The organism is Dyella sp. PARNA 12/25, from assembly GCF_055702865.1.
Map to the genome: position 1 here is coordinate 1 of NZ_JBVQCI010000004.1, position 56,894 is coordinate 56,894.

Annotated in this window: 52 protein-coding genes; 24 read left to right on the top strand and 28 right to left on the bottom strand. The window is 63.6% G+C overall.

Features of this window, described 5'->3' with window-relative positions; genetic code table 11:
* Positions 1-341: 341 nt before the first annotated feature.
* Positions 342-809, bottom strand: coding sequence for a Dps family protein (locus tag AC0GUR_RS10285; protein ID WP_472877383.1), 468 nt, complete (start codon positions 807-809; stop codon positions 342-344).
* 155 nt (positions 810-964) lie between these two features.
* On the opposite strand from AC0GUR_RS10285, the gene hrpA reads away from it, so the two are divergent.
* Positions 965-5,014 (top strand): ATP-dependent RNA helicase HrpA, encoded by a 4,050-nt coding sequence (hrpA, locus tag AC0GUR_RS10290; protein WP_472877384.1) that lies wholly within the window; start codon positions 965-967, stop codon positions 5,012-5,014.
* Between the two features lie 107 nt (positions 5,015-5,121).
* Here hrpA and AC0GUR_RS10295 read toward each other — a convergent pair whose 3' ends face one another.
* Positions 5,122-5,598 carry a hypothetical protein gene (locus AC0GUR_RS10295; protein WP_472877385.1) on the bottom strand — a complete coding sequence of 159 codons (477 nt, stop codon included), beginning with the start codon at positions 5,596-5,598 and terminating at the stop codon, positions 5,122-5,124.
* 104 nt (positions 5,599-5,702) lie between these two features.
* Between AC0GUR_RS10295 and AC0GUR_RS10300 the strand changes: the two genes are divergently transcribed.
* From AC0GUR_RS10300 to AC0GUR_RS10320, 5 genes are all read left to right on the top strand, one after another.
* A complete protein-coding gene (locus tag AC0GUR_RS10300; protein ID WP_472877386.1) occupies positions 5,703-7,838 on the top strand; it encodes a RelA/SpoT family protein in 2,136 nt (711 codons plus the stop codon).
* A gap of 81 nt (positions 7,839-7,919) precedes the next feature.
* The gene (locus tag AC0GUR_RS10305; protein ID WP_472877387.1) at positions 7,920-9,623 is read left to right on the top strand and encodes a YfgM family protein; all 1,704 of its coding nucleotides are present in this window, start codon (positions 7,920-7,922) and stop codon (positions 9,621-9,623) included.
* A gap of 10 nt (positions 9,624-9,633) precedes the next feature.
* The gene (locus tag AC0GUR_RS10310; protein ID WP_472877388.1) at positions 9,634-10,479 is read left to right on the top strand and encodes an SDR family oxidoreductase; all 846 of its coding nucleotides are present in this window, start codon (positions 9,634-9,636) and stop codon (positions 10,477-10,479) included.
* A gap of 287 nt (positions 10,480-10,766) precedes the next feature.
* Positions 10,767-13,094, top strand: coding sequence for a penicillin-binding protein 1B (gene mrcB, locus AC0GUR_RS10315; RefSeq protein ID WP_472877389.1), 2,328 nt, complete (start codon positions 10,767-10,769; stop codon positions 13,092-13,094).
* A gap of 2 nt (positions 13,095-13,096) precedes the next feature.
* The gene (locus AC0GUR_RS10320; protein ID WP_472877390.1) at positions 13,097-13,624 is read left to right on the top strand and encodes a tetratricopeptide repeat protein; all 528 of its coding nucleotides are present in this window, start codon (positions 13,097-13,099) and stop codon (positions 13,622-13,624) included.
* Positions 13,625-13,662: 38 nt separating this feature from the next.
* Here AC0GUR_RS10320 and AC0GUR_RS10325 read toward each other — a convergent pair whose 3' ends face one another.
* Complete coding sequence (locus AC0GUR_RS10325; RefSeq protein WP_472877391.1) at positions 13,663-14,043, bottom strand: helix-turn-helix domain-containing protein; 381 nt, start codon at positions 14,041-14,043, stop codon at positions 13,663-13,665.
* Between the two features lie 263 nt (positions 14,044-14,306).
* Positions 14,307-14,684: a VOC family protein gene (locus AC0GUR_RS10330; protein WP_472877392.1), complete on the bottom strand. Its 378-nt coding sequence runs from the start codon at positions 14,682-14,684 to the stop codon at positions 14,307-14,309.
* 58 nt (positions 14,685-14,742) lie between these two features.
* On the opposite strand from AC0GUR_RS10330, the gene AC0GUR_RS10335 reads away from it, so the two are divergent.
* Entirely contained in the window at positions 14,743-16,704 is a 1,962-nt protein-coding gene (locus AC0GUR_RS10335; RefSeq protein ID WP_472877393.1) for an ATP-dependent DNA helicase, read from the top strand.
* Positions 16,705-16,776: 72 nt separating this feature from the next.
* Positions 16,777-17,157: a VOC family protein gene (locus tag AC0GUR_RS10340; RefSeq protein ID WP_472877394.1), complete on the top strand. Its 381-nt coding sequence runs from the start codon at positions 16,777-16,779 to the stop codon at positions 17,155-17,157.
* 246 nt (positions 17,158-17,403) lie between these two features.
* Here AC0GUR_RS10340 and AC0GUR_RS10345 read toward each other — a convergent pair whose 3' ends face one another.
* From AC0GUR_RS10345 to AC0GUR_RS10355, 3 genes are all read right to left on the bottom strand, one after another.
* Complete coding sequence (locus AC0GUR_RS10345) at positions 17,404-18,210, bottom strand: helix-turn-helix domain-containing protein (RefSeq protein ID WP_472877395.1); 807 nt, start codon at positions 18,208-18,210, stop codon at positions 17,404-17,406.
* Between the two features lie 72 nt (positions 18,211-18,282).
* Entirely contained in the window at positions 18,283-19,101 is an 819-nt protein-coding gene (locus tag AC0GUR_RS10350; RefSeq protein WP_472877396.1) for an alpha/beta fold hydrolase, read from the bottom strand.
* A 50-nt stretch (positions 19,102-19,151) separates the two neighbouring features.
* Entirely contained in the window at positions 19,152-19,523 is a 372-nt protein-coding gene (locus tag AC0GUR_RS10355) for a nuclear transport factor 2 family protein (protein WP_472877397.1), read from the bottom strand.
* Positions 19,524-19,712: 189 nt separating this feature from the next.
* Between AC0GUR_RS10355 and creD the strand changes: the two genes are divergently transcribed.
* A complete protein-coding gene (gene creD / locus AC0GUR_RS10360) occupies positions 19,713-21,086 on the top strand; it encodes a cell envelope integrity protein CreD (RefSeq protein WP_472877398.1) in 1,374 nt (457 codons plus the stop codon).
* Positions 21,083-21,772, top strand: coding sequence for a tRNA (adenosine(37)-N6)-threonylcarbamoyltransferase complex dimerization subunit type 1 TsaB (tsaB, locus tag AC0GUR_RS10365; protein WP_472877399.1), 690 nt, complete (start codon positions 21,083-21,085; stop codon positions 21,770-21,772). Before creD ends, tsaB begins: the two co-directional genes overlap by 4 nt.
* A gap of 42 nt (positions 21,773-21,814) precedes the next feature.
* On the opposite strand, the gene AC0GUR_RS10370 is transcribed toward tsaB, so the two are convergent.
* On the bottom strand, positions 21,815-22,198 hold the full coding sequence (locus AC0GUR_RS10370; RefSeq protein ID WP_472877400.1) for an ArsR/SmtB family transcription factor: 384 nt from the start codon (positions 22,196-22,198) through the stop codon (positions 21,815-21,817).
* Between the two features lie 103 nt (positions 22,199-22,301).
* Between AC0GUR_RS10370 and AC0GUR_RS10375 the strand changes: the two genes are divergently transcribed.
* Together AC0GUR_RS10375 and AC0GUR_RS10380 are read left to right on the top strand one after the other, a co-directional pair.
* Positions 22,302-23,048, top strand: a complete 747-nt coding sequence (locus tag AC0GUR_RS10375) for a glucose 1-dehydrogenase (RefSeq protein ID WP_472877401.1) — start codon at positions 22,302-22,304, stop codon at positions 23,046-23,048.
* 110 nt (positions 23,049-23,158) lie between these two features.
* Positions 23,159-23,557, top strand: a complete 399-nt coding sequence (locus AC0GUR_RS10380) for a DUF302 domain-containing protein (RefSeq protein ID WP_472877402.1) — start codon at positions 23,159-23,161, stop codon at positions 23,555-23,557.
* A gap of 49 nt (positions 23,558-23,606) precedes the next feature.
* Here the strand turns inward: AC0GUR_RS10380 and AC0GUR_RS10385 are convergent, their stop codons facing one another.
* Positions 23,607-24,038 (bottom strand): GFA family protein, encoded by a 432-nt coding sequence (locus AC0GUR_RS10385; protein WP_472877403.1) that lies wholly within the window; start codon positions 24,036-24,038, stop codon positions 23,607-23,609.
* Positions 24,039-24,086: 48 nt separating this feature from the next.
* Positions 24,087-25,112, bottom strand: coding sequence for a YeiH family protein (locus AC0GUR_RS10390; protein WP_472877404.1), 1,026 nt, complete (start codon positions 25,110-25,112; stop codon positions 24,087-24,089).
* A gap of 86 nt (positions 25,113-25,198) precedes the next feature.
* On the opposite strand from AC0GUR_RS10390, the gene AC0GUR_RS10395 reads away from it, so the two are divergent.
* Positions 25,199-26,086 carry a LysR family transcriptional regulator gene (locus AC0GUR_RS10395; protein ID WP_472877405.1) on the top strand — a complete coding sequence of 296 codons (888 nt, stop codon included), beginning with the start codon at positions 25,199-25,201 and terminating at the stop codon, positions 26,084-26,086.
* Between the two features lie 137 nt (positions 26,087-26,223).
* The gene (locus AC0GUR_RS10400) at positions 26,224-30,033 is read left to right on the top strand and encodes a M48 family metallopeptidase (RefSeq protein WP_472877406.1); all 3,810 of its coding nucleotides are present in this window, start codon (positions 26,224-26,226) and stop codon (positions 30,031-30,033) included.
* 72 nt (positions 30,034-30,105) lie between these two features.
* Here AC0GUR_RS10400 and ptsP read toward each other — a convergent pair whose 3' ends face one another.
* The 12 genes from ptsP to AC0GUR_RS10460 form a co-directional block, all read right to left on the bottom strand.
* Positions 30,106-31,836 carry a phosphoenolpyruvate--protein phosphotransferase gene (gene ptsP, locus AC0GUR_RS10405; protein WP_472877407.1) on the bottom strand — a complete coding sequence of 577 codons (1,731 nt, stop codon included), beginning with the start codon at positions 31,834-31,836 and terminating at the stop codon, positions 30,106-30,108.
* Between the two features lie 443 nt (positions 31,837-32,279).
* A complete protein-coding gene (locus tag AC0GUR_RS10410; protein WP_472877408.1) occupies positions 32,280-32,549 on the bottom strand; it encodes an HPr family phosphocarrier protein in 270 nt (89 codons plus the stop codon).
* A complete protein-coding gene (locus tag AC0GUR_RS10415) occupies positions 32,542-32,934 on the bottom strand; it encodes a PTS sugar transporter subunit IIA (RefSeq protein WP_472877675.1) in 393 nt (130 codons plus the stop codon). Before AC0GUR_RS10415 ends, AC0GUR_RS10410 begins: the two co-directional genes overlap by 8 nt.
* Positions 32,935-32,977: 43 nt before the next feature.
* The gene (rapZ, locus tag AC0GUR_RS10420; RefSeq protein ID WP_472877409.1) at positions 32,978-33,877 is read right to left on the bottom strand and encodes an RNase adapter RapZ; all 900 of its coding nucleotides are present in this window, start codon (positions 33,875-33,877) and stop codon (positions 32,978-32,980) included.
* Between the two features lie 3 nt (positions 33,878-33,880).
* Positions 33,881-34,831, bottom strand: a complete 951-nt coding sequence (gene hprK / locus AC0GUR_RS10425; RefSeq protein ID WP_472877410.1) for an HPr(Ser) kinase/phosphatase — start codon at positions 34,829-34,831, stop codon at positions 33,881-33,883.
* A 134-nt stretch (positions 34,832-34,965) separates the two neighbouring features.
* Positions 34,966-35,289, bottom strand: a complete 324-nt coding sequence (gene hpf, locus AC0GUR_RS10430) for a ribosome hibernation-promoting factor, HPF/YfiA family (protein WP_472877411.1) — start codon at positions 35,287-35,289, stop codon at positions 34,966-34,968.
* Positions 35,290-35,584: 295 nt separating this feature from the next.
* Positions 35,585-37,060, bottom strand: coding sequence for an RNA polymerase factor sigma-54 (locus AC0GUR_RS10435; RefSeq protein WP_472877412.1), 1,476 nt, complete (start codon positions 37,058-37,060; stop codon positions 35,585-35,587).
* A 207-nt stretch (positions 37,061-37,267) separates the two neighbouring features.
* A complete protein-coding gene (gene lptB, locus AC0GUR_RS10440; protein ID WP_472877413.1) occupies positions 37,268-37,987 on the bottom strand; it encodes an LPS export ABC transporter ATP-binding protein in 720 nt (239 codons plus the stop codon).
* Positions 37,988-37,990: 3 nt separating this feature from the next.
* Positions 37,991-38,593 carry a lipopolysaccharide transport periplasmic protein LptA gene (gene lptA / locus AC0GUR_RS10445; RefSeq protein ID WP_472877414.1) on the bottom strand — a complete coding sequence of 201 codons (603 nt, stop codon included), beginning with the start codon at positions 38,591-38,593 and terminating at the stop codon, positions 37,991-37,993.
* Positions 38,550-39,152 (bottom strand): LPS export ABC transporter periplasmic protein LptC, encoded by a 603-nt coding sequence (gene lptC, locus AC0GUR_RS10450; protein ID WP_472877415.1) that lies wholly within the window; start codon positions 39,150-39,152, stop codon positions 38,550-38,552. The genes lptA and lptC overlap by 44 nt, the downstream gene beginning before the upstream one ends.
* Positions 39,149-39,688 carry a KdsC family phosphatase gene (locus tag AC0GUR_RS10455; protein ID WP_472877416.1) on the bottom strand — a complete coding sequence of 180 codons (540 nt, stop codon included), beginning with the start codon at positions 39,686-39,688 and terminating at the stop codon, positions 39,149-39,151. Before AC0GUR_RS10455 ends, lptC begins: the two co-directional genes overlap by 4 nt.
* 95 nt (positions 39,689-39,783) lie before the next feature.
* Positions 39,784-40,740, bottom strand: coding sequence for a KpsF/GutQ family sugar-phosphate isomerase (locus AC0GUR_RS10460; RefSeq protein ID WP_472877676.1), 957 nt, complete (start codon positions 40,738-40,740; stop codon positions 39,784-39,786).
* A 310-nt stretch (positions 40,741-41,050) separates the two neighbouring features.
* Here AC0GUR_RS10460 and AC0GUR_RS10465 point away from each other — a divergent pair, with 310 nt between their 5' ends.
* Both AC0GUR_RS10465 and murA read left to right on the top strand, forming a co-directional pair.
* Positions 41,051-41,290 (top strand): BolA family protein, encoded by a 240-nt coding sequence (locus AC0GUR_RS10465; protein ID WP_472877417.1) that lies wholly within the window; start codon positions 41,051-41,053, stop codon positions 41,288-41,290.
* A 43-nt stretch (positions 41,291-41,333) separates the two neighbouring features.
* Positions 41,334-42,593, top strand: coding sequence for a UDP-N-acetylglucosamine 1-carboxyvinyltransferase (gene murA / locus AC0GUR_RS10470; protein WP_472877418.1), 1,260 nt, complete (start codon positions 41,334-41,336; stop codon positions 42,591-42,593).
* Positions 42,594-42,783: 190 nt separating this feature from the next.
* Here the strand turns inward: murA and AC0GUR_RS10475 are convergent, their stop codons facing one another.
* Genes AC0GUR_RS10475 through purM form a run of 3 tightly spaced genes read right to left on the bottom strand, consistent with a single transcriptional unit; the run spans position 42,784 to position 45,260 of the window.
* Positions 42,784-43,503, bottom strand: coding sequence for a DUF3108 domain-containing protein (locus AC0GUR_RS10475; RefSeq protein ID WP_472877419.1), 720 nt, complete (start codon positions 43,501-43,503; stop codon positions 42,784-42,786).
* A gap of 55 nt (positions 43,504-43,558) precedes the next feature.
* Positions 43,559-44,227 (bottom strand): phosphoribosylglycinamide formyltransferase, encoded by a 669-nt coding sequence (purN, locus tag AC0GUR_RS10480; protein ID WP_472877420.1) that lies wholly within the window; start codon positions 44,225-44,227, stop codon positions 43,559-43,561.
* 4 nt (positions 44,228-44,231) lie between these two features.
* A complete protein-coding gene (gene purM / locus AC0GUR_RS10485; RefSeq protein WP_472877421.1) occupies positions 44,232-45,260 on the bottom strand; it encodes a phosphoribosylformylglycinamidine cyclo-ligase in 1,029 nt (342 codons plus the stop codon).
* 171 nt (positions 45,261-45,431) lie between these two features.
* Here purM and AC0GUR_RS10490 point away from each other — a divergent pair, with 171 nt between their 5' ends.
* Genes AC0GUR_RS10490 through hda form a run of 3 tightly spaced genes read left to right on the top strand, consistent with a single transcriptional unit; the run spans position 45,432 to position 48,329 of the window.
* A complete protein-coding gene (locus AC0GUR_RS10490) occupies positions 45,432-46,415 on the top strand; it encodes a DUF2066 domain-containing protein (RefSeq protein ID WP_472877422.1) in 984 nt (327 codons plus the stop codon).
* Between the two features lie 25 nt (positions 46,416-46,440).
* Positions 46,441-47,628 carry an AI-2E family transporter gene (locus AC0GUR_RS10495; RefSeq protein ID WP_472877423.1) on the top strand — a complete coding sequence of 396 codons (1,188 nt, stop codon included), beginning with the start codon at positions 46,441-46,443 and terminating at the stop codon, positions 47,626-47,628.
* Complete coding sequence (hda, locus tag AC0GUR_RS10500; RefSeq protein WP_472877424.1) at positions 47,625-48,329, top strand: DnaA regulatory inactivator Hda; 705 nt, start codon at positions 47,625-47,627, stop codon at positions 48,327-48,329. The genes AC0GUR_RS10495 and hda overlap by 4 nt, the downstream gene beginning before the upstream one ends.
* Before the next feature lie 184 nt (positions 48,330-48,513).
* Here hda and AC0GUR_RS10505 read toward each other — a convergent pair whose 3' ends face one another.
* A complete protein-coding gene (locus tag AC0GUR_RS10505; protein ID WP_472877425.1) occupies positions 48,514-49,317 on the bottom strand; it encodes an inositol monophosphatase family protein in 804 nt (267 codons plus the stop codon).
* A 159-nt stretch (positions 49,318-49,476) separates the two neighbouring features.
* Here AC0GUR_RS10505 and AC0GUR_RS10510 point away from each other — a divergent pair, with 159 nt between their 5' ends.
* On the top strand, positions 49,477-50,253 hold the full coding sequence (locus AC0GUR_RS10510; protein WP_472877426.1) for an RNA methyltransferase: 777 nt from the start codon (positions 49,477-49,479) through the stop codon (positions 50,251-50,253).
* 94 nt (positions 50,254-50,347) lie between these two features.
* On the opposite strand, the gene AC0GUR_RS10515 is transcribed toward AC0GUR_RS10510, so the two are convergent.
* Positions 50,348-51,670 (bottom strand): hemolysin family protein, encoded by a 1,323-nt coding sequence (locus AC0GUR_RS10515; RefSeq protein WP_472877427.1) that lies wholly within the window; start codon positions 51,668-51,670, stop codon positions 50,348-50,350.
* 182 nt (positions 51,671-51,852) lie between these two features.
* Here AC0GUR_RS10515 and AC0GUR_RS10520 point away from each other — a divergent pair, with 182 nt between their 5' ends.
* Complete coding sequence (locus AC0GUR_RS10520; RefSeq protein ID WP_472877428.1) at positions 51,853-52,482, top strand: DUF47 domain-containing protein; 630 nt, start codon at positions 51,853-51,855, stop codon at positions 52,480-52,482.
* A gap of 78 nt (positions 52,483-52,560) precedes the next feature.
* On the top strand, positions 52,561-53,682 hold the full coding sequence (locus tag AC0GUR_RS10525) for an inorganic phosphate transporter (RefSeq protein ID WP_472877429.1): 1,122 nt from the start codon (positions 52,561-52,563) through the stop codon (positions 53,680-53,682).
* Between the two features lie 76 nt (positions 53,683-53,758).
* On the opposite strand, the gene AC0GUR_RS10530 is transcribed toward AC0GUR_RS10525, so the two are convergent.
* Positions 53,759-54,163: a hypothetical protein gene (locus tag AC0GUR_RS10530; protein ID WP_472877430.1), complete on the bottom strand. Its 405-nt coding sequence runs from the start codon at positions 54,161-54,163 to the stop codon at positions 53,759-53,761.
* Positions 54,164-54,251: 88 nt separating this feature from the next.
* Here AC0GUR_RS10530 and AC0GUR_RS10535 point away from each other — a divergent pair, with 88 nt between their 5' ends.
* Positions 54,252-54,590 (top strand): MGMT family protein, encoded by a 339-nt coding sequence (locus AC0GUR_RS10535; protein WP_472877431.1) that lies wholly within the window; start codon positions 54,252-54,254, stop codon positions 54,588-54,590.
* Between the two features lie 144 nt (positions 54,591-54,734).
* Positions 54,735-56,549, top strand: coding sequence for a DNA helicase RecQ (gene recQ / locus AC0GUR_RS10540; RefSeq protein WP_472877432.1), 1,815 nt, complete (start codon positions 54,735-54,737; stop codon positions 56,547-56,549).
* The last annotated feature ends 345 nt before the right edge of the window (positions 56,550-56,894 follow it).

The window sequence follows — 56,894 nt, forward strand, 5'->3', positions numbered from 1 at the left end:
TCAACAGGACAAGGATGTCCTGTCGAAAAGCCCGGCCGCCCCTCACGGACTGGCCGGCTTCACCGGCCAGCGCCAAGCGGGGGTGCCCTTCTCTTTGGTTACTTTCTGACGCGAAGCTAATCCCCGTGGGACTTTGGGCAAGCAAAGAAAAGTAACCCGGCCTACGGCAGGAGGTCGTAAGCCCGCCGTCCCACGGGGACTAGCTTTGCGTCGCAGGCGAGCCCGGTCGCGATAACGTCCCACGCGAACTAAAACCAATTCAGCAGATAGAAGCGTTGCCGCGAGCACCGCCCCTCACCCCAACCCTCTCCCCGGAGGGGAGAGGGAGCTAAGGGCGTCGCCTATTTGAGCAACGACCGCAACATCCAAGCCGTCTTCTCATGCTCCTTCAGGCGACCAGTCACGATATCGGCCGTACCTTCATCACCCGCAGCATCCGCCGCCTTGATCACCTGACGCGCCGTATGCGCAGCGATCTCGTGACCGTCAACCAGCTGGCTCACCATGTCCTTCCAATCCGGTACACCCGACTCCTCCTTGATCGAGGTGAGTTTGCCGAACTGGCTGTACGAGCCCGGGGCAAATACGTCCAACGTGCGGATGCGCTCGGCAATTTCATCGGCAGCCAGCCACAGTTCGTTGTACTGCGTCTCGAACATCGTGTGGAGGCTGTTGAAGTGGGGGCCGGTGATGTTCCAGTGGAAGCTGTGCGTCTTCAGATAGAGCGAGTACGTGTCAGCCAGCAGCTTGGAGAGGTCCTGACCGATCTGTTCCCGGTCCTTCTTGGCGATGCCGATAGAGATGCTCATGCGGTGCTCCTTTCGTAAGTGGTCGGTGGAACTTGGAGCCAGCTTAGAGAGGCGCTGCGAGGCGGTGAAATGAATGTTTCCGATCCCGGCGATAGGTGAGGGCTATCGGGATACACGGGCTCTCGGGCGGCGCAGCGGCTATCATGTGCGGTCCGATGACACAGCCCATACCTTCCAAGGCCGCTCCCGCGCAGGATTCGCGACTACGTTCGTTGCGAGATGCGCTCGATCATGTGACCAGTCGCGACTACGGTCGCCTGCTGGGCCGTTGGCGTGAGCTCTCGCGGCGCTTCGATGACAAGAAACTGGCCGCGCTGACTGCCGATATCGAAGCATCCAAGGCCAAACGGCAGTCTCGCGCTGAGGCGAAGCCGTCGATCAGGCTGGATGAGTCGTTGCCCATCACCGCTCGCGCGGATGAAATTGTAGAGTTGATCCGCAAGCACCAGATTGTGGTGATCGCAGGCGAAACCGGTTCCGGCAAGACCACGCAGCTGCCCAAGCTGTGCCTGGCGGCGGGTCGAGGCGAAGCGGGCATGATCGGTTGTACGCAGCCACGCCGGTTGGCAGCGCGTTCGATGGCGCGTCGCGTGGCGGAGGAGCTGGCGACGCCGTTGGGCGAGCAAGTGGGCTTCCAGGTGCGCTTCAACGACCAGGTGTCCGAGCGCAGCCTGATCAAGTTCATGACTGACGGCATCCTGCTTGCGGAAACGCAGGGCGATCCGTGGCTGAGCACGTATGACACGCTGATCATCGATGAGGCGCACGAGCGCAGCCTGAATATCGATTTCCTGCTGGGTTACCTGAAGCGGTTGGCGGCGAAGCGTCCGTCGCTGAAGATCATCGTGACCTCGGCCACCATCGATACAGCGCGTTTTGCCGAGCACTTCGAGGGTGCGCCGGTGGTGTCGGTGGAAGGTCGCGCCTATCCGGTGGAAGTGCGCTGGCGTTCCGTCGATGAGGTGGCCGCGCGTCGTGGCCAGCGAGCGGGCGAGCTGCAGCAGGGCGGCGCTGATCATGTGGCGGCGGTGCTTGACGAAATTACCCACGACGACCCGCGCGGTGACGTGCTGATCTTCCTGCCGGGCGAGCGTGAAATCCGCGATACGCACCTGCTGCTGTCGCGTCGCCAGTACCGCGAAACGGAGGTGCTGCCGCTGTATGCGCGCCTTTCGGCCGGCGATCAGGATCGCGTGTTCAAGCCGGGGCCCAAGCGCCGGGTGGTGTTGGCCACCAACGTGGCCGAGACCTCGCTTACGGTGCCCCGCATCCGCTACGTGATCGACTCAGGGCAGGCGCGCGTCAAACGCTACAGCCAGCGCAGCCAGCTGGAACGCCTGCATGTCGAGCCGATCTCACGCGCGGCGGCAGATCAGCGCAAGGGCCGTTGCGGTCGTGTGGGGCCTGGTACCTGTTATCGCCTGTACGACGAGGCGGATTACGAGAGCCGCGCCGCCTACACCGATCCGGAGTTGCTGCGTTCGTCGCTGGCCAATGTGATCCTGCGCATGCTGTCGCTGCAGTTGGGCGAGGTGGATCAGTTCCCGTTCCTGGAAGCCCCCGACCCGCGCGTCGTGGCGGATGGTTATCGTCGCCTTGCGGAAATTTCCGCGATCGACGATGCCCGCCGATTGACGCCGATCGGTCGCATCGTGGCCAAGCTGCCGATCGACGTGCAGCTGGCGCGCATGCTGGTGGAAGCGGAAAAGCTGCATAGCCTGCGCGACCTGCTGGCCATCGTGTCGTTCCTCAGCATCCAGGATCCGCGCGAACGCCCCGCCGACGCCCGCCAGCAGGCCGACACGGCGCACGCTGCGTTTGCCGATCCGAAATCCGATTTTGTCGGTGTGATCAACCTGTGGCGCGAGTACGGCAAGGCCCATGAGGACCTGACGCAATCGAAGTTGCGCGACTGGTGTTCGAGGAATTTCCTCAGCTTCATGCGCATGCGTGAATGGCGCGAACTGCATCGGCAGTTGTTGCTGGTGGCGCAGGAGCTTGGGTGGAAACTTGAGGCTTCTTCTCCAACCCCGCCGCGGAGCGAGGCGCACGGTGCAGGAACACCCGCACGAGGTGCAGCAAAGTCGAAGGCCGTTGCTGTTGAGCGCAAGCAAGGCAGGCAAGACTCCCGCGAGAATCCGTCTCTCCCTGCGCAGAACAAAGGCAGTGAAGACGAGGCGGCCCGCCAGTACGAAGCCATCCACCGCAGCCTCCTCTCCGGCCTGCCGACACAGGTCGGCCACAAGGACGAGAAGGGCATGTACCGCAGCACTCGCGAACGCCGCTTCCAGGTGTTTCCGGGCTCGGCCTTGTCGAAGGTGCCACCGAACTGGATCTTCGCCGCGCAGATTCTCGACGTCGGCGGTCGCGTGTGGGGCATGATGTGCGCCCGCGTCGAACCGGTGTGGATCGAGCAGCAGGCGGCGCATTTGTTGCGGTCGTCCTGCCGGGACGCGCACTGGTCGCGCAAGCGCGGTCACGTGGTGGCGTACGAACAGGTGAGTCTGTTCGGCCTGACCCTGGTCGAGCGCCGCCCGGTGACCTTCCTGCAGCAGGATCCGGCCCTGGCGCACGAGATCTTCCTGCGTGAAGCGCTGGTGCGCTGCGATATCGATGCGCGTGCTGACTTCGTGCGCGCCAATCAGCGCGTGCTCGAAGACGCCCGTGGCATCGAGGCCAAGCAGCGACGCGAAGGTCTGTTGCGTCACGAGGACGAGCTGGTCGGTTTCTTCGAAGGCAAGCTGCCGCAGGACATCGCCGACAGCCGCGCACTTGATGCGTGGTATCGCAAGGCGCGTCCCGCCGAGCAGGCGGCGTTGCGCTGGTCGCTCGATGATGTGATGAGCGGCGGCGCGGGGCTGGATCCCAAGGCGTTCCCAGCTTCATTGGAAGTACCGCCGAAAAAGTATCGCCTCGAGTACCGTTTCGTGCCGGGCGATGACGCGGATGGTGTGACGCTGCATCTGCCACTCGCCATGTTGAACGCCTTGCCCGCCGCGCGCTGCGAATGGCTGGTGCCCGGCTTGCTGGCGGAAAAAGTGGCGGAACTGATTCGTGGTCTGCCCAAGGCACTGCGACGCAACTTTGTGCCTGCACCGGATTTTGCGCGTGCGTTTGTCGAAGCTGAAGCACCGCGCGACGAGTCATTGACCAAGGCGCTGGCTGCTTTTCTGAAGCGTGCTACCGGCGTCGATATCGCGGCGTCGGCATTCGATGCGGTGGAATTGCCCGCGCACTTCCGCATGCGTTATCGCCTGCACGACGAGAATGGCAAGACCCTCGCGACGGGCCGTGACCTCGCCGCCATCCGCGCGCAATGGGAAGGGCAGGCGCGTGAAGCGTTCTCGCGCAAGACCGATATCGAGCTGACGCGCGAAGACATCGCCAGTTGGGATTTCGAGGAAATTCCCGCGCAAGTGCGCTCCGCCGGCGGATTGATGGCCTACCCGGCACTGGTCGACCTGGGCGATGCCGTCGCCTTGCGCGTGTTCGAACGCAGTGACGAAGCGCGCGAAGCTCATGTGCAGGGCGTGGTGCGCCTGCTGCGCAACGCACTTGCCACCGATATGAAGCAGGCGCGGCGTCGTCTGCCCGTCGGTAATCCGTTAGCGCTGAAATATGCACCGCTCGGTGGCGTCGATGGCTTGCGCGAAGATCTGGTGGAAGGCGGCTTCAGTGACCTGCTGCAACGTCACTCGCTGGATGTCCGTACCGCGGGTGCCTTCGAGGCGCTGCATACGCACGCGTCGCGCGAATTGTTCGGCGCGGCGGTGGAGCGCTTGAAGCTGGCCGAACCGATTATCGAGGCACAGGCCGAGCTCAAGCCATGGCTGGAGCCGCCGTTGATGGGTTTTGCGCGCGCCAGCTACGACGATTTGCGTGAGCAGCTGGATGGGTTGTTCGCGCCGGCATTCCTGCGCGAGCTGGCTACTTCACGGCTGCAACACTATCCGCGCTATCTGAAAGCCATGCGCCTGCGTGCGGAGCGCTTGCGCCAGGATCCGGCCAAAGATCAGCAGCGTCTGCTGCAGGTGTTGCCGTTCTGGCGCGAATACCTCAAGCATCGTGCCGCGGGCACTGAAGCGCTGGGCGAGTTGCGCTGGCTTATCGAGGAATGGCGCGTGTCGCTGTTTGCGCAGGAGTTGAAGACGGCGGAGCCGGTGTCGGCGAAACGTCTGACGCGCGCGCTCGAAAACCTGTCTTAAGGCGAGAACTCCCTGTAGGAGCGCACTCGTGCGCGACAGCCTACGAAGCGGCGACCATGAAACGCTGCGGTCGCGCACGAGTGCGCTCCTACATCAGGATCTCGGTATTACTTAGTACGTACCATGCTGGTGGTGTCGCTGCAGCCATCCACCGCTGCCATCCAGTTGCCCATCAGCGAGCGGCGAATCGTCACCTTCGCGTTGGTCGCGGTCATGCACGCCACTTTGGTGCTGTCCGCCTGCTTCCACACCTGTCCATTGTCCAGGGTGAACTCGGTGCTGCCGGTGAAGCCGGAAAACTGACCCTGGATACGAGCCTCGACCGGGCCAGCTTTTTCCTTGGGAGCATAGAACACCGGCTTTCCGCTCTGGTCCACCACCTTGGTAACCACCTTGCCGTGGCCGCTCAGCCAGGTGTCAAGGTTGTTCAGCTGGTCGGACGAGAGCTTGTCCAGGCCGGCGGCCTTGAATTCTTCCGGCGTCATGCGCTGCTGCAGCGGCACGTACTGGTCGGAAGCGAGGGACAAAGAGGGAATCACAAAAGCGGCACTCACGAGCAACGGCAGCAAGCGGGACAGACGCATGGGGCAATCCTCTCGAACGGGGAAAAATGTCGCTGCGGCAGCATACACGGCATGAACCGCCGGTTCATGCGGTACCCTGCCCATGCTGCACTAAAATATTGGTCATGGTCCAAGCCACCCTCAAGCCAAGCGCTGGTCTCGCCCAGTGGCGCGAACGCGCCGGTAGCGTGCCGTCCGTACTGGGCGACGCGCTGGACGTGTGCGAACAGCTGCCGGTCAATCAAAGCGAGAGCGTGGACGTGCTCGATCTGCTCGCCATGCTGGGCTGCGATGCGCAGACCCAGGCGGCGGCGCTGTGGTTCGATGTGGCGCATATCGCCCCGGCCCTGTGGGCGCAGCGCGAAGCGGGCCTGCCGGCGGAGCTGCAGCGTCTGGTCGGTGGCCAGTTGGCGGCTGAGCGGGTGTGGGCGCTACATGCCCAACATGGTGCCGACCATGGGGCGGAAGGCTTGCGCCGTCTGCTGCTGGCGATCATTCGCGACCTGCGCGTGGTGTTTATCCTGCTGGCGCGGCAGTTGGCGCGCATGCGCGCCGCCACGGGCCTGTCCGAGGCCGAGCGGCAAGAGCTGGCGCGTCTCACGCAGGATATTCACGCCCCGCTGGCAAACCGATTGGGTATCTGGCAACTGAAGTGGGAGCTGGAAGATCTCAGCTTCCGCTATCTGCAACCGGAGACCTACAAACGCATCGCGCGCCTGCTCGATGAGCGACGTGTCGATCGCGAGGAGTTCATTCGCGAATCGCTGAGTGTGCTGCACAACGCGCTGGACGCTGCCGACATCAAGGCGGATCTGGCTGGGCGGCCGAAGCACATCTATTCGATCTGGAAGAAGATGCAGCGCAAGTCGCTGGAATTCTCCGATCTCTACGACATACGCGCTATTCGTGTATTGGTGGACAGCGTGGCCGATTGCTATGGCGCGCTCGGCGTGGTGCACACACTATGGCCGCATCTGCCGGGTGAATTCGACGACTACATCGCTCGTCCGAAGGGCAACGATTATCGCTCGCTGCACACGGCGGTGATCGGTCCGCGCGGCAAAACGCTGGAAGTGCAGATACGCACCCACGAGATGCATCGCATCAACGAGCTGGGCGTGGCGGCGCACTGGCGTTACAAGGAAGGCGGCAGCGGCGACAGCGAGTTCGAGGCAAAAATCGCCTGGATGCGTCGCCTGCTCGAACCGCGTCCCGACAGCGAAGGCGATCTGGCCGCCGAATTGCAGACCGAGCTGCTGGAAGATCGCGTCTACGTGCTCACGCCCAAGGGCGAAGTGGTGGATCTGCCGCACGGTGCGACGGTGCTGGATTTTGCCTATCACGTGCACACCGAAGTCGGCCATCGCTGCCGCGGTGCCAAGGTCAACGGACGCATCGTCCCGCTGACCTTTCAGCCATCCAGCGGCGATCGCATTGAAATACTTACCGGCAAGGTGGCGGAGCCCAGTCGAGACTGGCTCTCGGCACATCACGGCTATCTGCACACCTCGCGTGCGAAGGAAAAGGTTCGCACCTGGTTCCGGCGCATCGCGCACGATGCCAATCTCGCGGCAGGGCGCGCCATCTTCGAAAAGGAGATCAAGCGCCTGGCCCTGCCGGCTGCCGACCTTGGCAAGCTGCCTGCGCACTTTCACCTGAAGACGCACGACGAACTGCTGGTGGCACTCGCGTTGGGTGAAGTGGCGCCGGGGCAGATCGCCCGCGTGCTGCAGGAAGCGGCGACGCCGCCACCGGCCGTCACCCAGTCAACTGCACCCACTGCGCCCCGACAGGCACTGCGCGACCACAGCGCGTTGCGCATCGAAGGTGTCGGCAACCTGCTCACCACGTTGGCGCGTTGCTGCCAACCGCTGCCGGGTGATTCGGTGCGCGGCTTCGTTACGCGGGGCCGCGGCGTGTCTGTCCATCGCGCCGATTGCCTGAGTCTGATGCGTTTGGCCAAACGCGACCCGGACCGCGTGATCGAAGTGGAGTGGGGCAAGGCCGCCGCCAGGGCGTACGAAGTGGATATCGAACTCCACGGCTACGACCGCAAGGGCTTGCAGAAGGACGTCACCAGCCTGATCAGCAACGCCAGCGCCCACATCATCGCCTCGTCCAGCCGTGTGGCGACCCACACCGGCGAGGTGGAGATGCGTTTCACCCTGCGCGTGCGCGACTTCGAGCAGCTATCCGGCTTGCTGGCCCGCTTGGTGGCCCTGCCCAACGTGATCGACGCGCGACGCATCAGCGGAGCCTGAACGACGCGCGTTTATCCCTCAGGGCACGGCTTGGCACGATGCTAAGCTGATACGGATACATCTCTCCTATCCCGAGAACCCATGAACGGACGCAAAGACCAGCACGAGCACGGGTCGCAGGGTCGCACCGAGCCCACCCTGGGCAATCTCGACAACCTGGATGAGCCTGCGAAGGCGCCCAAGGGCGACGACGGGCTACCCCCCTTCACGCTCGACTCGGACATGCTCCGCGCTGCCCCAAAGCGGCCAACCCCGCCACGCCATCGAAAGCGCGGCTGGCTGGTGCCGGTAGCGTTGCTGGTCGCCATTGGCGTGGGCACCACGCTGTGGATGCAGCAAGACCGGTTGCGTGGCCTCGTCCCCAGCACCGAACTCGATGGTGTGCTGGGCCGTGCGGAAACGGCACTGCAAGAAGGCCATCTGGATGGCAATGACGGCACCAGCGCGCGCGAGTTGTTCGAAGCCGCGCGCGCGTTGCAGCCCGATAACGATCGCGCCCGTGATGGCTTGCGCAAGGTGGGGCAGGCCGAAATCTCCCGTGCCGACGCGGCACTGCAGGCCGGCAAAGTGGACGAAGCCGATCAGGCCTTGGCCACCGCGCGCGAACTGCTGGGTGGCGGCAGCGATGTCGATCGCCTGGCGCAGGCCTTGGCCAGTGCGCGCAACGGTGCTGTGCCGACTGACCGTTTGATCGAGCAGGCGCAACAAGCGTTCGATGCCGGCAAGTTGGATGGCGACGATGGCGCAGGTGCCTTGTATCGCAAGGTGTTGACCGCCGATCCCAACAACGCCGTGGCTTCGCATGGTCTGGATAAAGTCGGCGATGCGCTGGCCGGTCAGGTGCACAAGGCGCTGGATGCCGGTGATCGCAGCACCGCTTCAGCCCTCGTCGACAAGCTTGCTGCGCTGTTGCCGAACTACGGCGAGCTGCCGGCGTTGCGTGCAGCACTGGTGCAGGTGGACCAGCAAGACAACGGTGCCCTGGCCGATATCCTGAAACAGGGGCAGGACGCGTTGCGTGCTGGCCGCATCACCGGCCCGGGCGACGACACCGCGCTGGCTTATTACAAGGCAGCGCTTGCCATGGCGCCTGACAACGCCGATGCCAAGGCTGGCCTCGGTCAGGTGGCACAGGCGCTGATCGTGCAGGCCAATGCAGCACTCGACAGTGGCGACACGGCTCACGCACGCCAGCTGCTCGAGCAGGCCGCCGACCTGGCGCCGCGTTCGGCCGATCTGGCTGCAGCGCGAGCACGCATGGGCGAAACACACAAGTCGGCCGCGTCAGTGGCGACCACCGAGCAAGACAACGGTGAAGCGCTGCAGCACCCCGCGCTTACCCCACAGCAGAGCGCCGACCTTGCACGCACGATTCAGCGCGGTGATGCCGCAGCTCGCGACGGCAAGCTGATGCTTCCCCCCGGCGACAGCGCTTATGACCTCTATCGTCAGGCGCTGGCGGTGGATGGCAACAATGAAGCGGCGCGCCGGGGTCTGGAGGCGCTGCCCAACATCGCCATCAGCCAGTTCAATCAGGCCATCGCCAGCGGCAACCTCGCCGTGGCGGCCAACCGCCTTGCCGATCTGGGTGATCTTTCTCCGGGCGGCGCCGCGCAGGGCGAGCTGCGCCAGCGGCTCGCCGGCGCCTGGATGGATCAGGCCGAGCAGCAGTTGCAGAGCGGTGATCGGGCCGGTGCCGCGCAGTCGCTGGATAGCGCACGCAAGCTCGCGCCGAGCAGCCCGCGTCTGGGCACGTTGATGGCACGCCTGCAATCGGGCTCTTAAGGAAGTACACATGTCCGTCGTTGTTGTTGGGGCCACCAGCCAGATTGGCCACTTCCTGCTGCCACGCCTGCGCGCGCACGGCGATCATGTGCTGGCGTTGAGCCGCAAGCCGCATCCGAGCAGCCCTGGCGTGGACTGGTTGCAAGGCGAGCTGCCCGGCAACGTGCCGGCCATGGGTCAACCCTCGGCGGTCATCAGCTTCATGCCGCTGTGGGTACTTGCCCAATGGTTGGCGAACGCTGATTTGCCGCCGAACACCCGCGTGATCGCCACCAGCTCCATGAGTGCCGAATCCAAGCAAGCCTCGGACGTGCCCGCTGAGCGCGCCGTGTCGCAGGCACTGCGCGATGGCGAGGCGGCGCTGGCCAAGGTCTGTGGTGAACGTGGCTATCTCTGGACCGTCTTTCGCCCCACACTCATTTATGGCGCGGGCCTGGATAAAAGCCTGACACCGGTCGCCCGGCGCGCCATGCGTTCGCGGATCTTTCCGCTGCCGGCCGGTCGCGGCATGCGCCAGCCCGTTCATGCCGATGACATCGCAGCGGCGGTGGTGGCTGCGCTGGATCGACCGGAAGCGGCCGGCCATGTGCTGCCGCTGGGCGGCGGCGAGCGGCTCACCGCCGGTGAAATGTTTGCCCGGGTGCGGCGCAGCCTGCCCGTGGCGACCCTGCCGATACCCATCCCCGCGCCGGTGCTGCGCCTCGGACGACATCTGGTGCCGCGGGTGCGCGGGCCGCTGACGCGACTCGAGGCTGACCTGGTTGCCGATAACAGCGAGCTGCAACGCCTTCTGGGCCTGTCGCAGCGGCCGTTCCGGCCGGATGCGGGTTGCTGGGTGGCACCACCGGCAGGCTAAAAATTGCCTCACCGTCATCCCCGCGAAGGCGGGGATCCAGCGCCTTTCGCTCTTTCCGCGGCGCATAAAGGCACTGGATCCCCGCCTTCGCGGGGATGACGGTGAGGGTAAATGGAGACGTCGAAGATGGCTTGGACCGGGGAAACAGACCCCATGGCGGCTGCAATGGCCCCTCGGACGCCACACCGCAGCCTCCTCCCGGCCACTAATCCCCATCGGCGTTCAGATGCCCGCCGGTAAGCAGGCCCTATGATCCCGGGGCCTTCCTGTTCAGGGTCTCCCTCCACTTGTCCTTCTTCGCCCGCCTCCGTTCGTTCCTCAGCGCCATCTGGCCCTGGGTCCGCATCCCGTTCTGGGTCTGTGTGGGGTTGCTGTTCGGCTTCGTGCTGCCGTACACGATGGTGCTGAACAAGCGCGTGCAGGACCGGTTCAACGACCTGGTCTTCGCGGTGCCCACGCGCATCTATGCGCGACCGCTGGCGTTGACTTTCGGTACCCCCATGACCTCCGGCGCTCTGGAGCTGGAGCTGACCTTTGCTGGCTACAGCAACGACGGCCATGGCCAGGTGGCCGGCACCTGGGCGAAGGATGGCAGCAACTACACCATCGCCTCGCGCGGCTATGCGGGCCCCGACGGCGGCGAAGTGCCCAAGCGCATCCGCGTGTCGCTGGGCAAGGGGCAGGTGGCCAGTGTCAAAGATCTCAGCACCAGCAAGGCGCTGGAGCTGACTCATCTTGATCCCGCGCGCATCGCCACGGTGTACGGCTCGCAGCAGGAAGAGCGCCGCATCGTGCGTTTGAATGACGTGCCGCCGCTGCTGCTCTCCGGCTTGCAGGCGGTGGAAGATCGAGACTTCAAGCATCACTTCGGCATCGACCTGACCGCCATCTTGCGTGCCTCGTTCGCCAACCTGCGAGCAGGCCATACGGTGCAGGGCGGCTCCACGCTCACCCAGCAGCTGGTGCGCAATCTGTTCCTCGATCGCGAGCAGAACTTCACACGCAAGTTCAACGAAGCGCTGATGTCGATCCTGATCGAAGCGCACTACGACAAGAGTCGCATCCTCGAGGCTTACGTCAACGAGGTGTTCCTGGGGCAGCAGGGCAGTCAGGCCGTGCACGGCTTTGCGGCCGCGTCGGAGTTCTACTTCGGCCGCCGCGTGGAGGACCTCAAGCCGCAGGAGATGGCGCTGCTGATCGGCATGGTGAAGGGACCAAGCTATTACGATCCGCGTCGTTATCCCGACCGCGCCATGTCGCGCCGCAATCTGGTGCTCGACCAGTTTTACGAAACGGGTCTCCTCTCGAAGGAAGACGCTGACGGCTTCAAGGCCACACCACTGGCCATCATCCCCAATGGACAGTTGCCGCATAACCGCTTCCCGGCCTTCATGCAACTGGTGCGCGAACAGATCACCAGCGACTTCGATGACGAAACGCTTTCCAACGGCAATCTGAGCATCTTCACCACGTTGGACCCTGCCGCGCAGGTCTATGCCGAGCAGGCCATCACCACCACCACCAACTCGCTCGGCAAGCGGGGTGAGGCGGCGCAGGCGGCGGCGGTAGTGACCGAGGCGCAGACGGGTGCGGTGCTCGCCATCGTCGGCAGCAAGCTGCCCGGCGATCAGGGCTTCAATCGCGCGCTCGACGCGCGTCGCCCGATTGGTTCACTGGTGAAACCGCTGGTGTATCTGGTGGCGCTGGCCAATCCGGAGCGCTGGAACCTCGGCAGTCCGGTGGAGGACTCACCGATCAGCATGCGTCAGCCCGATGGCAGCTACTGGACGCCGAAGAACGACGAGGGCGACTCGCATGGCGCCGTGCCGATGGTCGATGCGCTGGTGCATTCGTGGAATCTGGCCACCATCAATCTCGGCATGACGGTGGGTGTGCCGCGCATCAAGGCCTTCCTTGAATCGTTCGGCCTCACCGATGTGAATCCCAGCCCGTCGTTGTTGATTGGTGCGGTGGACATGTCGCCGCTGCAGGCGGCCCAGCTTTATCAGTACATCGCAGCCGACGGTCATGCCTTGCCGCTGCTGGCAGTGCGCGGCGTGGTCGACAGCAAGGGCCAGACCATCAAGCGTTACGAGGTAAAAACCGGGTCGGGCGAGTACCAGTCGGCGGTGCGCCTGGTGACCTGGGCCATGCAGCAGGTGGCACGTTCGGGCACGGCGGCGTCGATCGGTAGCTCGGGCCTTTCGTACCTCAATGCCGCCGGCAAAACCGGTACCAGTAACGACATGCGCGACAGCTGGTTTGCCGGCTTTACCGGCGATCACCTCGCGCTGTTCTGGATGGGCCGTGACGACAACAAGCCCAGCGGCTTGTATGGCGCCACCGGCAGCCTGCGTGCATGGCAGGAGTTGTTCCGCAAACTGCCGACGCGTCCGTTGTCGGCAGCGCCGGGTCAGGGTCTGGAAATGGCGTGGGTCAACACGTCGGATGGTCGTCGTTCGGAACAGGGGTGCGAAGGAGCGCGGCAAGTGCCGGTGGTCGCCGGTACACTGTCACAAGACGCCGAAGGCTGCTTCTGGCAGCACATCGGCAATCTTTTCGGCGACGGTGATGCCGCTCCCGCGCCGCCCCCCAGTGCCCCCACGCGAGACTGATCATGTTCCGTCCCTCCCTTCCTATGGTTGTTGCGCCCGCCGTGCTGGCCGTGCTGCTGACCGCTTGCGGCCAGCCCAACGTGCCTGCGCAGGCGACTCGCCCCACGGTGTCCGATGAGCAGATGCTGGCCGCGATCAACACGGCGGGCGAGCAGGAAAAATCCGCCATCGACGTGAATCCATTGCGTGATCCCGGCGTGGCTGCGCTGCAGGACGCCGCTGCGGGCGACGTGCGCGTAGGCAAGTACAACGACGCGGCGACCAAGCTCGATCAGGCGTTGAAGATCAGCCCCGACTCGCCCGACCTGCTGCAGGATCGCGCCGAGCTGGCCATTCGCCTGAAGGATTACGCCAGCGCCGAAAAATTCGCGCATCGCTCGTGGGAACTCGGCCCGCGCCTGGGCCCGCTGTGCGCACGCAACTGGCAGACCATTCTCGAAATGCGCCGGCGCGCGGGTGACGACGCGGGCGTCGCCACGGCTGCCAAGTGGGTGACCGAATGCCACAAGGATGGCGTTCAGCGCTTTTGATGCGACGCGGGGCGGGCCGTCTGGGCGCGCCCCCATCCTCAGTTTTCAGTGAGTAGTTGCACCAGCGCCGTGCGCCTGCGCGCATTGAGCCGTCGCATGGCGGCGATGACAGCACGCTCCTCGCTGGTCAGTGTCTTGTAGGCCGCGCCAGGCTCGCGCACCTCGCCGCTGGTAGGCACTCGCCCCAGCACCAGCCAATCCAGGCTGCACTCGAGCTCATCGGCGATGTCCGCCAGCCGCGTCATTTCGGGCATCGATTGCCCATTCAGCCATTGCCGCGCCGACTCCGACGACACCCCAAATTGCGTCGCCACGGTCGAGACGCGCGCGCGTCCGGCCGGGATGTCGGCCGCATCGCAGGCCTGCTGCAGGCGGTCTGCAAAGCCAGCGTAGGGGTTGGCTGTTTTCTTGGTAGGCAAGTTATACCTGGATTTGGCGAGCCCAATATCCAAGCCATTCTTGGGATTTGGTTCGGGAGTATTCCAAGTTTGACTTGTTTGACAGGTCGTGGTTGTTTCCATCCAGGGCGTGATGGCCCAAGGCTGCTCCCGTGCCCATCGGGAGACGTTCCCGCGCCGATGCTCGACCCACCCAAGAGCCCGGCCAGGGATCGCGCGGTACCTACCGGATCCGCAAGGGCGGTGCGCGCCAGGCTAGGCTGGCGCGCATCCGGCATCGCTGGCTACCGTCGTCGTTCTTCCATCAGGCCGACCAGATTGCCGTCGGGGTCGCGCAGAAACGCCAGCCACAAGGTGTGATCGGAAAGCTCGGCGGTGGGGTGTGGATCGCGCTCACCCGTGGCGCCACGGTCGAGCATGGCGCGGTAGGTGGCATCGATATCGCCAACTTTGAAGTACAGCACCGAGTTGCTGCCCACATTGCCGGCCCCTTGCGGCGTGGTGAGCATGAGCCGGATGCCGCCACTGTCCAGAAAAGCCAGTTGTGGGGCAGGGCGGAACAGGAAAGGCAATTCCAGAATATCGCGATAGAACGCCAGCGCCTTATCGACATCGCTGACGGTGATGGCGATCTGGCCGATGCCTGCAATGAGGGAAGCCATGGCAGTACTCCGCAGGGAGACTCGCCGAGTATAAGCAGGCCACAAACGCTTCGCGGTCATGCGCCTGCTCCGCCATACTTGGCGGATGATCGATCACCAGGACGTTGCAGCGCTGCTGGGCACGGAAGGCCCCTTCGCTCGCGAGCTACCCAACTTTGCGCCGCGCGCTGCCCAGCAAGAGATGGCGCGTGCCGTGCAGCACGCCATTGCCGAGCGCGAGACACTGGTGGCCGAGGCCGGTACCGGTACCGGCAAGACTTTTGCGTATCTGGTGCCCGCGCTGCTCTCTGGGGAGCGCGTGATTATCTCCACGGGTACCAAAGCGTTGCAGGATCAGCTGTATTTCCGCGACCTGCCGCGTGTCCGTTCGGTGCTCGACGCGCGACTGAAAACGGCGCTGCTGAAAGGGCGCGCCAATTACTTGTGCCTGTATCGGTTGGATCAGACCGTGCGCGAAGGCGCCACCTTCGATCGCACGCAGGCGGCGCAACTGGCGGCCATCCGCGCCTGGTCCGCGCGCACGCGTCGCGGCGACCGCATGGAACTGGCCGAGGTGCCGGAAGAATCGCCGATGTGGCCGCGCGTCACTTCCACGCCGGAAAACTGCCTGGGCGTGGAGTGCCCGTTCTACGACGACTGCCACGTGATCAAGGCGCGACGTGAAGCGCAGGAAGCGGATCTGGTCGTGGTCAATCACCACCTGCTGTTTGCCGATCTGGCGCTGAAGCAGGAAGGCTTCGGCGAAATCCTTCCCGGTGCGCATGCCTTCATTCTCGATGAGGCACACCAGATTCCGGAGCTGGCGGGGCAGTTCTTCTCGCAAAACATTAGCGCTCGACAACTCAGCGATCTGGCTCAGGACAGCCTCAGCGAATGCAACGGCGTCACCGGCGCTATCGGCCTCGTGCTGGAGCCGGTTGAAGCCTTGCAGGACGCGCTGCGCAACTTGCGTCTCGCCATGGATCCACTGCCCGAACGCGGGCCTTTCCATCAGCTAGAAGCCAGCGGCAGCATCCAGGGCGCCTTGCACGAGCTGCGCGAAGTACTTGCCGCGCTCACCGACGTGCTCGCTTCGCAGGCCGAACGTTCGCGCGGTTTCGCCAATGCGCATGAACGCGCCGCCGTGATCAGCGAACGCCTTGATCGCATCGCGGAGCGCGAAAGCGAGCGTGATGTGCGCTGGTACGAGTTGTTCCCGCGCGGGTTCGCCCTTCACGCCACACCCCTCGACTTGGCCGCGCCATTGCGAGCGATGCGCGAGCAAACGCAGGCGGCTTGGATACATACCTCGGCCACGCTGTCGGTTGCAGGTAGCTTCAATCACTTCGCACGCCAGCTGGGTCTGGAAGATCCGCAGACGCTGCAAGTGGAAAGCCCGTTCGATTACGCCACGCAGGCTTTGTGCTACCTGCCGGCAGGACTTCCCGACCCCTCCGCACGCGACTACACCGACCGCGTGCTCGATGCCGTATTGCCCGTATTGCATGCCTCGCACGGCCGTGCCTTCCTGTTGTTCACCTCGCATCGCGCACTTCGCCGCGCCGCCGAATTGCTGCAGGAAAAAGTGCCATGGCCATTGTTCGTGCAGGGCACGGCGCCGCGTCATCGTCTGCTTGAGGAATTTCGTGCGAGTGGCCACGGCGTGCTGCTCGGTGCGGCGAGTTTCTGGGAAGGTGTGGATGTGCAGGGCGAAGCGCTTAGCGTGGTGGTGATCGACAAACTGCCGTTTGCCGCGCCAGACGATCCGGTATTGCAGGCGCGACTGGAAGCGCTGGAGCACGCCGGCATCAACCCCTTCATGGGTTGGCAGGTGCCAAGTGCGGTGATTGCGCTCAAGCAGGGTGCAGGCCGCCTCATCCGCGATGTGCGCGATCGCGGCGTACTGGTGTTGTGCGATCCGCGCCTGACCACCAAGGGCTATGGAAAGCTGTTTCTCAATAGCTTGCCCGCCATGCCACGCACGCGAGAACTGAGTCAGGTACAGGCCTTCTTCGACGACGAAGTGGCATCGCCCGCCTAACTCGGCACTGGCATCCTGCTGCCAGAGGATCGACGATAGTCGGGATGTCTCATCCACCGAGGAGGCAACAGCATGGCCAAGGTCACCGGTTTGGGCGGCGTCTTCTTCAAGTCGCGCGACCCCAAGGCATTGAACGAGTGGTATGCCCAGCATCTGGGATTGTCGGTAGACGACTGGGGTGGCGTGCGGTTCGACGAAGATGTGTCACGCCCGGGTTACACCTTGTGGACGCCTTTCGCCGCGGATACGGGTTATTTCGGCTCAGGTACGCAGCCGTACATGATCAATTTCCGCGTGGACGATCTGCATGCGTTGCTGGCGCAGCTGCGCACCGCGGGCGTCACGGTGGACGAACGCGTCGAGGACACCGAATACGGTCGCTTCGGTTGGATCACCGATCCGGATGGCATGCGCATCGAACTGTGGCAGCCATCTGTCGAGAGAAGCGTTTAGTCCCGTAGCCCGGATGAAGCGCAGCGTCATCCGGGCATAGCGGCAATACGCGCGAATCCTGCTCCCGCCACGACTGTTGTAGGAGCGCACTTGTGCGCGACCGCGGCCTGACGGCTATCCGTGCCGTTTGATAATTTCTTCAGTGGCAGCGAAGACCGGGCAATGAGGTTCCAAACATGTGTCGGTCGCGCACAAGTGCGCTCCTACAAGTGAGGGTTACCGCTCGCTCATGCGCAGAGGCACGCCTTAGGTGCCCGCCATTTCCTGCAAGCGCTGCGCAGTGGCTTCATTAGCGGGCACAAACGCCTCCAGTGCCAGCTCGGCGAGGGTGATATCCATGGGTGTGCCGAAAACGGTGGTGGTACTGAGCATGGATAGCACAGTGTTGCCCAACGCCAACTCCATCGGCACGGCAATGGCACCGTTGGTGCTGATCGCTTCATGCGAGGCGCCGTCGTTGCCTCCAGGGTAGTTACGCAACTCCTGCAGCAGCGATATCAGTTCGGGATCGTGTGTTGCATCCACCTGCCGCCTCAGCCGGTCGAGCAGGTGAGCACGCCATACCGGCAGATTGTGGATATAGGGCGCGAGCCCCGATGGGTGCAGGCTGAGCCGCATCACGTTGATCGGCGGCTGCAGCCATTGCGGCACCAGGCCAGCGAGCAGTCGCTGTGTGGCCTGGTTGGCCTCGACCAGATTCCAGTGGCGATCCACTGCGAGCGCAGGATAGGGCTCCAAGCCCTTTAACAGCAGCTGGATGGTGCCGCGCACGGAAGCGAGTGCCGGATCGTCGAAGGGGCGTTCGCGGTAGGCCGGTGCAAATCCCGCCGCCACCAGTAACTGATTTCGTTCGCGCAAGGGAATGTCCAGGTAGTCGGCGAGTCGAAGAATCATGTCGCGGCTGGGCTGCGAGCGGCCGGATTCCATGAAGCTGAGGTGCCGCGTTGAGATCTCCGCGCCAGTGGCCAGGTCGAGCTGGCTCAGTCGGCGGTGGCGACGCCACTCGCGCAACAGATCTCCAACAGGGCGTTGCTGGACCGCCACAGCATTCATGCACAGGCTCCTCGTTGCATAAGGCGAGTGCTGATCATCCCACGGTACGGCGGCGTTGCCGTGCGTCGGGAGTCACGCGTATGTAGCGCCTTCGATAAACCTCTGCATGTCGCGTAGCAGGGGGCGCTGGTGAGTATGGAACATGCCGTGGGGTGCATCCGGGTACTCCACGTACTTGCATCCCGGCACCATGTTGGCGATGGCGCGACCGAACGTCACCAGTTCGCTGACGTCCAGCTGTCCATGGATCACCAGGGTGGGAACATCGATGCGCGGCAGCTCATCGCGCAGATCGGCCGTGACGCGGGTACGGAAGCACTCGGTCGCCGCATGCAGCGACGTACTCAGCATGATGTCGATGGTGCGGCGGATGATGCCTTCCGAGGTGTTGGTTTCGGTGGGCAGATAGAAGCCATCCGCACCCTCGGCCAGCCATTGGGGAAAGTCTGCGCGGATGGCGGCAAGCGCGGGATCGAAGGTGGAGGCCGGCAGCGGCTTGCCATGCGCATCGACGTAACACGGCGCCACCGGTGACAGTAGAATCACCCGCGAAACGCGCTTGCTGCCATGACGCGAAAGCAGACGTACACATTCGGCGGTACCCATGGAGTGACCGATCAGAGTCAGCTCCTGCAGGTCGAGGTGTTCAATCAATGCGGCGAGATCATCGGCGAGGCGGTCGTAACCGTAGCTGCCGCCAGGACGTTCCGAGCGACCGTGACCGCGACGGTCCATCGCAATGGTGCGCATGCCCAGTGCGTTGAAGTGCAGCATGTGCGACGCCCACATCTGGGAATCCAGCGCCCACGAATGAACGAACAGGATGGGCTTGCCGTGACCCCAGTCCTCATAGGCCAGGGTGACGCCGTCGTTGGTGGTGAAAGTTGGCATGGCGATATCTCCGGTGGGCGCGGGCGACCGATGCCGCCCGCGCCTATGAGTCAGATGACCTGCGGAACCTTGTCCAGGAAGCCGAACACCTGGCGGATGCGGCCGTTTTCCAGCGCGGCGACGTCGAAGCCGATCACCAGCGGCTCGGCATTGCCGGGCGCAGCGAGATGCCACTGAAAGCGCACGGTGTCGTGGTGTGCATCCACCGCGCCGGCGAGTTGAAAGCGGTGTCCCGGAAACATCTCCTGCACGGCGGCAATGGTGGCGTCGATGGCCTGCCAGCCTTTCGCGTCCACCATCGGGTCGGTGTAGCGGGCGTGCTCGGCATAGACATCCTCGATCAAGTTGCGGCGGCGCAGCGCATCGGTTTCGTTCCAGCTGTCGATATAACGTTCGGCGAGGGTGTGGGCGGCGTGGGTCATGGCGTATCTCCTTCGGTTCGTTGGTGTGCGCTCAGCTTGCGGCCCGTGCTGCATACAAGCGATTACCTGGGAGGTAACGGAATGCGGCCCGGCTTTCGCCACAACTCCTTCGCGAGATGGCCGAAGGGCGCCCCGTGGTTTGCCCGCTCAAGCGTTTTGATGCGGACTCCACGATGAGGAGTGCAGGTCATGGGAAGCTGGCTACGAGGCTGGACTGCGAAAGTGCTGGGCGTCGGTGCCCTGGCATTGCTGATGTTGCTGCCGCTGTGGAAGGTGCAGTCGCTGGTGGACGAACGGCAGGGTATGCGTCAGGCAGCGGTGGATCAGATTGCGCAGGGCTGGGGTGGTGAGCAGGTGCTGGGCGGGCTGGTGCTGGCAGTGCCTACGCGCGAGACGTTCACTGATGGTCGAACCAATGCACAGGGCGAATTGCTCCATACATCAAGTGAGCGCACAGATACGGCGCTGATGCTGCCCGATGCGGCGAACATGGACATTGCCATGTCGGTGGACAAGCGGCGCTATGGCATATACGAGGCACCGGTGTTCGCCTCCACCGTGCAGCTGCGCGGGCGATTCCCGGCGAATGAGCTCGCGCAACTGAGGCAACTCGACACCGCGACGTGGCAAGGCGACAAGGCGGAGTTGCGGTTGGTGGTCAATGACCTGCGCGGCTTGCAAGAAGTGACGGAGCTGCAGATCAATGGGAAGCCGCAGCGGTTCACGTCGTCTGCAGCGACCTTCGGTGGTAACTGGTCCACGGTGATCGTGCCGATTGATCTGGACGCCTTGAATGGGCAGCCCATTGAGTTCGTCATCAACTTGCGTTTTGCGGGTACACAGTCGCTGCAACTACTGCCGCTGGCGCGGACGATGGACGTGAAGATGCATGCGCCTTGGCCGGACCCCAGCTTCATGGGGGCTGCATTGCCAGTGGAGCGCACGGTGGACGCGCAAGGATTTTCGGCGCGCTGGCACATGCTGGATCTCAACCGTCGCTATGGACAGTTCTGGCATGCGAGCGATGGACGCATTGATGCCGCCGTGCGTGATTCGGCGTTTGGCGTGGCCTTGTTTCAGCCGGTGGACGTGTATCAGCGCAATGTGCGCGCGGGCAAATACGGCCTGTTGTTCATCACCATGACCTTCGTGGCGTTCTTTCTGTTCGAGGTGCTCAAGCGATTGCGCGTGCATCCGGTGCAATACCTGCTGATCGGCGCCGCACTCACGTCGTTCTACGTGCTGTTGCTGGCACTGTCCGAACAGATCGGGTTTGGTTTCGCTTACGCCATCGCGGCGGCGTCGGTAGTGCTGATCATGGGCGGCTATGCGAGCGCCGTGCTGGGGGCGCGGCGGGCCGGCCTGTTGCTGGGCGGTGCCCTTGGGCTGGTATACGCCATGCTGTATGTCGTACTGGCGGCAGAGCAGTACGCCCTGCTGATCGGCGCCATCGTGCTTGTCATCACCGTGGGCCTGTTGATGTACCTGACCCGGCGTATCGACTGGTATGCCGGCATGCCCAGCGCAGCCGAGCCGGCACCAGCTATCATGGAGCGGTCATGAACCTGCTTGCCCTCGAAACCTCCACCGAAGCCTGTTCCGTCGCCCTGATCCATGGCGACGAAGTGATCGCGCGCAGCGAAATCGCGCCCCGCCGCCATGCCGAGCTGGTGTTGCCGATGGCCGATACGTTGTTGGCCGAAGCGGGCCTGGGGCGCCATGCGCTCGATGTGATCGCCGTGGGCCGTGGCCCGGGTGCTTTCACCGGCGTACGTCTGGGCATTTCACTGGCGCAGGGCATGGCGTTGGCGCTGGACGTGCCGGTGATCACGGTCTCCTCGCTCGCCGCGCTGGCGTTGGAGGCTCCGGAAGACGATGCCACCATCCTCTCGGTTATCGATGCCCGCATGGGTGAGGTCTACGCGGCGAGCTATCGCCGCGATGACAACGGCGGTCTGGTAGCACTCGATGAAGAGCGCGTCTGCACGCCCGGCGCGCTGGTGCTTCCCAAGGCCAGCCGCTGGCATGTCGTCGGCACCGGCTGGAGCACTTACGCCGATGTCCTGCGCGGCCACCTCACCGGCGACCTGCTTTCTGCAGAAGGCGCCCGCTATCCACAGGCGCGTCACGTCGCTGAACTGGCTGCGCAGGAGTTCCTGGCGGGTCACGTCACCGCGCCCGAACACGCCTTGCCGATCTACCTGCGTGACAAGGTTGCCTTGACGCTGGTGGAGCAGGGCAAGGCCTGAAGCGCCCGGTTTTGCTGCACTAAACGCCGCCTGGGTGGCGTGTCAGCCGCTCTTTGCTTTGCTCGCAGCCGGCTTGTGCTTTTCGGCCGGTTTGCGTGCTGCCTGCTGCAGGCGATGCGCCTGCAGGATGGCAGGCAGCAAGCCTGGGAATCGCTGCTGGATTTCGTCGCAGCGCGTGCTGTTGAACATCTCCACGCCACGGCGCTCGCTGCGGATCAGGCCCGCTTCGCGCAAGGCGCGGAAGTGCTGGGACAGGGTGGACTTGGGAATGCAGCGATCGTCCATCTGCAGGAAGGCGGAGCAGGTGTTGGCGCGGTCCGCACAGGCCAGCTGTGCATAGATGGTGGCGCGCACGGGGTCCGAGAGGGCATGCAGGATGCCTTCTACGGTGATGTCATCGATGGACGGGTGGATCAGCGGCTTCATGGGGCCATTTTAGCAGCCCTTGAAAACTAGTTCATAAGTTCGTATGTTGCGAACTATAGAATTTAGCTATCCATCCGTACCCCAAACCCCAGCAGGAACCATCATGAGCAAGCTCAAAGGTAAAGTGGCTGTTGTTACTGGCGCCTCCAAGGGCATTGGCGCGGCCATTGCCAAGTCGCTGGCCGCCGAGGGCGCCTCGGTGATCGTCAATTACGCCTCCAGCAAGGCGGGCGCCGATGCCGTAGTCGCCGAGATCGACAAGGCTGGCGGCAAGGCCGTGGCGGTCGGCGGCGATGTCTCCAAGGCAGCAGACGCCAAAGGCCTCGCTGACGCTGCGGTCAAGCATTTTGGCCGTTTGGACATCCTGGTGAACAACTCGGGCGTGTACGAATTCAGCGCCCTCGACAGCATCACCGAAGAGCACTTCCATAAGCAGTTCAATGTGAACGTGCTGGGCCTGTTGCTGACCACCCAGGCGGCCGCGCGCCATATGGGTGAAGGCGGCAGTGTCATCAACGTCAGCTCGCTGGTGACACGCATCGTGCCGCCGGAAAGTGCGGTCTATACCGGCACCAAGGGTGCGGTGGATGCGATTACCGGCGTGCTGTCGCGTGAACTTGGCGCCCGCAAGATCCGCGTGAATGCGGTGAACCCGGGCATCGTGGAAACCGAAGGCACGCATGCAGCCGGCTTCATCGGTTCTGAATTCGCAGATCACGCCGTGTCGCAGACGCCGCTGGGGCGCATCGGCCAGCCGAAAGACATTGCCTCGATCGTTACCTTCCTGGCATCGGACGATTCGTACTGGATGACGGGTGAGCAGCTGTTCGCCGCTGGCGGCCTGCGCTGATCACAGCGAACCGTTGAGCACGCGCCCCGTTCGCGGGGCGCGTTGCATGCATGCGCTTGACGCCATCGGGCGGATGATCGTTTTTCAGCTTGCCTCTCGGAGCGGTCGTCATGCCCAGCACTGCGTTGGACAGGGGAGTGGTTACCATCCGCTCTGCCTACGATGTAGCGAGCAGCGTCAAGAAGATCACCGAGCTGCTGGAATCCCACGGCGCAATGATCTTTGCGCGTATCGATTTCAGCGGCGACGCGGCGCGCGCGGGGTTGACCATGCTGCCGGAGCAGATGCTGATTTTCGGCAATCCGAAATCCGGTACACCGCTGATGCAGGTGGAGCCCCTGGTCGGGCTGGATCTTCCCCTCAAAGTGTTGGTGTGGGAGGACGATCAGGGCTCAACGTGGCTGGCCTACAACACGCCGGACTACATCATGAATCGCCATAACTTGCCCGCGGCGATGGGAGCGCAACTTGCCGGTGCTCTGACGCTGCTTGAGCAGTTCGAGCGCTGAAAGAACGCTGCGAAATGCAACGTTCGGCGACGATTGCCGCCGAGCACCGTTAGTCGGAGCCCTCGACGATGTCGACCTGGCCTATCCAGTGCCGTTTGCGACGTGCAAGGCGAGACGCCGCATCTTCACCTTCGAAGCTGACCTCAGCGTGCCTGTACAGCGAAGCGTCGACATTGTCGATGGCATTCACACTCACCACGGCAAATAGCCGTCCATCGATAAGGCTGGTGGCGACGGGCACCACGCCGCATCGCGCACAGATGAGAAAATCCGCAGTGCGGGTACCGAAGCTGTAGCGCGACATGTGCGAAGGATGCTGCACCGTCACCTTGAGTCGCCCATCCGCATAGGCCGTCCATACACCGCCATGCTTCTGGCAGAACGAGCAATCACAGGCGCGGGCGGGAATCTCGGTGGGGTCAGGTTCCCACGCCAGCGCAAACGCGATGTTCCCGCAGTGGCACTTGCCGCGAATAAGCATGATGAGATCCGGCGTAGCAGATGCAGCAAGCGTAGCGGATCGGGCCGCTCAGAGCTGCCCGATCGCCAGCTGCACCAGCAGGCTGCTTACGGACACCGCTGCCCATACACCGAGGCCGAGCAGGATGGGGCGTGCGCCAGTGGATGCCATCTTGCGCAGATTGGCGGAAAGGCCGATGGCCGTTAGCGCCACGATGATCAGAAACTCAGCCGCCATGTGCAGCGCGGGCAAGATCGCCGCCGGCACCAGACCCGCCGTTCGCACACCCGAGGCCACCAGGAACCACAGGATGAACCAGGGGAAGATGCGGCGCAGGCTGAAATCGCTGGCGCCTTGCTTCTTCTGCTTCCACGCCACGGCAAACGCCAGCGCGAGCGAGATGGGAATGATCAACGTGGCACGAGTCAACTTGACGATGGTGGCGTAGTCGCCGGCTTCCTTGCTGAAGCTGTAGCCCGCTGCCACCACCGACGACGTGTCGTTGATGGCGGTGCCCGCCCACAAGCCAAAGCCAAGGTCGGAAAGGTGCAGCAGGTGGCCGAGCAAGGGGAACAGCAGCACCGCCACCAGATTGAAGAGGAAGATGGTGGAAATCGCGAACGCGGTGTCGTGCTCGTCCGGCTTGATGATCGGCGTGACGGCAGCAATCGCCGAGCCACCGCAGATGGCGGTGCCCACGCCGATCAGAATCTTCAGCTTGTCGTGCACCTTGAGCGCACGACCCAACAACCATGCTGTGAGAAAGGCGACGGTGATGGTGACGAGGGTGACCGACAACGATTCCAGACCCGTCTTAGCCACCTGATCAAGGCTGAGGCCAAAGCCCAACGCGATGATGGACCACTGCAGCACCTGCTTGCCGGCGAACTGGATACCCGGCGTATAGGTGCCGCTCGGTGCCACCAGATTGCGCACCAGAATGCCAAGCACGATGCCAAACACAGGCCCACCGATAATGGGCGCGATCCTGCCCAGCGCGAGGGCGGCCAAAGCGATGGCCACGGACAGCAGCAGGCCCGGCAGACGTTGAGCGAGGGTGGGGGTGGTAACGACGGAAGCAGCGGCGGCGTTCATGACAATCTCCTGCAATGCTGCGATTGTCCGCTTCCCTTCGCATCAAGAAAATTTTGAATTTCTGATTCGTGCTATAAGATTCGCTGATGATCAATATCAGCCCGCGCCAGCTCGAGGTGTTCGTGCAGATCGCTCGACTGGGCAGCGTACGGGCGGCGTCCGAGCAGCTGCACCTGACCCAGCCGGCAGCCAGCATGGCGCTGTCGGAAATGGAGCGGCAGCTCGACGCGCCCGTGTTCGCTCGTGAACGCGGCCGGCTGCGCTTGAATACGCGGGGCCGCGAACTGTTGCCCCTGGCGCAGGAACTGCTGGAGCGCTACGCGGAGTTCGGCCGCATCGGCACAGGCAGCGCGGATGAATTGGGCGGCGATTTGCGTGTGGGTGCCAGCAATACGGTGGGCAACTACCGTGTGGGCGAACTGTTGGGCGACTTCGTGCGCGCACATCCGTATGTTTCGGTGCGTCTGCGTGTCTCCAACACCGCGGAAATCGTCGCCTCCATGCTCGACCACGCGCTGGAGTTGGGGTGTGTGGAAGGCCCGGTGGCACATCCGTCGCTGGAAGTGCGCCCCTGGCGTGACGATGCGCTGGTGGTCTGTACTTCCCCGGATCATCCGCTGGCGCATAAACGCCGTCTCCAGCCGGAGGATTTCGCCGGCGCACGCTGGGTTTTGCGCGAACCGGGGTCTGCCACGCGCAGCTTGAGCGAGCGAGCCTTGACGGTGCTGCCAGCTGGCGAAACCGTGCTGGAACTGGATCAGGCCGAAGCGATCAAGCAGGCAGTCATCGCAGGTCTGGGCATTGCCTGCCTGCCCGAAGTAGCCGTAATCGACGCTGTGGCGGCAGGGCGCTTGAAAGTGCTCAAGACGCCCTTCCTCGATCTGCAGCGCAAGCTGTCGCTGTTGCTGCACCGGCAGCGTTATCGCGGTGCGTTGATCGAAGCGTTTCTGACGAGAGCGGGCGTCAGTCGCTGAGCGCTAGACGGACATCCGTCCTATGTCCGGAAGGCCACCACTGGAGCATGATGCGGCCTGGACTCGACTTGGGGAGCGTCGGGGACAGGGGGACGGCTTTTGCCGTCATGCGACTTACGTCTGCAGTGAGCCAAATCATGGAATCGATTTATCCCGCAGGACCCGCGGAGGTGCCGGCCGGCTTCACCCGTCCGAGCAAATCATACCGTCGACACGCCTGGCTGGCCGTGGCCGGTCTCTTGCTTTTCATGCTGCTCTATTTCGCATTGACCGCATGGTTCGTCATCACCGGCTTCGGCGAGTTCGCGCGGATGGGCTCGGGTGGCGGCTTGATCGAAGGCTTGGTGGGCGCTTGCAGCCTGTTCCTAGCCGTTTTCATGATCAAGGCGCTGTTCTTCATCAAGAAGGGCACGCATAGCGCCGACCTTGAGATCAAGCGAGCTGAACAACCCCATCTGTTCGAGTTCCTGGAAAAGATCGCGGACGAAGCCGGGGCACCACGTCCGCACAAGGTCTTTGTGAGTGGTGGCGTGAACGCCGCGGTGTTCTACCACCTCTCACTGATCAATTTGATCTTGCCTTCGCGCAAAAATCTGGTGATTGGTCTTGGCCTGGTGAATATGCTGAATCTCAGCGAATTCAAGGCCGTATGCGCTCATGAATTTGGTCACTTTGCGCAGCGCTCGATGGCGGTGGGCCGATGGGTCTATACCACTCAACAGATCGCAGCGCACATTGTGGGCAAGCGTGATGCGCTTGACGGATTCTTGCGGCAGCTGTCGCGTTTCGACATCCGCATTGCCTGGATCGGCTGGTTGCTCGGCGTCGTGGTATGGGCGCTTCGGGCTGTGGTGGATGCAGTGTTCCGGCTTGTCGTGATCGCCCAGCGCGCGCTCTCGCGCGAGATGGAGATGCAGGCGGATCTGGTTGCCGTATCGCTCACTGGCAGTGACGCGCTGGTGCATGCGCTGCATCGGCTGCAGATGGCGGACGATGCTTGGGACCGCACCGTAGGCTTCGTGCGTGGTGAGGTTGCCGCCGGCCGTCCGCCGCTCGATGTGTTCGCCGTTCATCAAGCACTGGCCGAACGCTTAAGGGTTATCTACAACGACCCTGCCTATGGCCAGCGCCCCCAGGTACCGGCCATGGACGCGGCGTCATTCCGAGTCTTCAACGGTGAGTTGGCGCAACCGCCGCGCATGTGGTCGACGCATCCGATGAACCACGAGCGCGAGCACAACGCCAAGCGAACATACTTGCACGTCCCAGCCGATGAGCGCAGTGCGTGGAGCGTGTTCGACGATGCGCGGGCTTTACGCGAGCGGATGACGCGCGAGATGGTCGGCAAGACCGACAACGCGCCGGTCGCGGCGGAAGTGACGCTGAAACACCTGGATGAGGAGTTCGATCAGGAGCATCTCAAATCGCACTATCGAGGCATCTACCTCGGCTTTTCCGCGGTGCGCCATGCAAAGGTAGTCAGTGATCTGCATGGGCCGGTGCCCATTGCTCGCCCCATCGAACCAGAGGAGCTGTATCCCGCCAGTATCGCGGACGATCTTGAGCGGCTGCGCTCTTTGGAGCGAGAGTATGCCTTGCTTTGCTCGTTGCGAGATCGGGTCTATGACGCACCGGATGGCGTCATTCGACATCGCGGGCGCATCCTCAAGCGCAGCCAATTGCCTGCTGCCATCGCTGCCGTCGATCGCGAGCGCACGTCGACGCAGGCCGGACTCGAGGCAACGCTCAAGCACGTGCGAAGTCTGCATCAGGCGGCGGCGGCCAAGCTCTCACCTCCTTGGCGCGACTACCTCCGAGGGCTGCTGGCGCTTCTGCATTACGCCGACCATGCCGAAGCGAACCTCCGCGATGCGCAGGCAAGTCTGGGACGTTGGTGGCAGCGTGCCACCGCTAGCGGTTCCATCAACGAAACGGGGGCGCGCCAGATTCTGGCCGCGTCGAGCGACGTGTATCGCGCCATGTCGCAGGTATACGACGTGGCGGCTCAGGTTCAGCCGGGCCCCGAGGTGCTTGCGAGCCTGGGGCGGGAGAGCTGGTCGGGTGCCCTTGGCGGCTTGGGGTTGAACCCACCCGCACGAGCCAACTTGAATGACTGGCTGCGTTTGGTGGATGGCTGGGTCAATCACACGGCCGGGTGGCTTTCCGCGTTGCGGAGGGCCACGCTGGATGCCTTGCTGGAGGCGGAAACCACTGTAGCTGCCGCGACGCGGGGTATTGCGCCGCCGGAAGCGCCCAGTCCTGTGCCGTCGGTGCCGTCGTTCTACGACACCCTGGTGATCGGGGCCGAGCGTGGCAAGGCAATCGACAAACCGAGCTGGTGGGAACGGTTCCAGTCGGCCAGCGGCTTTTTCCCTGGCCTGGCGCGTGCGGTGGTGGCGGTGGCCATTGTGGGTTCCGTACTGCTTCTGGGGTGGAGCGTCAGTCGCGTTACCGTCACCCTGTACAACGGCTTGGCGCGTACCGTCGTCGCAACGGTGGACGGCCAAAAAGTGACGCTTCAGCCGCACGCCCATGCAGAAATGGAGGTGTACGGCGATGGTGATATCCAGGTGGTGACCAAGGCGGTGGACGGTCAGCCTATCGAGACGTTCACCGCACCGATCAGCCGTTCGGACAAGCAGCTGATCTATACCGTGGCGGGCGCGAGCCCGTTGCGCCAGTGGGTAGCGGTGTATGGCAACGTGAGCCCCTCATCGCCGCGGCTGCTCGCGCCACAGCGCTGGCAGTCTGGCTGGGCTGATCATGTGTTTAGCGAGCCACCGAAGAGCATCCAGAGCAAGACTGGTGGCGGCTCGCTCAGCGTGCTTGATGTGCCCGATGAAACCGCGCCCGATTTCTTCATGGCGGAAGTGAAGGACTCTCCGGCAAAAACCGCAATGTTGTTGGCGCATGTTCAATTCGATGCGCCAGATACGCCATACCTCGTGAACTGGCTGCAGCTAGCGAAGGAATTGCCGGGCTTCCAGCAAGCCTTCGCCGCACGCCTCGCGCAATTCCCGATCGATGTTGTGAGCATGCGTCTTGAGCAGGATCTCGCCAAAGATGCGGCCCATGACGCGGTGTGTGCCCATCATCGCGCTTTGGCGGAGGCGTCCCCTAACCAGCCAGATCTTGCTTATCTGGCTGTGCGCTGCCAACCCAACAACGCTGCAAGGGATCAGGCGTTTGAGGAGGGGCACCGGCGCTGGCCAGATTCACCATGGTTTGCCAATGCTGCTGGCTGGCATGCCGGCGAAGAAGCGCGCTACGAAGACGCATGGGCCGATTACCAGGTGGCTATAGCCAAAAGTCCTGCACTTCGACAGATAGTGTCGCTGGAAGCCTATCGGTTGCTGCGCCTGCTCAATCCGAGCGCTGCGCTGGAGCAGAAGGAACGATTTGCCGCCATGTCCCCCATGCTTCGCAATGTGCTTATGCTTGAGCGTGGCACTGCAACGGCTGAGGGGGCATACCGATCGCTGGCAATGCTATCCAATGGACAGCTCGACGCTGCTGTTAGTGCGTCGACGGGCACCCCATTGGCCGCACGAGTGCTGCGTCTTGCCGCGGCCTCTGATGGCGCATCCCGCTTGCTGCGCGCACGCGTGGCAACGTTGTCACCAGGCGATGGCGTGGATGATCAAACGGTATGGCTTGCGCTGGCGGCTGGCAGTGATGTGGACACACCTGCCATTGCCTCCGTATTGGACATGTTGGCAAAGCAGTACGAATCGCCCGACGCGATCGCAAAGATGATGCGTTTCCTTGCGCTGGCGCGGCGCGGAAATGTAACAGCTGCAGAAGCCGAATTGACTGGTGTGCCGCTGCAATTGCGCGCACAGGCTTTCGTCGCGGGCAGCTATCTGCTGGGTGAGCGCACGCCAGCGTCGTGGCGCACATACGCTCGCCGCGTGTTGTATTCGGCGGAGAGGCCCTACATGGGTTGACTATCGTGATCGCGCCATGTCGCCCGCGACATGGCGCGATGATTCATGGCACGAGTCGGACTACGCCGTTGATCAACAGATGATGGAGGCGAGCAGCGCCTCGGCTTCTTCATGCGTGCGTGCACGCAGGATGCGCGCCGCGCTCGCACGCAGTGCGGCGTGATCGAGGGCAGTGATGCGGTCCCGCACATGTAGCAGCTGGCTGGGGTGCATGCTGAATTCGTTCAGACCCAGGGCCAATAGCAGGGCGGTGAAGTTCGGGTCGCCACCAATTTCACCGCACAAGCTCACGGGCTTCTTGGCACGACGGCCTTCCGTGATGACGTAGGTGAGCAGGCGCAGCAACGCGGGCTGCAGCGGATTGTAGATATTGTCCAAGGCATCGTTGCCACGATCCGCGGCGAGCACGTACTGCGCCAAATCGTTGGTACCAATGGCGAGGAAGTCAGAGTGCTCGAGCAGTGCGCGCACGTTGATGGCGGCAGCCGGCACCTCGATCATGGCGCCAAGCTGCAGCTTCTCCGGCAGGTCGATGTTCTCGCGCTTCAGTTCCTGACGTGCCAGCTTGAACAGCGTGCGCACGGCGATGAGCTCGTCCGGCTGCGTCACCATCGGCACCAATACGCGCACCGGGCCGTAGCAGGCAGCGCGCAGAATGGCGCGAATCTGGGTGGTGAATACGGCAGGGTAGCGCAGCGACAAACGCACGCCGCGCACGCCTAGCGCCGGGTTGTCCTCGCCACGCAGCACCAGACCGGCGGCGTCGGCCTTGTCGGCGCCAAGGTCCAGTGTGCGGATGGTGACGGGCAGACCACCCATGCCGAGCACGAGGTCACGATACGCGATGAACTGCTCGTCTTCGGTGGGCAAGCCCTTCTGCCGCAGGAACAGGAACTCGGTGCGATACAGACCCACGCCATCGGCGCCACGCGAGCGTGCCATGGCAATGTCGGCTGGCATTTCGGCGTTGGCCAACAGGCGAATATCCACGCCATCGCGTGTGCGTGTCGGTGCATTGGCCAGCGTCGCCAGGCGTCGACCTTCCAGCGCCGCCTCACGCTGCCAGGCGCGATAACGGGCCAGGTCTTGCGCGGTGGGATGCACCACCGCTTCGCCACGCTCGGCATCCAGCAGGATCAGATCATCGTCGTGAATGGTCGACAGTGCGTCGCGCGCGCCCACCAGCATGGGCAGGTCCAGGCTGCGCGCGAGAATGGCGCTGTGCGAATAGGCGCTGCCCGAACTGGCCACGACGCCTAGCAGGCCGCTGCCGGCCAGATGTGCCATGTCCGCGGGTGCGATCGTGTCGGCGATCAGGATTTCACCCACGCGCGCGGCCAGTTTGCGCTCTTCGCGGCTGGTCTGGCGTTGCAGGGCGGAGATGACACGACCGATCACCTGATCGACATCCTCCTTGCGCGAACGCAGGTAAGGGTCGTCCATGGCTTCGAATACCGCGGCGAGGCGGTCGCGCTGTTTTTTCAGCGCGGCGCCGGGGCGGTAGTGACCGATCCGTACCAGGTCGTCGAGGCCGCGCAGCAGTTCGGGGTCGTCCAGCAGCAGGCTGTGCGCGTCGATGAATTCATTGACCTCGCGTGCCAGCGCACCATGCAGCTTGCCACGCAGTTCGCGCAATTCCTGTCGCGCGGTTTCAAGCGCACGGTGCAGGCGCGCGAGCTCGACGTCTACCTCGTCTTCATTCAATGGACGGGTATCGACCAGGTAACGACTGGGCTGCACCAGGCGCGCACGGCCCAGGGCCATGCCTTTTGCCGCCGTGGTACCCGTCAATATGGCTCTCATGCATGCCTTCCGTGGAGGGGCGACCAGTTAAGGCAACACTGATCACGTATCGCCGTCGTCATGATGTCTGGAAGGCCCGCAGGCTGTACCGCGTGGCGCCGGGAAGACTGGCCGACTTGCCAAGCCGCGCGGCACAGCCTGCGGGCCTTCCAGACATCACCCTTCATTTCAAAATCCATACGCTGGGCCAGCCCTGTCTGTCCGCATGCCTTCGGTCCCTTGGCGCGACAGACGGCCAGTCTGCCTTCGCCAATGGCCCTGTGGCCTGCGAACAGACAGGGCTGGTGACGACGGCTATACGTGATCAGTGTTGCCTTAAGTCGATGGCGACGTCGGCATCCCGCCTGCGCGTCGAATCCCGAAAGAGAACGATCGCACGACGCAGCCGACCGGGCCGTGAATACGGCCTCAAGTCCACGCGTACGGGCAATCGATCTCTCCACTCAGGCTCCTTCGTCAAACTTGCGATCGAACAGCGCGACCACGGCGGTGAGGGCGGACTCCTCATCCGGACCTTCGGCGCGTACGGTCAGCGACGTACCGATGCCCGCCGCCAGCATCATCACGCCCATGATGCTTTGCGCGTTGACTTCGCGACCCTTGCTCACCAGCCACACGGTGGATTTGAACCCCTGCACGAGCTGCACCAGCTTGGCCGAGGCGCGGGCGTGCAGGCCCAGCTTGTTGGAAACGACAATTTCTTGTTCACGCATGATCGATGAAGATTCCCCCGCGGCCACCGCTGGCAGCAATTTCCGCCAATTCGTCTAACGGCTTGTCCGCGTAATTGAGTACACGCAACAGCATGGGTAGGTTGAGCCCGGAAACGCAGCGCAACCGCACGCCGAGCGCGGCCAGCGACAGCCCGATATTGCAGGGCGTAGCGCCATATAGGTCAGCGAGGACGAGTACGCCATCGCCTTGATCAAGTTCCCGCGCGTGCTTGGCCGTGAGCGTTCGCATCACGTCCGGGTCCGCCTGTGGCGGCACCTCGACCGCTTCCACGCGCAGCGGTAGTTTGGGCAGTACGTGGTGGGCGGCCGAGATCAGCGCCTGGCCAACCGCCTCGTGCGTCATCAACATCACGCCGACGCTCATGACGGCGTGCCGGTCCATGGTTTTGAATGGAGCTGCATGGCTATCACTCGAGTTCACGATGGAAAGTAAGCGCACCACTGCGCAGCGCACGATAGTGCGCCGCCAGCTTCTCCACCAGGTAGACCGAGCGGTGGCGACCGCCAGTACAACCGATGGAGATAGTGACGTAGCTTCGGTCATCTGCCTCGAAGCGAGGCAGCCAGGTATCGAGCCAACGCGCGGTGTCGGCGAAGTATTCGGCCACCATGGGCTGCGCATCCAGGTAATCGCGCACGGCGGCGTCCTTGCCTGAGAGCGGGCGCAGGGTGGGATCCCAATGCGGGTTGGGCAGGCAGCGCGCGTCGAACACGAAATCGGCATCCAGCGGCAGCCCGCGACGGAATGCGAACGACTGGAACATCAGGGTCAGCCCTTCGGTCGCTTCGGCATAGCCGGTGGCGATGAGGCGACGCAGCTGGTGCACGTTCAAGTCACTGGAGTCGATCACATTGTCGGCGATCGAGGAAAGCGGACGCAGCACGCGGCGTTCTTCGGCAATCGCATCGGCCAGCGACAGGCCCCGGAACGACAGCGGATGACGACGGCGCGTTTCGGAGTAGCGCTTGATCAGCACATCGTCGCGGCAGTCGAGAAAGATCATGTGCGCATGCACGCCGGCGTTCGCCAGCTCAGAAAGGATCGCCGGCATGCGCCGTAGATCGTCACCGGGGTTGCGCACGTCGACGCCCACCGCCACGTTGCGGCGCTTGCCCTGCGCGTCGCGACCCGCTGCCGCCACCAGTTGCGGCAGCAGGGCCGTGGGAAGGTTGTCGACGCAGTAGAAATCCAGATCCTCCAGCGCGCGCAGCGCGACGGTCTTGCCGCCGCCGGACATGCCGGTAAGGACGATCAGGTGGACCGCGTCGGGATCACGAAGCTGAAGACCAGGTGTCGTTTCGCTCATGGCTCACCACGGAGGCAGTCGACGCATCTGGTGCGCCTGACGATCGATGAAGGTTTGGGCAGGGTCAATGCCCTTGCTCTTGAGCACATGGTTGCGCACGGCAGCCTCCACCAGCACCGCAAGGTTGCGGCCGGGCGCCACTGGAATGGTGATCATGGGGATCGGTACCTCGAAGATTTCGCGGTGCCCGACGTCGCCGGTAAGTCGCGTAAGACCGTCGGTGTCTTCACCCTCGCGCAGTGGCTTCAGGTGGATCACCAGGCGAAGGTATTTGGACGGCTTGACCGCGGTGTGACCGAACATCTCGCGCACATTGAGCACGCCGAGGCCGCGCACTTCCAGCAGATCCTGCAATAGTTCGGGACAAGTACCGTCGATCACGTCCGGCGCGATCAAGGTAAATTCGGTGGCGTCGTCGGCCACCAGGCGATGCCCGCGGCTGATCAGTTCCAGTGCCAATTCACTCTTGCCCGAGCCCGATTCACCGGTGATCAGCACGCCAATGGAGAACACCTCCAGAAACACGCCGTGCAAGGTAATCTTGGGGGCCAACATGCGCGCCAGGTGATACTGCATCCAGGTCAGCAGCTCGTGGCCGCGCTTGGAGCTGATCCACAACGGCGTGTTGGTTTCCTCCGCCACTTCACGCAGGTCGGTGGGGATGGGCTGATCCTTGGTCACGATCATCGCGACCGGCTGGTAGGCGGCGATCTTGTTGATGGCCTCCCAGCGCTGGCGCGATTCGAGGCTGTCGAGGAAATTGAGTTCCTCGGTGCCGATGATCTGGATCTTGTTGGGATAGATGACGTTGAGATAGCCGATCAACGAGGGGCGGCGCGTGGTCGTCGCGGCCTGCTCAAGCACGCGCGATTCACCACGCATACCGGAAACCCAGCGCAATGCCATGCGCTCGTGAACGCTGTCATACAGTTGTCGGGCGGTCAGCCGGTCCAAGCCTTGTCCTTTGCGCCACCGGAGAAAGGGCGGCCACAGAGATATTGTGCCAGTTCGCACCGGCGGGTGCCTTGGAGGACGGAAACACGGGGGAGGGGAGAGGCCCGCCCGGAGCCGGGCGGGCCGGGCTGGGGTTAGCCGTAGAGGCGTTCTTCGCGCGCGGCGCGTTGGTGCTTGTCGCAGACCTTTTCGCGGTGCTTGCGCAGCTGGGTCACCAGCTTGTCGAACAGGACGTCAATGGAAACGTACATGTCGTTTTCGAGGGATTCGGCATGCAGGGTGGCACCCGATACGGTGAGTGTGCCTTCGGCGCGCTGCTGCAATTTGTTGACCGATAGCACAATGTTGAGACTGAGGATTCGATCATCGAGGCGGGTGAGGCGGTCGAGCCGGCTATTCACGTGATCTCGAAGAGCCTGGGTGACTTCAATCTGCTGACCGCTGATCTGAACTTGCATGTTGCGCCTCCTCTGATACTCGCCGCGGACGCGGCTGGGGTCGATGCGCCGGTCGCTTATGTCGTGGCCGACACACCTTTGAAAAACCCGGGGGTTGTTTCGATCCGCTGTTCCGGCCTCCTCACCAAGTCGGGATAGTCACTATGCGCTTCTGGAGTTCTCTTCGCGTTATGAAGACCTTCAGGCCTTGGACATGACAGGTATCCCATCGGATCGACTTACATACGAATATAGGGACGTCATTTTTTTTGCCAAGTTCCCGGGACGCTTTGCCACAGGTGACGCGTAAGCCTGTTCAGCCAGCGCGCTGGCGCTCGCTGGAGCTGGGAATGCGCATGGCTTCGCGGTACTTGGCGACGGTGCGGCGGGCAACCTGAATGCCCTTGCGGTGCAGTTCCTCCGCGATAGCCTGGTCGGACAGCGGCTTGCGCGGGTCCTCGGCATCGACCAGCTTGCGCAGCATGGCCTGAATGGCGGTGGCCGAGGCGCTGCCACCGTCTTCGGTGGACACGCCGCTGGAGAAGAAGTGCTTGAGTTCGAACGTACCGCGCGGCGTATGGATGTACTTGCGCGTGGTGACGCGGGAGATGGTGGATTCGTGCATGCCCACTTCCTCTGCAACCTCGCGGAGCACCAGCGGGTGCATGGCCTCGGGGCCGTAGTCGAGGAAGGCGCTCTGCCTGCGCACGATGGCCTCCGCCACCTTGAGCAGGGTTTCCGCGCGTGACTCCAGGCTCTTGATCAGCCAACGTGCTTCCTGAAGTTGGCCGCGCATCCAGCTGGCATCGGTGCCGCGTGCCTGCGCGATCAGGCCGCAATAGTGCTGGTTGAGGCCCAGGCGCGGCTGGCAGTCCGGGTTGAGGCTGACACGCCAGCGCCCAGCATCCTTGCGTGCATAGACATCAGGCGCCACGTATTCGACCGGCGTGACATCGAGTGCCGCGCCGGGGCGTGGATCGAGGCTGCGAATCAGCACGGCGGCGGCAGCGGTATCGTCCTCGCTGGCTTTCAATTTGCGGGCCAGACGAGCGATGTCATTGCGTGCGAGCAATTCCAGTTCGCTGTCGACAATGCGCAGAGCAAGCTCGCGGTGCTGGGTGTCCGGGTCGAACTGTTCCAGCTGCACGCGCAGACAGTCGCGCAGATCCAGGCTTGCCACGCCGGTGGGGTCGAAACGTTGCAGCATGCGCCGCACGTGTTCCACCTCAGCAGCACTCGCCCTGAGGTCGGGTGGCAGTGCGCCGATCAGCGACTCCATGCCCTCGATGAGATAGCCGTCAGGGTTGAGTGCATCGATCAGCACCGCAGCGATGGTGCGATCGCGCGCGCTCATGTGCGTGAGGTTGAGCTGCCACAGCAGATGTTCCTGCAGCGTTTCCTGCGCGGCGCTCTGCGGCTCGAAGCTATCGTCGTCGCCGTTGGCGCTGTTGCGCGAAGAGGTGCCGCTGCTGCTGGAGAAATCGATCGGGTCTTCGGCCGCGCCACCGCTGTCGCTGTCACTCCACTCGGTGGGGTCGGCGTCGTCGATGGTGGTGTCGGTGCTGCTGGCGCTGGTGCTGGTGTTCGGCGCCGGTTCGATCGTTTCGCGCTCTTCGCCGTCAACGCCATCCGGGTTGTCGTCGGAGAACTCCAGCAGGGGATTGCTTTCTGCAATCTGACGCAGTTCAGCCTCCAGCTCCAACTGCGACAGCTGCAGAAGGCGGATGGCCTGTTGCAGCTGAGGGGTCAGCGTGAGCTGCTGATTGAGGCGAAACTGCAGTCCGGGTTTCATGCCAGGCGGTCGGGATGAACGTGAAGGTCATCCTAACTCCTGACCTGAACGCGAGGCCATAGGTCAAACGCCGATTCGCGTACTACCTCAGGTTTATCGTCTGTAACGGACGCGCTATAGACGCCATTTGGGACACCCGGAAGCAGCGCCATTCGCCTGCGAAGGGTTGCTTCTGCGAATGGCGAACCGTGGGTGGTTTCCAGTTACTCAGAGGCGGAATTCGCGACCAAGGTAAACCTCGCGTACCTTCTCATCAGCGAGGATGTGCGCCGGCGTGCCACGCGAGAGCACTTCGCCGTCGTTGAGGATGTAGGCGCGGTCACAGATGCCCAGGGTCTCACGCACGTTGTGGTCGGTGATCAGAACGCCGATGCCACGTTCCTTGAGGTGGCGCACGATGCGTTGGATTTCACCGACCGAGATCGGGTCCACGCCAGCGAACGGTTCGTCCAGCAGCATGTAGCGGGGATGCGCGGCTAGTGCGCGTGCGATTTCCACACGGCGGCGTTCGCCACCGGAAAGGCTGATGCCTTTCTGATCAGCGATGTGCGCGATCTTCAGTTCATCCAGCAGGCTTTCCAGTTCATTGGCGCGGCGCTTCGCATCCCAGCCTTCACGCAGTTCCAGCACGGCCATGATGTTGTCGGCCACGCTGAGACGGCGGAACACCGAGGCTTCCTGCGGCAGGTAGCCAATGCCCAGCTTGGCGCGCTGATGCATGGGCAGACCGGTAATGTCCTGCTTGTCCAGCTTGATGACCCCCGCGTCGGCCTCGATCAGGCCCACCACCATGTAGAAGCAGGTGGTCTTGCCAGCGCCATTGGGGCCGAGCAGGCCGACCACTTCACCTTCGCGGATGGAAAATCCGAAGTCGCGCACGACCTGGCGCGCCTTGAAACTCTTTTGCAGACCTTCAGCAGAAAGCATCGATCAGTGGCCCTCTGCCGGCTTGTTGGTCGGCTGGGGCGCCGGCGGCGGCGTAGTGGCCGGTGCGCCCGGCTTGGGCTTGGGCAGGATCACGCCATGCACCATGCCTTCGCCACCCGATTCGCCGGTAATCAAACTGGTGTCGGTGTTGTAGGTGAGCTTGTCACCGTGGAATTCGCCACGACCTTGCTGGCGCACCACGGCATTGGTGGTGAGCACGGCGATGCCCTTGATGTTGTCGTAGTCCAGCGTCAGCGCGTCGCCCTGCACCAGGTTGTTGTTTTCATCCAGCTGCTGGATGTGCGCCGGATTGCCGGTGACTAGCACGCGGGCGATCTGCTGGTCGGCGTCGAGGTAGATCTTGGCCACGTCACCCGTGAGCACCATGGTGCCCTGGGTCACCTTCACGTTGCCCTTGAGCGTGCTGATGGTGTTGGGTGCGTTGAACGCCTCGGTGTACTTGGCGTCGTAGTTCATGGGTTGCTCGCGGTCCGACTTCTTGGCAAAGGCCAAGGCGGGCAGCAGGGCGAGCAGGCCCAGTGCGAGGATGCCGACCGAAAGCTTAGGACTTGTTTTTGCGCGGCGGGTAGGTGCCGTGGCTTTCATCGAGCAGCTCCAGGTGATTGGTGTTGAGGTTGGCTCTCATGCCGACCCCGCTAAGTTTACTGTCGCCTTGCACCATGTGCGCCGGCGCGGCCGTCTCCATGCGGTTCTCCTTGGGCCAGCTAGTGACGTCGGAGGTATGGATTTCGGCGGCGGCGGTGTTATTGAAAGCGGCCCGGTGCATGAAGACCGGGCCCTGCAGCTTCAGCAGGGTGCCACTCTTGTCCACCCAGGCATACAGCGAGTCGCCCAGCCAGGGCGGCACCCCCTCCTGGTTGGAGGGCAGCTCGAACTTAGGCGTGTTGATGTACAGCGACTCGTCGTTCTCGCGGCGCTCCAGGTGGGGGGCGACCATGCGGAAGCTCGGTTGGCCGTCCACGTCGAAGGACCACAGCCTGAAGTTGGTCAGGGTGTAGCCCGAACGCGGCGGGCCTACGAATTCATTGACCTTTGGGGTAGGCGCCAGCCACCAGTAGACCATCTGGGCCGCGCCTGTCGCCAGGCCGACCGCGATGATCGCCACCGGCAAGCCGCGATCACGCAGGTACGAACGCAAACTCACTGCCAGCGCTCCCGCTCAGCGGCCGTCTTGCCCTGGGCGTGCAGGATCATGTCGGCGATTTCGCGCGCAGCGCCCTGGCCGCCGCTCTGACGGGTTTGCCAATGGGCCGATTCGGCGACCCACGGATGGGCGTTTGCCACAGCGACGGCCAGGCCGGCCATGCGCATGGGCGGCAGGTCAGGCAGGTCGTCACCCACAAAGGCTGCTTGCTCCGGCGTCAGCACCAGTGCTTCCAGCAGCTGCTCCAGGCAGGCGCGCTTGTCGCCCTGGCCTTGATAGACATGGGCGATATCCAGTTCTTCCGCACGCAGCGCCACCGGGTGGCTGATACGCGCCGACATGATGGCCACTTGCACGCCATTGGCCATCAACAGCTTGAGTCCCAGGCCGTCATGCACGTGGAACACCTTGGTCTCGTGGCCGTCCTCGGCGTACCACAGCCGGCCATCGGTCAGCGTGCCATCCACGTCGAACACGACGAGGCGGATCTTGGCGGCGCGGGCAAGGACGTCTGCAGGAATGTCAGCCAGGTACATGGGAATGTTCGGCAAGAGGGCAGGAGGGCGATACCGTCAAACGCCGGACAGCGCGGACGGTGGACGCGTTCATTAGTAGCAGCCGAGTCTTTCGATCAGACCACACGGGCGCGGAGCAGATCGTGAATGTTCAGCGCGCCGACGACCTGTTGCTCGTCATTGACCACCAGTAGGGCGTGGATCTGATGCTTCTCCATCAGCTGGGCCGCTTCGATGGCCAGCTTGTCCGCACCGATGGTCTTGGGGCCGCGCGTCATCAGCTCGGCCACGGTGGCGCCGCGCAGGTCGACATCGTCGTCGTCCAGCGCGCGGCGCAGGTCACCGTCGGTGAATACCCCGAGCAGATGCCTGTTGGCGTCGATCACCGCAGTCATGCCCAGGTGCTTGCGGGTCATTTCCATCAGCGCCTGGGTCAGCGTGGCATTGGGCGGCACCGTCGGGACGCCTTCGCCGGTGTGCATCACGTCGCTGATGTGCAGCAGCAGGCGGCGGCCGAGGCTGCCAGCCGGGTGCGAGCGGGCGAAATCTTCCGACGTGAAGCCGCGGGCCTCCAGCAAGGCAACGGCCAGCGAGTCGCCCATCACGAGCGCTGCCGTGGTGCTCGTGGTGGGGGCCAGACCTAGCGGGCAGGCTTCGGCGGCGACGCTGACGTCCAGATGCACCTCGGCCTGGTCGGCCAGCGACGAATGGGCGTTGCCGGTCATGGCGATCAAAGGAATGCCTTGGCGCTTGATCACCGGCAGGATGAACAGCACTTCGTCCGTTTCACCCGAATTGGAAAGGGCCAGCACCACGTCCTGCGGCAGGATCATGCCCAGGTCGCCGTGGCTGGCTTCGCCGGGATGCACGAAGAACGCAGGGGTGCCGGTGGAGGCCAGGGTTGCGGCAATTTTCCGCGCCACATGCCCGGACTTGCCCATGCCAGTGACCACCACGCGCCCGGCGCAGCCCATGATGAGGCGGCAAGCCTCGACGAATTCCGGCCCGATGCGGGACTCCAGCGCACGTATGGCGGCCGCTTCGGTGGCAATCACCGTACGGGCGCTGTGCATGATGGCGTCGGCGTTGATCGCATTCTGGCTGGTGGCGGCGTGGGCGTTCATGGGTCCTCGGGAGCAGGTGCCGGAATCTCGCCACCATCCTGAACGATCGTCACGAGGTGGAATTTTCCGTTAAATCATGGTCTTGGAGGCTTGCAGCCCCCAAAGGGGGAGCGGCGGCGCCATCTCGTGTCGTTTCTGCGACAGAGGTTTTCCATTAACATGGCATATTCGCATTTTAACGTCATAGTCGACGCCGATGGGTTCCGCCTGAGTTTGGGATCTGCGACGTTGACGAGATCCTGAGCAATTGGAACAACCCATGGACGCTGCCACCATCCAGGCAATGATCGAACAAGGCCTGCCGGGTGCGCAGGCGGCCGTGACCGGCGACGACGGCGTGCACTTCGAGGCTGAAGTGGTGTCCGAACAGTTCGCAGGCAAGCTGCCGCTGGCGCGGCATCGCCTGGTCTACGCCACGCTGGGGGATCTCATGGGCGGCGCGATCCATGCGCTTGCCCTGAAAACACTGACCCCTGCGGAAGCCGCAACGCGCCGTTAAGGCCGCGCCGCGACGACCGAGCAATTCTTTTAAGGACTTTTTGATGGCCAAGATCCTGATCAGTGGCGGCGAGCCGCTTCACGGTGAGGTCGGCATTTCGGGCGCCAAGAACGCCGTACTGCCGATTCTCGCTTCCTGCCTGCTGGCCGATGAGCCGGTGGCGATCAGCAACGTGCCGCATCTGCACGACGTCACCACCTTCATCGAGCTGCTGGGCCAGATGGGCACGCAGCTGGTGCTGGACGACCGCATGAAGATGCATGTCGACCCGCGCTCCACGGACAAGTACTTCGCCCCCTACGATCTGGTGCGCACGATGCGTGCGTCGATCCTGGTGCTGGGTCCGCTGGTGGCCCGTTTCGGCGAGGCCGAAGTGTCGCTGCCGGGCGGTTGCGCCATCGGTTCGCGCCCGGTCGACCAGCATATTCGCGGCCTGCAGGCGCTGGGCGCCGACGTGGTCGTGGAGAACGGCTACATCAAGGCCAAGGCCAAGCGCCTGAAGGGTGCGCGCATCTCGATGGACATGGTCACCGTGACCGGTACCGAGAACATCATGATGGCCGCCGCGCTCGCGCAGGGCACCACCGTCATCGAGAACGCTGCGCAGGAACCGGAAGTGGTCGACCTGGCGCATTGCCTGATCGCCATGGGCGCGCAGATCGAAGGCGCCGGTACGTCTACGCTGACCATTCATGGCGTGGAGCGTCTGCATGGCGCCGAGTACGAAGTGCTGCCGGACCGCATCGAAACCGGCACCTTCCTGGTGGGTGCGGCCATGACCGGTGGCAAGGTGCGTGCCCGCAACGCGCGTGCCGATACGCTGGACGCGGTGCTTGCCAAGCTGGAGGACGCGGGTGCGCACATTTCCACTGGTGCCGACTGGATTGAGCTGGACATGCGCGGCCGTCGTCCCAAGGCGGTGAACATCACCACCGCGCCCTATCCGGCGTTCCCGACCGACATGCAGGCGCAGTTCACCGCGCTCAACTGCGTGGCCGAGGGCGTGGGCGTCATCACCGAAACGGTGTTCGAGAACCGCTTCATGCATGCGCTGGAATTGCAGCGCCTGGGTGCGGACATTCGTCTGGAGGGCAACACGGCCATCATCAAGGGCGTGGACAAGATGAGCGGCGCGCCGATCATGGCGACTGACCTTCGCGCATCCGCCTGTCTCGTGCTCGCCGGCCTGGTGGCCGAGGGCGACACGATTGTCGATCGCGTGTATCACATCGACCGTGGTTACGAGAACATCGAAGAAAAGCTGGGCGTGCTGGGGGCGAAGATTCGCCGTTTGCCGTCTTGAGATATCGCGTCATCGCTAGATGAGAAAAGGCCGCTATCGCGGCCTTTTCTTTTTGGAGCATTGGAAACGTGTGCGTTCACGACACGTCATCCCCGCGAAGGCGGGGATCCAGTGCCTTTGATTTTCACAGCAAGAACGAAAGGCACTGGATTCCCGCCTTCGCGGGAATGACGTTGATGCAGTGTTGCGGCTAGTTGCCGTTCTTGAAACTCACCAACTGCAACTCGAGATTGCCACCGTCGCTCTGCGCCAGCTTCACCGGCACCGGATACTTCTGCGGCGCATACCACGCGTTGAACGCTGCATCGTTGTCGGTGCGAACCACGCGTTCGGCCTGGAAGCTGCCAGCCGGCACCTTCACTGCTTCTTTTGCAGCGACCTTGAACTGCTGCGTCTCCACGCTGCGCTTCACCGCGACGGGCAGGTCAATGGCCTGCTTGCCAGCACGCAACGCAAGGCCAATGGCGTAGGGCGCGGTATTGCGATCCACCATGCCTGGTGCAGTGACGTAGGTCATCGGGCCTTTGCCTTCATCCACGGTGACCTGGTTGGTGCTCCAGTTCACTTCGGTGTGACGCTGCTTGCTCTTGATGGCCGCGTTCATGCGGTAGTCGTAGCTGACGGTTTCCGGTGCATTGTTGTTCCAGCGGAAGCGCGTCACTTCGCTGGAATTGGCGCCGAGTGCAGCAGCAAGGCCGCCGGTGCCAGTGGTCTGGTTGCTGTATTCCCACTGGCCGTTGGCGGCGGGCTTGAGCGTCACCACGGACTGGCCAATCACCTGGCCGCCCTGCGACACCTGATAGGTGGCGGTGAACGGCGTTGGTGCGGTGGTGGTGGCGGAGGCCATCGTCGCTGAGAACGCCAGGGCAAGGCCGATGGCAAACGTGCGGAGTGTGTTGGATGCAGTCATGGGGACCGCAGTCTACGCGCTCATCCTGAACGCCTTGTAGAGATCCCGTACGGGTTCAGTCAACCAATTGGCTATTGCGCAGTTGAAGCGGCGCTTCGATCAGCTTTCCGTCCAGGGCCACGCGGTCGGGCGCCATCAGGTCGAGGCGCTGCTCGGCCATGAGTCTCAGCACGGCAGGGAGTAGCTTGTGCTCGAAGGTGAGCAGGCGTTTAGCCAGCAGGTCTTCGCTGTCGCCGGGCAGGATGTCGATGCGCGCCTGGGCAATCACCGGGCCGCCGTCCAGTTCCGCCGTTACGTAGTGCACGCTGGCGCCATGTTCCTTGTCGCCAGCTTCCAGCGCGCGGCGATGGGTGTACAGGCCGCGGTACTTGGGCAGCAGGGAAGGGTGGATATTGATCATGCGCCCCACCCACGGCTTCAGCGCTTCACCATCGATGATGCGCATGAAGCCCGCCAGCACCAGCACTTGCGCGCCGGTGGCGTCGAGCTTGCGGAACAGGTCAAAGTCGAAGTCGCGGCGGCTGGCGTAAGCCTTCGGGTCCAGCGTGAAGGTGGCGATGCCGGCGTCTTTCGCCAACTGCAATGCGCCTGCGCTCTTCTTGTCACTGCCAACCGCCACGAAGTCCACCGGCAGGTCGCCGGCGTCGCGTGCGGCAATCATGGCTTGCAGGTTGCTGCCGCGCCCGGAAGCGAGCACGGCAACGCGAAGACGCGGAGGGCTCACAGTCTTAGCCGATGTGCACGCGCTCGTCGCCCTGGGCGGGCACGATCTCGCCGATCACCGAACTCTTCAGGCCATGCTTGGCCAGCAGTTCGCTGGCGGCACTGACAGCGTCGCGCGGCAGGATCACCGTGAAGCCCACGCCGCAGTTGAAGGTACGCCACATTTCCTCGCGAGCCACGTTGCCTTCGCGCATCAGCCATTCGAACACCGGCGGCAGCACGATGGCCGAAGCATCAATGTTGATGCCGAGGCCATCCGGCACCACGCGGATGATGTTTTCCTTCAGGCCGCCGCCGGTGATATGGGCCATGCCGTGCACGGGCTGGCTCTTCATGAGCTCCAGCATCGGCTTCACGTAGATGGTGGTCGGCGCCATCAGCGCATCGGCCAGCTTCACGCCGCCGATATCGAGGTCCAGCGGGCTGCCGGCGCGCTCGAGAATCTTGCGGATCAGCGAGTAACCATTGGAGTGCGGACCGGAAGAGGCCACGCCCAGGATCACGTCGCCGGCGACGATCTTCTCGCCGCTGAGCAGCTGCGACTTCTCGACCGCGCCAACGGTGAAGCCGCCCAGGTCGTATTCGCCCGGCGGGTACATGTCCGGCATTTCGGCCGTTTCGCCGCCGATCAGCGCGCAACCGGCCAGCTCGCAGCCCTTGGCGATGCCGCCAACCACGGCCACGGTGGTGTCGACGTCCAGCTTGCCGGTGGCGAAGTAGTCGAGGAAGAACAGCGGCTCCGCGCCCTGCACCAGCACGTCGTTCACGCACATGCCGACCAGGTCGATGCCGATGGTGTCGTGGCGGCCCAGCTGCTGGGCGAGCTTGAGCTTGGTGCCCACACCGTCGGTACCGGAGACCAGCACCGGCTCCTTGTACTTGCCGGACAGGTCAAACAGGCCGCCAAAGCCGCCCAGGCCGCCCATCACTTCGGGACGGGACGTGCGCTTGACCAGTGGCTTGATACGTTCGACCACGGCATTGCCTGCGTCGATATCGACGCCAGCGGCGCGGTAGGTGAGGGCGTCGGACATGGGGGGCAACCCGGCGTGGAGAAACGTCGAATTGTAGCAGTGTAGGGGCGTACTTTCCCGAGTAACCCGCCGCGGCCGTGTGCCGGGCGGACATGGAATCGGGAAGCCTTCGATGGACGCTGCCGGGCGGATTGGGCAGACTTTCCGCGTTTCCCACCGGATTCATTCCCCATGCGCCTGTACCGCCTGCTGCTCATCTGTTTCGTGCTGGGCCTAGCCCCGCTGCTTTCCGCGCATGCGCAGGGGCAGGTGTCGCCGTACACCGTGGTGGTGTCCGTGGCCGATACCAGCGATGCCGCGCGCAATAACGCCTTCAGCGATGCCCTGGCCCAGGTGCTGGCGCGTACCTCGGGTGGGCAGGATCTGAGCACCAAGCCCGGCTATGCCGACGTGCTCAAGGGTGCCAGCGGTATCGTGCAGCAGTACCAGTACCAGCGTGCGGCCACCGGCCTGGCCCTGCAGGTGACCTTCGACCAGGCTGCGGTTCAGCGCGCCGTGGGCGAGATGGGCGTGTCCGGCAGTACCGGCGCCCGCCCGCCGGTATTGCTGGTGGTGCGCGATGAGGACGGCAGCGTGCTGACCCGCGATGCGCTCACCACGCTCACCCAGCTGGTGGCCAGCAAGGGGTACAGCACGGTGCTGGCCGACCCGGTGAAGACCGGCGATACCCCCAACCTGACCACCGCCGAGCCCGAGCAGCTGGCGGCGCTGGCCCGCCAGTACAAGACCGGCCTGATTCTGCTGGGCCAGATGCATGGCGGCAACGCAGACTGGGTGTTGGTGTCCGGCGGCCCGCAGCAGCGCTGGAGCAATCAGGGTGCCAATGCGGCGGCCGTGCTCACCGACGCTGGCAATGGCCTGGCCGATCGCCTGGGCAAGCAATTGAACGTGATCGGGTCCGCCACGGTCGATGGCAAACTATGGGTTTCCCAAGTTAATTCGGCGATGGATTTCGCCAATCTGGTGGCGGTGTTGCGCGCGGACCCTTCCGTGCACCAGGTGACCACCCTCAGCGCCAACGGCGACGGCATGTTGTTCCAGGTAAAGGCCAGTCTGCCGATGGATGCACTGGCCAACAGTCTTGCCGCGGGTGGGCGCTTGTTACGCGGCGACGCCCACAGCGAAGCTGATGCCAGCCTGCGCTGGGTCCACTAACTATCGCCAGCCTAATGAGTGAGCCATGCCATTGACTCAGGACACCTCCCGCCGCTGGCAGATGATTGCCATCACCGCGGCCATCCTCTACGTGCTCTACCTGCTGGCGCCGGTGCTGGCACCATTCGCCGTGGCCGCCATGCTGGCCTACCTGGGCGATCCGCTGGCGGACCGCCTGCAGCGTCTGGGCATGGGGCGCACGCTCGCGGTGAGCATCGTGTTCGTGGTGCTGCTGTTGCTCGCCGTCGGCGCGTTGTTGCTGTTGATTCCGTTGATTTCGCGCCAGGTCGGCAACCTCACGCAAAACCTGCCGCATTACGTGGACTGGGTACGCAACATCGCGCTGCCCTGGCTGCAGTCCACGCTGCACCTCGACCCAAGCGCATTCGATACCGATCGCCTGATCGGGCAGATCAAGGAGCACATCGGCTCCATCGGGGATGCCGCCTCCATCGTGCTGGGAAAAATTTCGCGCTCAAGCCTCGGTGTGATTGCCTGGCTGACCAACCTGGTGCTGATTCCGGTGGTGGCGTTCTATCTGCTGCGCGACTGGGACCGCATGGTGGCGTGGATCGATCGCATGCTGCCGCGCTCCATCGAGCCCACCATGGCCCATCTGGCGCGCGAATCGGACAGCGTGCTCGGCGCTTTCGTGCGTGGCCAGCTGCTGGTGATGCTGGCGCTAGGTATCTTCTACGGCGCGGCGCTCACCATCATGGGGCTGTCGGTTGGCCCGTTGATCGGTATGATCGCCGGCCTGCTGAGTTTCGTGCCGTACCTCGGCTTCATTGTCGGCTTTGGTTCGTCGCTGATTGCTGCACTGGTGCAGTATGGCGACTGGAATCATGTGCTTATCGTCGTAGGCATCTTCACGGCCGGCCAGTTGCTGGAAGGCTATGTGCTGGTGCCGCGGCTGGTGGGCGAAAAGATCGGCCTGCATCCGGTGGCGGTGATTTTCTCCGTGCTGGCGGGCGGTTACCTATTCGGCTTCCTTGGCGTGCTGCTGGCGTTGCCGGCGGCGTCGGTGATTCTGGTGCTGCTGCGCTATCTGTCCGAGCGCTACCGGCAAAGTGATCTCTACAACGACCAGGGCCGTGGTGATCCGGTGCTTGCCGAAGTCGATGTCGTGGTGACAACGGCGCAAGGCACGGTGGAAACCAGCACAGTGATTGGCCCGCGCGACGAAAAGAAGGACGCAGTACCCCCTACATGATTCCGCAGTTGCCGCTCGCCTTGCGCTGGCCTCGCCGCCAGCGTTTTGAACACTTCCATCCCGGCAGTAACGTCGTGACGCTCTCTGCCGTGGAGCAGGTAGCGTACGTGCCGGGTACGCCTTGGTTGTACGTGGCGGGGCCGGCCGGTAGCGGCAAGAGCCATCTGCTGGTGGCGGCCTGCCAGGCAGCCATCCAGGGCGGGCGCACGGTGCAGTACCTGCCATTGGCGAGCATGGGCAACAAGGCGGCGGCCATCCGAGGCGTGGTGGGCAGCGAGTTCCTGGCACTGGATGACCTTGGCGCCATCGCTGGTGATCGCGAGGCCGAACACGCGCTGTTCGACGTCTACAACCAGGCCAAGGCCGAGGGTGCCACGCTGCTGTTCGCGGCGGAGGCCTTGCCGACGCAGTTGGGCCTGGGGCTGCCTGACCTGCGCTCGCGTCTTGGCGCGTGCCAGCAGGCGCTGCTCAAGCCGCTGGATGACGCCGAGCGCCGCGCCGTGCTGCGCAAGGAGGCGGCCACGCGTGGCATCGAGTTAGACGACACCGTGCTTGACTGGCTGTTCAATCGCTATGCGCGCGATCTGGGTGCGTTGCTCGATCTGCTGGATCGCATCGACCAGGCCTCGCTCGCGGCGAAGCGGCGCATCACGGTGCCGTTCCTTCGCAGTTTGCTGCGAGAAAGCGAGCCGGGTGCCTGATCTGCCTCTGGCTCCAGTGTTTTGGCTTTTCTGTAGGAGCGCACTTGTGCGCGACAAACCTAAAAAGCGGCACCGACGATGCGCTGTGGTCGCGCACAAGTGCGCTCCTACAGAGGTAAGGCGAGATTACGGCAGACACAAAAAAGGCGCCCATAGGGCGCCTTTTCGCGAGTGATCAGTGCCCTCAGGCCATCAGCAAACGCGGTGTGGCATTGGCGCTGATGGCATCCACCATCGCCTGTGCCACGTTGAGATTGCCCGCAACGATGTTGCCGCTCTCGGGGATGCCGTCGCGGCCCGCGAAGTCGCAATAGCGGCCACCTGCCTCGCGCACCAGCAGGGCGCCGGCAGCCATGTCCCACGGCTTCAGGCCAATTTCGAAGAAGGCGTCGTAGCGGCCGGCGGCGGTGTAGGCCAGATCCAGCGCGGCGGAGCCCGAGCGACGGATGTCTTCGGCCTGGCCCAGGATGGCGCGCGTCATGTCCAGCTGCGCGTCGAGGTGCGAACGCTGGCGATACGGGAAGCCGGTAGCGACCATCGCGCCACCCAGGTTGTCGCGCTTGCTGACACGGATGCGGCGGTCGTTGAGGTAGGCACCGTCGCCCTTGCTGGCGGTGAACAGCTCGTCGCGCAGCGGGTCGAACACCACCGCGTACACCGGCTCACCCTTGTCGAGCAGGGCAATGGATACACAGAAATGCGGGATGCCGCGCAGGTAGTTGTGCGTGCCGTCGAGTGGGTCAATCACCCACACCAGCGGGCCCTTGCCGATGGCACCGCTTTCCTCGGCGAGGAAGGCGTGCGTGGGGTAGGCACGCTTGAGTTCCTTGACGATCTCGGCTTCGGCCAGGCGGTCGACTTCCGAGGCGAAGTCCATGCGTTGCTTCTCGACGACGTTGAGTCCGTCGATGCGATTCATGTATCGCAGGATGATGTTTCCTGCGGAGCGCGCGGCGCGCACCGCGACGTTGACGGCGGGTCTTGGCATGGCTTCGGCTTTCAAAAGAACGGGGCTACGGTCGCGAAGTCTAGCAGAGACGCCGCCGTTGTTCAGGTCGGTCCGAAGCCCGCCCCGGGGGGGCGGTTTGACAGAGCGGCCTACAATTTCCAAGCTTTGCGCCAATTTGTACCCCTTCTGGCCACCTCAATGTCCGCTGAATCCGACCTCGCCGCCCGCATCCGCTATGTGCTCGTGCGCACCTCGCACCCGGGCAATATCGGCAGTGCAGCCCGTGCCATTCGCACCATGGGCTTCGACCGGATGGCCCTGGTAGCGCCCCATCGGTTCCCCGATAAGGAGGCTTCGGCGCTCGCTGCCGGCGCGGATGACGTGCTGGAAAACGCCACGGTGAGCGAGGGATTGGTCGACGCCCTGGCCGGCACCAGCCTGGCACTGGGCCTTTCGGCCCGTCGTCGTGGGGTGGACCTGGAAGAGATCACCCCGCGCGAAGCCGCCAGCCGAGCGCTGGCCGCCGCCGCCCGGGGCGAGCAGGTGGCTCTGGTGTTCGGCAATGAGCGCACCGGCCTGGAGAACGAGGAACTGGCGCGCTGTCACGCCATGGTGCGCATTCCGAGCGTGGACGATTTCAGCTCGCTCAACCTATCGCAGGCTGTGCAGGTGATGGCGTACGAATTGCGCGTCGCCTCGCTGGGCGAGGTAGCCGTGCCGGTACGTGCTGATGCCGAGCCCCCCGCTGACGCAGCGCAGATGGAGCGCTTCTTCGAGCATCTGTCGCAGATGCTGGACGACATCGACTTCCACAAGGGTCGCGCGCCGACCACCATCATGCTGCGCCTGCGCAAACTGTTTCAGCGTGCCCAGCCCGATGAGCGGGAATTGCGCGTGATGCACGGCATTTTTGCGGATGCGCAGCGTATGGCGCAGATTGCCAGCGGCAAGATCAGGGCGTCGAAGGGCGATTGATCAGCACCGATTTGTAGGAGCGCACTTGTGCGCGACCGGCTGAAACGTGGCATTGCGGTCGCGCACAAGTGCGCTCCTACAGCGAGCTGTGTGCCTAGAACCCGTCTTCCTCGATATCGATCTGCGGCAGGCGCGTCACCAGCAGTTTGTCGATACGGGCACCGTCCATATCCACCACTTCCACCCGGAACCCCCGCCAGTCGAAGGATTCGGCCGTCTGCGGGATATGCCCAAGCGCTGCCATCACCATGCCGGCAGCGGTGCGGTAATCGTGTTCCTTTTCGCCGGGCAAGGTCTCTACGCGCAGCAACTCGCGCAGGTCTTCGATGGAGAGCGAACCGTCAATCAGCCAGCTGCCGTCTTCACGCTGGATGATTAGCGGGCTTTCCTCCGGGCCACTGCTGCCCAGCTGTGGTGCGCCGACGATGGCGGCAAGCAAATCGTTGAGGGTTACCAGACCCACGATGTCACCGTACTCGTCCACCACCAGTGCGATCTGCGCTTCTGCGTCGCGGAACTCTTCCAGCAGGTCCAGCGCACGCCCGGTGGCCGGCACGTAAAGGGGTTTCATCAGCTGCCCGAAGATATCGGGCTTGCCTTCGGCAAAGCCGCGCAACAGGCGCTTCACCTCCACCACGCCGACGATGTCACTCTCGTCGCCCTGGTAGACGGGATAGCGTGAATATGGGGTATTGCGCAGGATGTCGGCGTTCTCGCGGAGGCTGGCCGACTGGTCCAGCCACACGATGCGTGTGCGCGGCGTCATGACGCTGTCCACCGTGCGATCGCCCAGGCGCAGCACGCGATTGACCATATTGTGCTCGTCGCGGTCGAACACGCCGTGCTCGGCGCTTTCGGCGACCAACAATCGAATCTCTTCTTCCGTCGCGAAATCGCTGCCCCGGCCCTTCACTTTCAGCAGGCGTAGCAGGGCGCTGCTGGAGAAATTGAGCAACCACACGAACGGTGCCGCCAGGCGCGAGAGCACCATCATCGGCATGGCCACGTAGCCCGCAATCACCTCCGGAGACGACAACGCCAGCCGCTTGGGCACCAGCTCACCGATCACGATCTGCACGAACGAGATCAGCACAAAGCCCAGCACCAGGCCGATAACCCGTGCGTAGGGCTCCATCCAGGCGGCCCGTCCGCCATGGATGGCATCGGCGATGTGTTCGCCCAAGGCGCCACCTGCCAGGGCGCCGGTCACCAGGATCACCAGGGTCATGCCTACCTGGACGGTGGACAGGAAGCGCTCGGGCGCCTCCGCGTTGCGCAAGGCGGTACGGGCACGCCGGCTGGTACGGGCCATTTGCTTCAGACGGGACTTGCGCGAGGCCACCAGGGCCATCTCGGACAACGCAAAGAAGCCGTTACACAGCGAAAGCGCTACGACGGTGGCTATTTCGCTAAGCATCGGGGCAGTCGGGCGGTGTGGTGGTCGCGAGTGGACATGAGACGCAGTGTAAAGCCTGTGAGGCTATTCCCAGGTGGTTACCGGGCTGCGACACCTTGGAGAGACAATGTGGTGCGGTGCGGTAGGGCCGTCCTGTAACATATCCGTCATTTGATCCGTCCCCGGACCCAGGCAATAACCGCATGTTTTCATTGCAAACCATTTTCGGCAAAGGCGACAAGTTCTATGGCCTGCTCGAGCAGAGCGCCGAAGCCGCGCGCGACAGCGCCAAGGCCCTTCATGAACTTGTCACGCGCAAGGACCATGCGCCGGTGATGGCCGCCTTTGCGGCCACTCGTCAGCGTGAGAAGGCCTTGGCCGGGCAAATCAGCGAAGAGCTGGTGAACACCTTCGTCACCGCGCTCGATCGCGAAGACATCGAAGCGCTCAACTCGGCGCTCTACAAAATTCCCAAGACCATCGAAAAGTTCGCCGAGCGCTACGAGATCGTGGCCGACCGTCTGTCGGACGTGGATTTCGGCGCGCGCGCCCTGGTGCTCGAGCGGGCGACCGCCGTGGTGTCGGAAATGATCGGCGAACTGCGCCGCGGCCTGCGCATCGACCCGGTGAAGAAGTTGCAGGATCGCCTGCAGACGCTGGAATCCGAAGGCGACCGCATGCTGCTGTCGCCGTATCGCACCCTCTACGTGGAAGGCAACGACGCCATGCGCGCGATGCTGGCCAAGGATCTGTTCGAACTGCTCGAGAAGGCGATCGACAAGTGCCGCGATGTCGGCAACATCGTCTACTCGATCGTGCTGAAGAACTCCTGAGGCCCATCGGATGACGCGCTCCTCTACGCGCTGCCCGGTCGCAATCCGGGCTTCCGTCATTGTGCGCGAGGTGCGCGCATGACTTTCGGTCTTGCCATTGCGGTCGTACTGGTCGCGCTGGCCTTCACGTACATCAACGGCTTCCACGACACCGCCAACTCCATCGCTACCGTGGTGGCGACCAAGGTGCTCACGCCGGGTCAGGCCGTCATGTTGGCGGCCATCACCAACCTGATCGGCGCCCTGTGGGGCACCGCCGTGGCCAAGACCATTGCGGCAGGTTTGATCGACACCAACGTGATTGCTGCCGGCCCGCAGCTGTTGCTGTGCGCGCTGTTGGCAGCGACCGTGTGGAACCTCATCACCTGGTGGCTGGGCCTACCGTCCAGCTCCAGTCATGCGCTGGTAGGTGCGCTGGTGGGCGCTGCGATTGCAGCGTCCGGCAACAACTTCGCGTCGATCATCTGGGCGCAGGGTGGCGCGCACTGGTGGGAGGGCAAGGGCGTGTTGCCCAAGGTGGTCGTGCCCATGGTGGTGTCGCCGCTGATGGGCTTTGTCATGGGTTTCCTGCTGATGGGTGCGCTGTACGCCCTGCTGAGCTGGTTCTCCGACCGCAAGGGCTTCCTGCATCGCTTCGGTCGCACCCCGTTCGTCAACAGCTTCTTCGGCAAGGCGCAGATCGTTTCAGCCAGCGCCATGGGCCTGGCGCACGGCATGAACGATGCGCAGAAGAGCATGGGCATCATCGCGCTCGCACTCGCAGGTGCGACCGCCGCAGGCCAGTTCGATGGACTGCCGCATTGGCTGGATTTTCTGCGTATCAACGGTTCTGCTGCGGGCGGTTTCAACGTGCCGGCGTGGGTAGCCGTGGTGTGCGCGCTGACCATGGCCGCGGGTACCGCAGGCGGTGGCTGGCGCATCATCAAGACGCTGGGTCACAAGATGGTGAAGCTGCATCCAATCAACGGTTTTGCCGCTGAAGGCAGCTCCGCCGCGGTGATCCTCACGGCATCGGCTTTCGGTATTCCGGTATCCACCACGCATAACGTGTCCGCCTCGATCATGGGCGTGGGCGCCGCCAAGCGCTGGAACGCCATCCGCTGGTCGGTGGTGGAGCGCATGGTATGGGCGTGGATTCTCACGCTGCCCGTCACGGCGCTGCTGGCTTACGGCATGGTGCGGTTGTCGTCGTTGTTCTGACGTTGACCTTGTAGGAGCGCACTTGTGCGCGACCCGGTGCGTCACGGTCGCGCACAAGTGCGCTCCTACAGAAGAGTTACAAATCGTCGCCGCCTGCAGCGACGATCCGCTCCAGTTGATCCCCCAGCTGACCCAACTCCTCGATTAGCCGCTTCAATTCCGCGGCATCCAGCAGTTCGTAGGGGCGGTTCTCGCACAGGTGCAGGTAGGGCGAGCCGTCCAGGTCGGCGACCGCAAGGAATCCTTTGCGTTGCTCCCAGTTGAAGCGCAGGCAACGCCGCGGATCAGCGCCGGCCAACGGGCCCACCGGGGTGGAGATGCGCAGATAGCGTCGACCAGCCTCGTCTTCCAGTTCAGCGAGATAGATACCCTGATGCCGGTTCTGCGGCAGCGTCAGATCAAAGCTGATGAGATAAGGGTCGTTGTGGCGCAGCTCGTGCAGGCTGCCTATATGGGAACGCACAGCTTCAAAATGGCGCATGGGTGCGGTCTCCTTGGCAGACGATTCCAGTGCCGCTACTGTGCCACGACCCCGCGTAAAGAGCCTGTTGAAGATCATGGACAATCCCATGAACGAAGCACATGCCCGCATTTTTGCCGCCATCGCGGCCATTCCGCGCGGGCGTGTCGCGAGCTACGGCGCTATTGCGTCACGTGCGGGTCTCCCGGGGCGTGCCCGCCTGGTGGGGCGCGCGCTGGGTGAGACGCCGGAAGGCATGGAGCTGCCCTGGCATCGCGTATTGCGGTCCAGCGGACAGATCGCCTTTCCGCCGGGTAGCCGCGGCTTTCGTGAGCAGAGCAAACGCCTGAAGTCCGAGGGTGTGGAAGTGCGCAATGGACGCGTGCCGTTGTCCACCTTTGGGCTGGACGCGGATCTGGATCGGGCGCTGTGGGGTATGCCGGGTTGATGGCGGGCCACCTTCTGTAGGAGCGCACCTTGTGCGCGACCGCTACGCCTCACGTCACTGCTTCGCTGGATGGTCGCGCACAAGGCGCGGTCCTACAGAGAACACAGGGCACAGCAGACAAAGCCGATTTGTTAGCATCTCCCGATGCCTCCCTCGCCCCTCGATATTCTCCATAGTGTTTTTGGCTACACGCAGTTTCGCGGTCAACAGCAGGCCATCGTCCAGCAGCTGATCGAAGGCGGCGACGCGTTGGTGTTGATGCCAACGGGTGGTGGCAAATCACTGTGTTACCAGATTCCCGCACTGGTGCGGCAAGGCACGGGCATCGTGGTGTCGCCGTTGATCGCGTTGATGCAAGATCAGGTCGATGCGTTGCGCGAAGCCGGTGTCTCGGCGGCGTATCTCAACTCGAGTCTGAGCGCGGAAGATCAGCGCGAAGTCGAGCGACGCCTGCTGGCGGGTGAATTGAACCTGCTCTATGTCGCCCCGGAGCGACTGCTGACGCCGCGTTTCCTCAGCATGCTGGAACGCACCGAGGTGGCGCTGTTCGCCATCGACGAAGCGCACTGCGTATCGCAATGGGGTCACGACTTCCGTCCGGAATATCGAGAGCTGGCGATACTGCACCAGAGCTTTCCGCACGTACCGCGCATCGCGCTTACTGCGACCGCCGACGACCGCACGCGCGAGGAGATCGTCGAGCGATTGGCGCTGCAGCAGGCGCACCAATTCGTTTCGAGCTTCGATCGTCCCAACATTCGTTACCAGGTTGGCCTGCGCCACAACGCACGGCGGCAGTTGATGGAATTCCTCGAGCGCCGTCGCGGCGAAACCGGCATCGTGTATGCGCTCAGTCGCCGCAAGGTGGACGAGACCGCCGCGTGGCTCTCCGAAGCTGGCATCGAGGCATTGCCTTACCACGCCGGGCTGGATGCTGCGACGCGCAACGCCCATCAGCGGCGCTTCCTGCGCGAGGACGGTGTGGTGATGGTGGCCACCGTCGCGTTCGGCATGGGCATCGACAAACCCGATGTGCGCTTCGTGGCCCATCTGGATCTGCCGCGCAGCATGGAAGGCTATTACCAGGAGACGGGGCGTGGGGGGCGAGATGGTCTGCCGGCCGATGCCTGGATGATCTACGGCCTGTCCGACGTGGTGACCATGAGCCAGATGATCGCGCAGTCTGAATCGGCAGATGAGCGCAAGCGCGTCGAGCGCCAGAAGCTGGAGTCGTTGCTGGCTTATGCGGAGACGACGCAGTGCCGTCGTGAGCTGCTGCTGGCCGCGTTCGGCGAGTCGTTCCAAGGGCCGTGCGGTCGTTGCGACAACTGTGTCGAACCGCCGAAGACATGGGACGCGACAGTGCCTGCGCAGAAGGCGCTTTCGGCGGTGTATCGCAGTGGGCAGCGCTTTGGTTCCGGGCATGTCATCAGCATCCTGCGCGGCGAGGACAGCAGCCGCATAGGCGAGCTGGGCCACGATCGCCTGTCCACTTTCGGCATCGGCGCCGATATGGACGAGAAGCAGTGGCGCTCGGTATTCCGCCAATTGCTTGCACTGGGCTTGTTGGAAGCGGATGCGGAAGGCTTCGGCACGTTACGACTCACCAAAGCCAGCCGCGAGGTGCTGGTGGGCAACAAGCCGGTGCGCCTGCGCGAAGATGCGCGCCCCGTGCGCGCTACGCGCAAGCGTAGGGATAGTCAGTTGGTGACCGGCGGCAGCCTGGGCGTGGAAGCGTACGAGCAGCCGCTGTGGGATGAGTTGCGCAAACTGCGTACCCAGCTCGCGAAGCAGCACGGCGTGCCGCCGTATGTGATCTTCCACGACGCCACCTTGCTCGCGATGCTGCGCGCGCTGCCTTCGAATGAAGAGGAGTTGGCGGCAATTAGTGGTGTGGGTGAGGCGAAATTGAAGCGGTATGGGAAGGATTTCTTGGCGGTGATCAATGCGCACGAATGAGGATGCGCGCCGCGGCTTTAAGTCCTCTCCGCTTTGGCGCGTTGCGGTGTAGCCGTACCGCATGTCGTGCGATCGTGACGATCCGGGCTTCGTCAGCGGCAAGGCTTGTATTAATCACGACGCTACGACGCCCCCGCTCTGGAGGCCGTTTTCTTTGGGTTACTTTTCTTTTGGGCCAGCAAAAGAAAAGTGACTCGGCCTTCGGCAGAAGGTCGAAACGCCCGCCGCGTAGGCGGCACGCTGGCGGTAGCGTTAGGTCAAGAGCGAAAGTCACTGGATGACCAGCTTCGCTGTTGTAAAGCGCCTCCCGCTTGACCAGCCTTCGGCTGTTGAAGAGTGCCTCGC

Coding starts and splice junctions, on each gene's coding strand:
- AC0GUR_RS10350 (WP_472877396.1), bottom strand. CDS start 19,101: ATGCCAACTTTCACCACCAACGACGGCGTCACCCTGGCCTATGAGGAC.
- AC0GUR_RS10355 (WP_472877397.1), bottom strand. CDS start 19,523: ATGACCCACGCCGCCCACACCCTCGCCGAACGTTATATCGACAGCTGG.
- hrpA (WP_472877384.1), top strand. CDS start 965: ATGACACAGCCCATACCTTCCAAGGCCGCTCCCGCGCAGGATTCGCGA.
- purM (WP_472877421.1), bottom strand. CDS start 45,260: ATGTCCGACGCCCTCACCTACCGCGCCGCTGGCGTCGATATCGACGCA.
- AC0GUR_RS10375 (WP_472877401.1), top strand. CDS start 22,302: ATGAGCAAGCTCAAAGGTAAAGTGGCTGTTGTTACTGGCGCCTCCAAG.
- ptsP (WP_472877407.1), bottom strand. CDS start 31,836: ATGAGAGCCATATTGACGGGTACCACGGCGGCAAAAGGCATGGCCCTG.
- AC0GUR_RS10520 (WP_472877428.1), top strand. CDS start 51,853: ATGTTTTCATTGCAAACCATTTTCGGCAAAGGCGACAAGTTCTATGGC.
- AC0GUR_RS10335 (WP_472877393.1), top strand. CDS start 14,743: ATGCGCCTGCTCCGCCATACTTGGCGGATGATCGATCACCAGGACGTT.
- AC0GUR_RS10435 (WP_472877412.1), bottom strand. CDS start 37,060: ATGAAACCCGGACTGCAGTTTCGCCTCAATCAGCAGCTCACGCTGACC.
- AC0GUR_RS10530 (WP_472877430.1), bottom strand. CDS start 54,163: ATGCGCCATTTTGAAGCTGTGCGTTCCCATATAGGCAGCCTGCACGAG.
- AC0GUR_RS10285 (WP_472877383.1), bottom strand. CDS start 809: ATGAGCATCTCTATCGGCATCGCCAAGAAGGACCGGGAACAGATCGGT.
- recQ (WP_472877432.1), top strand. CDS start 54,735: ATGCCTCCCTCGCCCCTCGATATTCTCCATAGTGTTTTTGGCTACACG.
- AC0GUR_RS10305 (WP_472877387.1), top strand. CDS start 7,920: ATGAACGGACGCAAAGACCAGCACGAGCACGGGTCGCAGGGTCGCACC.
- AC0GUR_RS10380 (WP_472877402.1), top strand. CDS start 23,159: ATGCCCAGCACTGCGTTGGACAGGGGAGTGGTTACCATCCGCTCTGCC.
- AC0GUR_RS10505 (WP_472877425.1), bottom strand. CDS start 49,317: ATGCCAAGACCCGCCGTCAACGTCGCGGTGCGCGCCGCGCGCTCCGCA.
- AC0GUR_RS10370 (WP_472877400.1), bottom strand. CDS start 22,198: ATGAAGCCGCTGATCCACCCGTCCATCGATGACATCACCGTAGAAGGC.
- AC0GUR_RS10295 (WP_472877385.1), bottom strand. CDS start 5,598: ATGCGTCTGTCCCGCTTGCTGCCGTTGCTCGTGAGTGCCGCTTTTGTG.
- AC0GUR_RS10400 (WP_472877406.1), top strand. CDS start 26,224: ATGGAATCGATTTATCCCGCAGGACCCGCGGAGGTGCCGGCCGGCTTC.
- AC0GUR_RS10490 (WP_472877422.1), top strand. CDS start 45,432: ATGCGCCTGTACCGCCTGCTGCTCATCTGTTTCGTGCTGGGCCTAGCC.
- AC0GUR_RS10395 (WP_472877405.1), top strand. CDS start 25,199: ATGATCAATATCAGCCCGCGCCAGCTCGAGGTGTTCGTGCAGATCGCT.
- AC0GUR_RS10510 (WP_472877426.1), top strand. CDS start 49,477: ATGTCCGCTGAATCCGACCTCGCCGCCCGCATCCGCTATGTGCTCGTG.
- AC0GUR_RS10475 (WP_472877419.1), bottom strand. CDS start 43,503: ATGACTGCATCCAACACACTCCGCACGTTTGCCATCGGCCTTGCCCTG.
- AC0GUR_RS10535 (WP_472877431.1), top strand. CDS start 54,252: ATGAACGAAGCACATGCCCGCATTTTTGCCGCCATCGCGGCCATTCCG.
- AC0GUR_RS10310 (WP_472877388.1), top strand. CDS start 9,634: ATGTCCGTCGTTGTTGTTGGGGCCACCAGCCAGATTGGCCACTTCCTG.
- AC0GUR_RS10385 (WP_472877403.1), bottom strand. CDS start 24,038: ATGCTTATTCGCGGCAAGTGCCACTGCGGGAACATCGCGTTTGCGCTG.
- AC0GUR_RS10320 (WP_472877390.1), top strand. CDS start 13,097: ATGTTCCGTCCCTCCCTTCCTATGGTTGTTGCGCCCGCCGTGCTGGCC.
- hpf (WP_472877411.1), bottom strand. CDS start 35,289: ATGCAAGTTCAGATCAGCGGTCAGCAGATTGAAGTCACCCAGGCTCTT.
- AC0GUR_RS10460 (WP_472877676.1), bottom strand. CDS start 40,740: ATGCACAGCGCCCGTACGGTGATTGCCACCGAAGCGGCCGCCATACGT.
- rapZ (WP_472877409.1), bottom strand. CDS start 33,877: ATGAGCGAAACGACACCTGGTCTTCAGCTTCGTGATCCCGACGCGGTC.
- AC0GUR_RS10415 (WP_472877675.1), bottom strand. CDS start 32,934: ATGAGCGTCGGCGTGATGTTGATGACGCACGAGGCGGTTGGCCAGGCG.
- AC0GUR_RS10495 (WP_472877423.1), top strand. CDS start 46,441: ATGCCATTGACTCAGGACACCTCCCGCCGCTGGCAGATGATTGCCATC.
- AC0GUR_RS10515 (WP_472877427.1), bottom strand. CDS start 51,670: ATGCTTAGCGAAATAGCCACCGTCGTAGCGCTTTCGCTGTGTAACGGC.
- murA (WP_472877418.1), top strand. CDS start 41,334: ATGGCCAAGATCCTGATCAGTGGCGGCGAGCCGCTTCACGGTGAGGTC.
- AC0GUR_RS10330 (WP_472877392.1), bottom strand. CDS start 14,684: ATGGCTTCCCTCATTGCAGGCATCGGCCAGATCGCCATCACCGTCAGC.
- AC0GUR_RS10345 (WP_472877395.1), bottom strand. CDS start 18,210: ATGAATGCTGTGGCGGTCCAGCAACGCCCTGTTGGAGATCTGTTGCGC.
- creD (WP_472877398.1), top strand. CDS start 19,713: ATGGGAAGCTGGCTACGAGGCTGGACTGCGAAAGTGCTGGGCGTCGGT.
- AC0GUR_RS10390 (WP_472877404.1), bottom strand. CDS start 25,112: ATGAACGCCGCCGCTGCTTCCGTCGTTACCACCCCCACCCTCGCTCAA.
- AC0GUR_RS10455 (WP_472877416.1), bottom strand. CDS start 39,688: ATGTACCTGGCTGACATTCCTGCAGACGTCCTTGCCCGCGCCGCCAAG.
- AC0GUR_RS10340 (WP_472877394.1), top strand. CDS start 16,777: ATGGCCAAGGTCACCGGTTTGGGCGGCGTCTTCTTCAAGTCGCGCGAC.
- lptA (WP_472877414.1), bottom strand. CDS start 38,593: ATGAAAGCCACGGCACCTACCCGCCGCGCAAAAACAAGTCCTAAGCTT.
- hda (WP_472877424.1), top strand. CDS start 47,625: ATGATTCCGCAGTTGCCGCTCGCCTTGCGCTGGCCTCGCCGCCAGCGT.
- AC0GUR_RS10300 (WP_472877386.1), top strand. CDS start 5,703: ATGGTCCAAGCCACCCTCAAGCCAAGCGCTGGTCTCGCCCAGTGGCGC.
- tsaB (WP_472877399.1), top strand. CDS start 21,083: ATGAACCTGCTTGCCCTCGAAACCTCCACCGAAGCCTGTTCCGTCGCC.
- AC0GUR_RS10525 (WP_472877429.1), top strand. CDS start 52,561: ATGACTTTCGGTCTTGCCATTGCGGTCGTACTGGTCGCGCTGGCCTTC.
- AC0GUR_RS10465 (WP_472877417.1), top strand. CDS start 41,051: ATGGACGCTGCCACCATCCAGGCAATGATCGAACAAGGCCTGCCGGGT.
- AC0GUR_RS10410 (WP_472877408.1), bottom strand. CDS start 32,549: ATGCGTGAACAAGAAATTGTCGTTTCCAACAAGCTGGGCCTGCACGCC.
- lptB (WP_472877413.1), bottom strand. CDS start 37,987: ATGCTTTCTGCTGAAGGTCTGCAAAAGAGTTTCAAGGCGCGCCAGGTC.